Source organism: Bradyrhizobium arachidis, assembly GCF_024758505.1.
In the GTDB taxonomy this organism is placed as follows: domain Bacteria; phylum Pseudomonadota; class Alphaproteobacteria; order Rhizobiales; family Xanthobacteraceae; genus Bradyrhizobium; species Bradyrhizobium manausense_C.
Window position 1 is genome coordinate 1366029 of the sequence record NZ_CP077970.1, and the last position, 57671, is coordinate 1423699.

Below are 57671 nucleotides of genomic sequence, written 5' to 3' on the forward strand. Positions count from 1 at the left end.
TCCTTCGCCGTCGACCAGTGCGTATCCGAGTGCGGAAAAATTCGTACCGGCTCGGATGATATGATCGCGATGCTCGGGTTGAACCTTTTCGGCCAAGAGCTGCGTTTGTGCGGTGAAGTCCCGAGCCGCTTCGTCGAGAGTGGCCTTGAGCAGATCGTTCACCTTCCGATCAGGTCGCGACGGATGAGAGAGCGACTGCCGGAGGATCTTACCCAACAGGTCGCTGCGGTGAGAGAGGCAGCGGTCGAAAAGCGTATTCCAGTCGTCGGCGCTGCGGATCGGCGCGCTCTCCGGCCCGGCCATTCTGATGTAGACGGTGCCCAAGGCTATTCCGATCGGCCGGCCACGGCCATCGTGCGGACCATCGGCGATCGCAACGACAGGGCGCGCGCCATGTGATGGCACCACGACGACAGGATAGGTGACACCTTCGTGCTCGACGTGGTCGACGAGGACCTGGACCCGAGGCTCGAGATACTTCTTGACGATGCCCGAAATCGCATCCTGACCGAACAGAGCGAGATCCAGGACGGTCGCGCCGAGAGGCCTTCTCGTCTTGTCGTCCACGCCGAAGATCAGATATCCGCCGCCATGATTGGCGAGAGCGGCAATGTGTCGAGCAAGCTTCGCCCGAGCATCGTTGCTCGTCGTGTCCATCCATGCCTTGAACTCGACGCCGAGATTTTCGTTTGCCCCCGCCAGGAGGTCCAATAGGTCAAGCGAAGCCATGCGCTCCTCGATGCGAAATTGCCCGGTAACGGCCGGACAGACCCATCATACCGAATGGGCCGTCGATTCGGCCCGACTCCGGTGACGGCCGCGGGCAACCTTCCGAGCCGTCGGGGCTGAAGGTCTCGCGGCGCTGAAGGTTGCCAGTCAGTTTACGCGTCGAGGCGGATTCGATCGATATCTCCGCCGAAATGCTTACGGCCGGTCGGCTATTCCTCCCTTCGCGAGGGTGGAATACGGTGCGGAAGCCAATTCGCGAGATCAACGGCGTCTATCATTACCGTCGTCGGGTACCCGACGACGTGCGCCGTGCATTGCGCGCGTTTGACGCTTGCTCGCCTGCGGGCAGCCCTCGACAGGACAAGCGCGAAGAAAAGAAGCGGCTGGGAAAAGACAAGGCCGCAGCCGACGCGGCGTGGGCGAAGCACGATCGGGAAGTCGAAGCCAGATGGGAGCAGCTCCGAAAGGGCGCTGTCTTCGGATTGACGACGGTGCAGATCCAGGCTTTGGCCGGGGATGTGTACAGACGTTGGTTGAAGGGCTTCCCCGCCGAGCGATTTCACGCCGGCGCAAGCGCGGGTTTCGCCCTGATGGCGATGCAGGAGATGGACGGCGAGCTGCCTCGGCAGTTCACCAGCGCCGTCGACGACGAGGACATGCTGGAGAGTTTCCACGGCGAACACGTGACCGCGGTACTGGCGGCGCGCGGCTTGATCGTCGGTCGACGCATGCGCCGGGCCCTGATTCTTGCCGCGCAGCGGGCCGCGAAACATGCGTGCCGGGTCGCCATCAAGAGATCCGAGGGCGATCTACGCCCGGATCCCGACGAGACGCTCTATCCGGACTGGCCCGATCCCGCGACGGCCACGCTCTCCGGCCTTTGTGCCTCCTGGATACGAGCGAAATCAACCGCCTAGCCGGAGACTCATGCCGCCTTCAAGGCATGCATCGACAAGTTCGTCGCGTTCATCGGGCGCGACGACATGGCCCAGCTTTCCGCAAACGACATCCGCGGTTGGCTGACCCATCTCAAGGAACACGAAAAGGTGAGCGACGTGCGGATCAAGGACGGCTATCTCGCGGCGATCAAGACGGTGCTGAATTCGGCCCGGAAGCGGGGACTGATCTCCGCAAATCCTTGCGACTCCATCCATATCGACAGCAAGCCGACGGAACGCACTCGGGAGAAGGACCTTCGTGACAGCGAGGTCTATGCGATCCTGAAGGCCAGTCTCGATCCGCAGAAGAACGTGAGCGAAGACGTGGCCAACGCGCGCCGTTGGATTCCCTGGGGGTTGGCCTACACCGGAGCCCGCGTCGCCGAGATCACGCGGTTGGAATCGAAGCACGTCATCCAGGAAGCCGGCGTCTGGGCAATCGACATTCAGCGAAGCAAGAACGGCCGTCCGCGCATCGTTCCGCTTCATCGTCACCTCGTCGAACAGGGCTTCCTCGAATTCGTCCGGACACGGGAAGGATTGCCGCTGTTCTTCGAAAAGGAATTTCTGAACGATCCGAGACTCGTTATTCACAAGACGAGAGCCGAAGGGCTTGCGGAATGGGCGCGCGAAGTGGCCGGGATCGAATCTGGCGCGGTTGCTCCCAACCATGGTTGGCGTCATCGCTTCAAGACCGAATGCCGTCGGGTCGCCATGGATCGCGAAGTCAGGCTCTACATCCAGGGCCATGCCTTCAAGATGGAGGGTGAAGAGTACGGCTTCTTTCCCATCGACATCACGGCGGCATGGATGGAATTGTTTCCGACTTACGTCGTTAGCGGTTCGGCATTGCGCGTCGAACGCGCAGCAGGTGTCGACGTCATCGCGCGTGCCACCGCGTTACTTCACCGCGATAGGACGATAGCCGCCGAACAGGCCGCCTGAGGTTCGCATAGTCCGCGCCGATCGTGCCTGGCACCCGAGTTGCGTGAAGCGGCTTAAGCGGCTGCAGCTATCCAGTCGATGTGGCCCGACGTCATGTACACCACCGCGCCGCGCTGCGCGCCCAGGACGCGCAGATAGTGAGCCAGCTGCGCCCGATACGCCGAGCGGTCCCGCTCGTTCGGCGCAACGTCGCTCTTCCAATCGAACGCGACCAGATCGCCGTTGTCCGCCTGAGCCACCGCGTCCGCTCGCCCCGCGACCAGTTCGCCGGAGCCCGCCGAAGCGATGCCGTACAGCGGCACCTCCGCAACGAGCCGGTCGCGGAACGGCTTCAGTTGGGGGTGGGCGAACGTGCGCAAGGCCGTATTCGCCATCTCCGCGGGGTCCGGCCCGGCGCTCGTCGTCGTTTCCGTCGCAAGCTGCTCACAAAGCAGATGCGCTCTCTCTGCGGCCTCATCTGCGTCCGCGGCGAGCTCTCCGGTCGCCAGTTCCTCCATGAGCTTGTGCAAAATGACGCCGCGCAGGCGGCCGCCTTCGATCTTCACGGTCGTCTCGATAACCTCTTCTTCCGCGGAATTGGGAGACGGCGTCGGCAGCGTATCGGGATCGCTCTCGCTAGGTTTGGTCCAGACGATCGAGGGAAAGTCCCGCTCGATCCGCGACTGCTCTTCGGCGAAGAGCTCCGCAGACTGTAGATTGGCACCCGCCTCGGGCGAGACGACGGCCGCGCGCTCGAACTTCGATACGTCGAGCTTGGGGATGCCCTCGAGCTTGAAGTCGATCTGTTTCGCCCAGGACGTCTCGTCGCACCAGGAGAATTCGGGGATGACGAGCAATTCCATGGCGCGGGTGCAGGCCACGTAGAGCAGCCGCAGGTTCTCGTCGCGCTTTTCCCGATTCTCGCCCTGTAGCGCACCTTGCAGCGTAGGTGGCGTCACCTGCCCGAGTGCCCAGTGCAGGCTCTCGTCGCTGCGTCGGTACACGAACGCTTCGGGCGGGCGGGGCATCGAAGCACGATTGATGGGAATGACGACCGGCCATTCCAGCCCCTTCGAACTGTGGACTGTGACGATCTCGATGGATCGGCCGTCCGCTTCGACGATGCCCTCTGGGAATCCGGTCCCGCTCGACCAGTCGTCGTCCAAATCGCGGGCGAACTGCACGAATCCGCGCACTCCGTAGTTCCGCGCGCGCTCGAGCAGGGCATCGACGTTCGCAAGCGAGCGGGACGCCTGATCCGCGCTCCTTGCCGCGACGATGGCACGTACGCGAAGCCGTTCGATCGCCTCGGCGAGCAGCAGTGCGGGGGTCGTGACGCGAAGGCGAAGTCGAATGTCGCGCAATATGCCGAGAACCTCGCGTGCGAGATCGTTCTGGACGATCTTCGGGTCCGTCAGCAACGAAAGGCGCGCCGACTCGCTGCCAGGCGGAACGGGAAGATTCGCCGTGATCGTGAGCAGCTCCTGCTCGGAAAGGCCCACAAGCGGTCCGCGCAACAGGGCGCCCAAGGCCAGCGTGTCGCGCACATCGGCGATGGCCCGGACCAGTGCGACGAGATCCTGAGCCTCCTGCCGCTTGAATAGATTCTTGCCGGCTTGCGAGGCGAAGGGCAGTCCGGCTTCCTCAAGGGCTCGCTCGTAGCGCCACAGCTCGGTCGAGACGGGTGCCAGCAGGGCGATGTCTCCCGGCGTCAGGCGCCTGCTCGATCCGTCGTTCAGCTTCAGCACGACGTTGCCTATCAGGCGGCCGCAAATTTCGGCGACCACGCGCGCCTCCTCGTCGCGGCTGCTGTCGATCCGCGTATTCGGCAACAGGTCGACGGACACCTTCGTGACGCACGGAAGCCCATGGTTTGCGTCGTCTCTCGTCCCGCCCAAGGCCACGTAGCCGGCCTGTTGGGCGGCGAGCGGTCCGGCGAAGCAGTCGTTGATGTATTCGAGGATGCGCGGCCTCGAGCGAAAGTTCGCCGTGACGCGCAGTATGTTCTCGGGAAACTGCGCCTCGATGGCGCTGCGGACCTTGAGGTAGGTCGCGAGATCGGCTCCCCGGAAGCGGTAGATAGCCTGTTTGGGATCGCCGACCAGGAAAAGCTGGCCACGCCGCAGACGGCGCTCCTGCCAATTTTCGGTGGTTGCGTCGGCACCGGCCAGCAGAAACAGGATCTCCGCCTGGACCGGGTCGGTGTCCTGGAACTCGTCCACGAGTATGCGCGAGAAGCGCCCGCCGGCGGCCGCACGGACCTCGGGATATCGGCGCAGGACCTCGCGACAGGTGAACAGGAGGTCGTCGAAGTCCATCACCGCGGCTCGCCGCTTGAACCCGTCGTATTCGGCCAAAAGCCCGTCGAGCTCGGATGAGAACACGCTGACGATCGCGGTTGCGATCCGGCCCATCAGCGTGCCGTAGGACTCGCGGCATCGCGCGTAATGCTCCTCCGCCTGATCGGCGAGGTGGCCGCCGTCATCGTCTCCCTTCGCGCGCTTCCACATCGAGCGTCGCCTGTATTCGCGGAGATCGAGCGATCTGGATCGCATGAGCGGCAGCGTCTCGGGGTGCGCCGCATCCCATAACCGCGCGAAGTCGAGACCACCCTGGAGGCTGCGCTCGAAATGGCCGACCAGCGTCTCGAGATCGACGACGTCGCACGGACCCCCGACGCGGTCGTACCAGCGGCGGAACTCGCGGACGTTCTCCCCGAAATCGAGGTGAGCGTCGACCTCCATGCCCGGCGGCAGCGGACGGGCGTTTCGGTGCCGTCGCCTCGACTTGGCGAAATCGCGCAGAAGCTTTTCGGCTCCCGTCGGATCCTTTCGCGCAATCACCGTGATCGCATCCTCCGCCGGCCGAGGTTCGTCGAGCCGATCGCGCCACCACTGATCGAAGATAGCATCGAACACGAAATCCGCCTGGTCGCGATCGAGGATCTCTGCGTCGGGATCGATGCCCGCTTCGACGGAATAGGTCCGCAGCAGGTCGTGGCAGAATCCGTGAATCGTCGAACAGGTCAGTTCGTCCAGGAGCCCGCTCGCCTTCTCTAGCGCCCGCCGCTGAGCCGATTCCAGTTCCGTCGGAATGCAAAGTCGCAGCTCTTCGGGTACCTTCCCCAAGAGAAGGGCGTCGAGATAGTGAGCGATACGTTGACGGAGTTCGCCCGCGGCGAGCTCGGTGAAGGTGATCGCCGCCATGGATTTCGGCGGCGTGCCGGCCGCGAGCAGCATCACCACCCGCCCGGCCAGCAACGACGTCTTTCCCGTGCCGGCAGCGGCTTCGACCAGAAGTGTCGAATCGAACTCGGTCAATGCACGGAGCCGGTCGCTGTCGTCGTTTCGCGCAATCATGCAGCGCTCCAGAACTTGGAGAGAGTTCCGCAGGCGCGGCCGAAAGCAATCCGCTTGCGCCGCTCGTATCCGGGGGAGGCCGGAAAGGCCAGTCGGAGATCGTTGGTCCTGTCATAGGCGAGACGTCCGGGCACCGCGCTTCCCTTGCGGAGCAAGGCCACCGCCTCGCTTACGAATTCACCTATCCGAGCGAGAACCACGTCGACATCCTTCATCTTGACCTCCAGCGGCTCTCCGGCCAGGTAGAGCAACCTTGCGAGGACTTTCGGCTCCTCCTCCAGCAACTGCAGACATGCGAGCGCATACAAGGCGCGCTGCAACTCGCTGCCACCGCCGATCACGATGCGGGCGGCGTTGTTGGGGACCATTCCCGTCTTGTAGTCGGTCACTCTGACGGCGAAGGGATTGCTGCGCATGTCGAGGCGGTCGATGGTGCCGCGCAGCCGCACGGGGGTGCCGGGTATTTCGACGGGTATCGTAGGATCCCACGGAAGCTCGCGGCCGGATTCGAAGCCGGCGGGTTGACCGAAGGGGACCTCGGTCCAACTGCGCGTGCCCTCCTCGCTGATCTCCTTCCGAAGCAGCCCCGCCAGCGCCATCGCTTTCGCGTAGTCGACGGTATGACCCCACAGCAGCTTGGGCGGCACCGGACGTTCGAGGGGCCAGGCGGCATGCACGATCCCGGTCGCATCCGTCAGCGCATTCTCGATCTGAACGTCGGAGGCCCTCGCGTATCCCGGTTCGGGCTCGAGCGCATCGACGGCGCGCCGAAGGAGCTCGTGTACGAGTTTGCCGAGCTCGTCCGGCGCGATGGTCAGCGGGTGTTCGCGCTGTTGGGGTACGTCGAAGCCCAGCGCATACTTCCAGACGAATCCGAGCGGATCCCGCAGGAGCCGTTGCAACGAGGCGGCCGACTGTATCCGCTCGATCGAACGCTTGATGGCCGGGTGATCCGGCTCGAAGCAACCGTCGTGCTCCGTAAGCGCCTCCACATGCCAATCCTTCCAACATCGGTTGGCCGATCCGATCTGATCGATGAAGGCGGCATCTTCGGGACGCGCCAGCAGCCTGTCGGCATGATCGAAGGCATGCTCGGGAATGCGTTCGCGGGAAAGCACGTCTCCAACGCGGTCCTGCAGTAGAGGGCTGCGTCCGACACGGCCGCCTTGTGCACCGCGCCGGCTCCGCGAAAGCACCGCGCTTCCCGTCGCAGCGCCGAGAATGACGGCGAAATGCCTGCGGTCGGCGCGCGCTACGGGATCGGCGTCGAAGCCGTCGACCGGCAGGACATGGCTCGGCAAGATCGGATCTTCTCCGCTACCGCGGGGCCAACCTCGATTCGTAAGTCCCAGCAGCCGCACGTGCAGACGGGGGGCGGCGGCGAGATCGCTGGCCGGACACCACACGACGGCGTCCGCCGCATCCGTCTCGGCCCCGAGGCGCACGCTCCTCAACGACAACTCGATGGCATCGGTCGGCGCGGAACGTGTCGCCGCCTGCCAGATCCGGAGCGATTGGCCACGAAGAAACACCGCGGCCGCTTCGTCCGCCGCGGCCGGTCCCTTGGCGAGAACTTCCAGGAGGCGCATCGTGGCCTCGACGGAAACGTTTCCGGGCGACCGACGGGTCGCGGTTTCGAGCGCACGCACCCAATCCTCCAGGCCCGACAGTGCCGCGCCTCGCGGTATCGCATCCAGCCAACGCGCCGGGAGTTCGTCCTGCGGAAGGCCTTGTCCGCGACACACCGCGAACAGCCGCCGAACCCGCTGCTGACTCAGGCCATGCATTAGGACGTCGGCCAAGGCCGCGCAGCGTTGCCCGTCGCGGGTGGCGAGGGCGGAAACGCCATGGGGAAAGTGAAGCCGGAAGCCGGTGCCTTCCGCGCAGGCGAGGAAGTGATCGTCCCATGCCGTGGTGTTCGGAGACGCGATCGCGATCTCGTTGGGCTTGGCGGTACCGGATGCGATGAGCTGCCGGGCCCATCTCAGGCTCTCGACCACCTCGTGGCGGACGTCGGCGCACGAGACGACCTCGGGCGCACTCGGCAAGACGGAGTCGTTCCGCGCGATCTTGCCACGAAACCATTCGGTGTCCGCGCCGGCCGGAGCGATCCACTCGACCCGGACGACCCTGCAGAGCGCCTCGATCAGGGGGCGCCAGATCGGTGCGATGAAGGACAGGCCTTCGATCCGGATGTCGCCGAGGATCCGCGGCGCATGCTGTAGCCGCTCGAGCGCCGCGTCGCGAAGATCCCGAGGCAGCATTGCGGCCGGCGGCAAGCGGGATTTCATGCGCGTCTCGATCAAGCGCATTTCCGCGATGCGGCGGTGTCGGTCACGTCCCGGGGCCGCGAGATCGAAGTCCGCCGCCCAGATCTTCCTCAATGTCCTCAGTACCGCCCGCGACATGCCCGGCAGATGCCGAACGTGCTCGAGTTCGACGAAACCGCCTTCGGCGAGCGCGTCCCGTATCGCGGGCTCCAGCTGCTCCGCCGTCGCGGCGATCGTGAAGCCCCCGGCGAGTCTTGCGGCCAGTTGCGGCAAATTCAGTATCTGAAGTCCGCAGTCCTCGACCTGCGCCGCCGCGAACCGGCGCATCTGGAACGCCAGTTGTCCTTCGACGACGACGGTCCGAAGTGCGGGAAGACGATTGTCGCTCAATTCTCGATGCCCATGTTCGAGTGATGCCGGTCGAACGGTAGATCCCGTCATGACGAATCCTTCGGCGCTCGCCGGAGGCTCAGGTCCAGGAACGGGTCGCCAAGGTCATTGGAGGTGAAATGCCGGCACGGTCCCTTGATCGAATAATCGGGCTGCCTGCTGCGGGACACCAATTGGTTGTTGCCGTCGAGTTCGAGCCACTCGAATTCGGTGGAACTGTCGAACCAGGGCGTCAGCAGACGCATGAACGCGCCGACGGCCAGCGAAGCCAGAGTTCCATTCGTCCAGACTACCTGGGGATTGATGCCGGCGTCGGCGTAGTCGTTCTCTTCCCTGTCGAGGCGCTGCTGCGTGAGAAAGCCGAGGCACCGCATGCAGGGGCCGCCCGGTCGCGTCGAGATCATCTGTCCGGCGACGGCATAATGCCGATCGGCGAGGCGCGTGACGTCCATGCCGACATCGATGTACGGCAGACAGAACCGGCGCGCGGCGGTTTCGAGATGCATGCGCTGCCGATACCCGTCGACACATCCGAACACGACGTGCGCGTCCTTCAGCAGATCGGCGGCGGCCTGCCACTCGGTCTTCGAAACCTCCACGTCGGCCCACGGACGAACCGAACGTATGACGCGCTTGGCGATCTCGACCTTCGGTGTGCCGTTGATCACATCGTCCTGGGTGGCGCCGACGAGTCGGTTGAGATTGCTGTCTTCGATGTCCTGCGGATCGATCAGGCGGAAATGTCCGACACCGACGTGGGCGAGCTGCTGCGCAATGTGCGAGCCGCCGCCGCCCAGGCCCACGATCGCGACGCGGGTTTCCGCGAGCACCTGCTCGGCATCCTCGCCGAGAAAGCTCTGTCGGCTGAAATCGCCCCGCGCGGTCATGCCAGACGATCCAGACCGCCCGGGCGCACGACGTCGATCGTCAGACGGCGGCCTACGACGTCGAATTCCGAGATGTTCACGATCGTGTCACGGTCGAGCCATATCCGGCCGTTCGCCTGGTCGTGGCTGAGGACGACGGCACCGTGCGGCATCTCCCGGCGAACCTTGAAGAAGTCGGGAACGAATTTGGTCTGTTCACGCACGTCGATCCTGCTGAAATGCGGACGGCCATGATGCTCGTGCATGTGAACGTGGACCATGCCGACCGATCGCATCAGCGCGACTTCGAGCGCCTTGCGGATCGCCTCCTGGCCCATCATCGCTCCGACGGAGATGTCGTGGACGTACTCGTCGTCGGCGAGCGGATGATAGTCGGCGGCCAGCAAGATCAAGGTGTCGGCGCCGGCGGCCGTCGCGCGCACTGAAATGAAGCCGACGCGTTCGGCCGCGAATGCATGAGGACGGGCGAGATCCCGCCTGACGTCGCCGAGAAACCGATCCGTCGCTCTGAAGATGATCTTCATCGGAACGCCTCCAGATGACCGCCTAAAATGGCGAGGGGGGGTTGGTTCGGCGACACGCCGCTCCATGACCAAGTAAACCAGTTCTTCGCCAGGATGAACGCGGTCTCGTTCCAGTTCAGTCCGAGACCCAGATTCGCCGGAAGATAAAGCTTCGTCGGATACGTCCCGTTCGGATAGTCGAGACAGAGAAGCGCATCCATCTGCTGGTCCGCCCCGCGGACGAGGAAGCGCAGTCCGACCATGTGGACGTAGCGCCGTCCGGCCTCCTCCATGTACTTCACGGTGCCGGAGCAGATCGCGGCGATCGCGGCCAGCTCCGGCTCGATGACGGCTCCCGCGAGAGCACCCCCGGCGTCGTTCATCATGAGGAGCCACCGGACCGGGCGTGGGTCATGAACTGCTCACGATCGTGCAGTTCGATCTTCGCGTTGTCGTCCAGGTCCTTGAGACCGTGCGGCGTGATCTGCGCCAGCACCTTGGCCGGGTCGATCCCGAGTTCCGCCTTGAGCTCGCTCACGATCCATTTGTCGCGGCGCACCTGACGGGGGTCGCCGTCGACGATAATGGTGATCTCCCGATGGCCCCGGTCGTGATCGGGCTTGTCGGCACCCTGGCCGAGCGCCCGGGTCGGTTCGTCATGATCTGACATCTGTTTCTCCTCGGGTCGGTGGAAAAAGAAGTCCGCAAGCCGACGCCAACCTTGCGCGGGTCGCCCCTCGGGACCACAATCCCCTTGGCGACCCGTCAGCTATCTATACGTATTGTCTTATGACCCGTCAATAAATGACGGGTCGGAAAACCGACGGGTCAGTAAACTATTCGTGATAAGGGTCATGGCTGACAAGGACGACATCCGCTGGGGGCTTCAGCGCCGCTTCGAGCTGATCGAATGGCGGGCCTACTGGCTCGGACGGATCAATCGCAGTGATCTTGAGGATCGGTTCGGGGTGTCGACGCCGCAGGCGTCGGCGGACCTTCGCTCATACCAGGAGGCGGCGCCAGGCAACATCGAGTACGACGCCACCGAGAAAGCCTATGTGCCGTCCGAGAAGTTTCATCCCGAATTTCTGAGGCTATCGGCCGATCGCTATCTGATTCAACTGGACGCGATCCTGAACGGGGCGGTGCCGGCCGTGGACACCTGGTTCGGGAGTCCGCCGCCGGCGGCGGTGATGCCGACCGTGGCGCGAAGCGTGGATGCCGAAACGTTGCGGACCCTTTTGAAGGCCATCACCTGGCGGCGTGAGGTCGAAGTCGAATACCAATCGCTGACCAGCGCGCGCCGGCGCGGCATCGTGCCCCATTCATTGGCTTTCGACGGTCATCGATGGCACGTGAGGGCGTGGTGCGCCGAGCGTCTCTCGTTTCGCGATTTCGTGCTGTCCCGAATCCTCTCGGTCGGCGACAGCCGGCCGTCGGACGTCGATCCGACCAACGACGTCGTCTGGAACACGATGGTCGCCTTGAAGATCGTCCCGCATCCCGCGCTCGCTCCCGCGCAGAAGAAGGCGATCGAGCTCGACTACGGGATGGAGGACGGCGTGCTCGTCCTCAACTCCAGGCTTGCGCTGGCATACTACGTGATACGCCGATTGAACCTCGATCTGACGGAGTGGAAGATTCCGCCGGAGCGGCAGCAGATATTTCTGACCAACGCGGCCGAGGTGGAAGAGATCGGACGCAACGCAAGAGCGGAGGAGGAGTCGCTCGTTCGCGCCTGGGCAAAGTCACGAGGATGAACGCACAGATATTGGCCGGCCGACGCACAGAGCATTGTGTCCGATGCGCGCGGCCGATCACCATGTTTGACCGCTAGACCGGCCTGGCCCATGTTGGCGACATGTTCGAAATCACCGGCGACCATATTGCCGAACTAAATGATACGGATTTGCGCAGCTTGGTCGGCATGCTGTGCGAAGCCGAGATGCGTCGCCGGCGCTTTCCTGTCTCGGCGGTCACATGGGGCGGTGACCAGAACGCAACGGACGCAGGGATCGACGTTCGCGTCGCGCTTCCGGTCACCACGGTCATCGACGGTTTCATCCCAAGACCCTCGACCGGCTATCAAGTCAAGAAGTCCGACATGTCGAGGTCGGCCATCATCGATGAGATGCGGCCCGCGGGAGTGATAAGGCCGTCCATCGTCGCACTTTCCCAAGAGTCGGGTGCCTACGTCGTCGTAAGTGCCGACGGTTCAACGACGGATTCCGCGTTGAAGAGCCGCCGGGATGCGATGTCCGAAGCGATGCTGGGTGTTCCCGATGCCGACACGCTTACGCTCGACTTTCTTGACCGCGGGCGGATAGCTACATGGGTAAGGGACCATGCGGGCGTTACGCTGTGGGTGCGCGAAAAAATCGGCCAGGCCATCCCGGGATGGCGCCCTTATGGTGCTTGGTCGCACTCCACCGATACCAATGACCGGGACTATCTCGCGGACGACTCCGCGAGAATCAAAACGGGAAGTCAGGATGAGGGGGATGGTTTCTCAGCCATCGACGGAATCAACCGCATCAGGGACATTCTCCGAACGCCGGGGCACGTCGTGCGCCTCGTCGGCTTGTCCGGCGTTGGCAAGACGCGGCTGCTAGAAGCGCTGTTCGATGAGCAGATCGGCGCCAACGGCCTCGATCCGGCGCTCGCTGCCTACACGAACGTTGCCGACAGTCCAAATCCCCAGCCGCCCGGAATGGCATCCGACCTGTTGGCCGACGGCAGGCGCATGATCTTGGTCATCGATAACTGCCCGCCTGATCTTCATCAGAAGCTTTCCGAAATCGTGCGTGTGCCCGCCAGCACGCTCAGCGTCATCACCGTCGAATACGACATTCGTGAAGATCAACCTGAAGGAACGGACGTCTTTTCATTGGAGGCGTCATCCGATGAGCTGATCGAAAAGCTCGTTGCGCGGCGGTTTCCGCGGCTCTCACAAGTCGATTGCCGCACTATCGCGGAATTTTCCGGCGGCAACGCGCGCATTGCGATTGCATTGGCAGGTACGGTGCAGAAGGATGAAACGGTCGTCGGACTGAATGATGCCGAGCTGTTTCGTCGGCTTTTTCATCAGCGCCACCAACACGATGAATCGCTTCTCCTCATCGCGCAGGCCTTTGCGCTGGTCTACTCTTTTCAGGGCCATGATCTGGAAGGTGACAATGCCGAATTGCCTATCTTGGGCGGATTGATCGGCAAGACCGCGGACGAAATGTATAGCGGCGCCCGTGAATTGCGGCGTCGGGACTTGTTGCAGGAGCGCAGTGTATGGCGGGCGGTGTTGCCGCACGCGATCGCAAATCGTCTTGCCACGATGGCGCTCGACAACCTCCATCCGCAGAAGATCGACGCAGCGATCATCAAAGGAAAATCAGAGCGGCTGTTGCGCTCCTTTTCGCGGCGACTCGGCTTCCTGGATGGCAGCAAGGAGGCGCGCTCGATCGTAGCGGCCTGGCTCGCACCCGGTGGACTTCTATCCGACGTCCTGAATCTTTCCGATCTGGGAAACGAGATTTTCGTCAACGTCGCGCCCGTGATGCCGCAAGCCGTCCTTTCAGTATTGGAACGGGCCGTGGAACAGGCGGACGCTCCGACATTGGAGCGCTCCAAGCATTTCATCCGCTTGATCCGCTCGCTCGGTTATGAGGCAAAGTTCTTCGAACGGGCTGTCGCGCTCTTGCTGAAGTTTCATGCGACCGAGACGGAGCTTCCCATCGACGATGATGCAGGCGGTGTGATCGTCTCATTTTGCTTCATCTACCTTTCGGGAACACACGCCACGCCCGACCAACGGGTGACTCTCATCGGGGATCTCCTCCGTTCCGATCTGCCCAAGCGACAGGGACTCGGCGCGAGATCGCTGGAAGCCATGCTGAGGACCGATCACTTCTCATCAAGCTATGTCTTTGAATTCGGAGCGCGCTCACGTGATCATGGATATCATCCGAGGACTAACGCCGACATCGCGCAATGGTACGGTTCTGCACTGAAGCTTGCGGAGGACGTTGGCGGCTCGGACGCGCCCGGTGCCGAGGAGGCAAGAAAGGCGGTCGCCGCCGAATTTCGCGGCCTCTGGGTCAATGCGGAAGTCTGCGACGAACTGGAGCGAGCGTCGCGCGCCTTTGCCGCCAACGGCTTTTGGCGTGATGGCTGGATAGCCGCCCGGCAGACACGGGTCCATGAGGGCAAGCGCCTTCGCCCGGAATCGTTGGCTCGGCTCAAGAATCTTGAGGAATGCCTGCGACCAAGGGACCTTGTAGAGAAAGTTCGCGGTATCGTGCTGGATGCCAAGGGCCGAGGCATCGACTACGACGATCTGGACGAAGAGATAGACGACATCGATTCGTATGACTTTGCAGCCTCGGAAAGGCGAGCCGCGGCGGCCATCGAACGGCTCGGCAGGGACGTTGCCGGCGACCGCGCATCCTTCGAGGCGATCCTCCCGGAATTGCTCAATGGTGGCGGCCGCCTCGGGCCTTTCGGCAGAGCGTTGGCTCACGCGGCCGAAGACCCCGTGGACCTATGGAGCTCGCTGGTCGATCAGTTGGCCGCAAATCCGAACGGAAATCCCCACGTCATGGGCGGCTTTCTCGCCGGACTGCAGACAACGAATCCCGACGAGACCAATTCGATCTTGGACGACGCGCTGGTCAATCCGGTCTTGGCACCTTGGCTCCCCTATTTGCAGGCCAGCGTCGTCATCGACGACAAGGGTGTCGTCCGCCTTCACCGCTCGCTGGAACTTGGCCACGCGCCCATGGACCGCTATTCGCTCTTGGCTTGGGGCCGGGCGTCCGATCCGATTCCCGGCGCTGCATTTCGCGACCTGGTTCTCGCGATTTCCGAGAAAGGAGGCGTCGACGCAGCGCTGCACATGATATCGATGAGATTGGTCTCCGATCGAGCCGACAAGCGTGCGCCACTTCCCGAGACGATAGAGGCCGGGCGCCACGTACTCGCGATGTTCGAGCTTGGCAGTTCTTCCAGGCCCCAGGTTCAGCGCGAAGATCACGAACTCGGCTCGCTCGCCAGAGTCTGTCTCGCGGATAAAAAGGGCGAAAGCGTCGCTCGGGTGATTATTCGAAAGCTGAAGAGCGCATCCACCGACTATAGATTGCGCGCGCAAGACTACGACGATCTCGTGAAGGCGTTGTTTTCCGTTCAACCCTCCGCGATGCTTGACGAGATGTTTACCGGCGACGACAAGTCGGTGGGTGCCGGCATTCGCTTCACGGAATCCCTGACGCGGCGCCGCGCCAGCCCGCTCGGTGACGTGCCTCCGGAAACACTGCTCGCCTGGTGCAATTTTGATCCAGCCGTGCGCTATCCCATCGCGGCCGGTGTCGGCATGCTTTTCAGCAAGGATGGCGAGGCGGCCCCGCTGCAGTCGACGGCCTTTGCCGACGCTGCTTTTGAAAGCTGCGCCAGATCCGAAGGCAATGCTGCCGCTGATCGTCAAGCGCCTCTATTTCAGTAGCTGGAGCGGATCCTGGGCCTCGAAGATGGAAGGCCGCCAAAAGCTTCTGGAGCGACTGGATGTTGGCGGCGATCCCGAGCTTGAGAGGGAGAAAGCCGACGCGCTTGCTCGCATCAGGTCTCAAATCGAGGAATCGCGGCGAAAGGAAGCGGAGGAAGACAGGCAGCTAAGCGCGCGGTTCGAGTGAGGACGTCCCTTCGAGCGTCACGGCGTGGGTGATTCATTGCGATTTCGGTGCGATCATCGAGCGGTTGGTTCTCGACTGCGCGGGCCGTGCCCTTGAGAGAGACGGGATTGCCGTCATACCATAGGCATTGGGCGGTCATGGAATGGCGCAGCGGGTGCACTTAAGATGCTTACACGACTAGCAGGAACCATCGAGCAGCTCGATCTCGCGGCCGAGCATCTGGCGCATGGCGATCCCAACAACGCGCGATTCGCCCTGATGCTGAGCGACAACATCGTGGAACTAACTCTGCATCAGCACGCGAAGGAGAAGCGCAAGCAACTGAAAGCCAACTCATGGACCAAGAAGGCCTACGAGCACGAGAAAGCGCTCGAAAAGGCGCTGGGCCGTTGGTTCGACGAAAAGGTGCGCTTCGTAACGCTCATCGGAAAGCTGCATACCGAGGTCGGCGAGAGCATCCGCATCGCCCATCAGTTTCGAAACGACGTCTACCATGTCGGACTTCAGCATGAAGCGGTGCTGCCGGTTCTCGACGCCTTCTATTTCGAACTGACGCGTCGGCTCTGCGCGGACTATGAGATCAGGTCATGGGGCTATAGCCCCGGACAGAGCATTCCGGAGCGCGCGAAGAAATACATTACGGCCGACAAGTTCTTCACGAACTTCATAGAGGAGTACCGGGCGGCCTGTGTAGCGCTGACGGCAAAGTCGGGACACGACGACAAGCGTTTTTCCGAGACGTTGGCCGGACATTTGGACGAGGTGATCGCTACGCAGGATCGTTACATCGGCTACATCGCGACAAATGCACGACGCAGGGCGACCCGCGACGAAGTCGTCGTCAGCAGCCAGTCGTGGCGCCTGGCCTTTAGCGAGGAAGGCCGCGTGTTCGCGCGGAACAACGGATTCCCGGGAGGTCACATCGTGGAGTGGCTGGAACAGAACTATCCGTTCAAGTTCAAGTCGGATCCGATCGGGACGTGGAGGAAGCGATCGGAGCGGCTACGCCGCGAAACCGACCCGCACAAGGCCCTGAAGATGTACCGAACCTTCATGGACGACACGGCGGAATTCCGCGAGTGCATCGAAGAGTCGACGTCGGCTGTCGATCAATACGTCGAGACCCAGATCGAGCGGATGCGTGAGGAACGCGCCCTTGCGCGCGAGCGGAACAAATCGACCTGAAGTCAGGTGCCGTTCGCAGGCGGCAGAATCAGGTCCCTTTCTGGTGTTCTCCCGGGACGATCCCAAAAAGTGCATTGAACTTTCACGGATCCCATGTATTTACGGATCAGGCATTGCCTGCAGGTCTTCCGTATGGGGGCCGCAACAAAGGTCGGGGTCAAACCCGGCCTTTGTTGTTTCTGGCGACCGTAACCTGTTCGAAACAATAGGTTTTCACGCCCAGTATCGCGGCGTGTTCGGCTGGAACCTGGCTCGTCACCAGACGGCCCGCCTCCGCTAATCTCCTGTAGATGTTGAATTTTCGGTCGTAGCTGCCCCGCGCTATGGCGTAGACGTAGGTGTCGGCGATTTGCATGAGGCGGTTCGACTTGTCCTTACCTTCGACGTCCAACAACACATGCTGGAAATCGGCGGCGGTGAGCGGCAGGTACTTGGCGGAATTCTTGGCGTCGAACCCCATCCCGTTGTCTTTGATGTTGTAGAAGTAGCCCTCGATCATCCGATTGGTCGCCGGGTCGGCCATCTCATAGAATACCTTCAGACGGCGCTCCTGCTGCTTGGCGAGTTTTGCCGCGCGCTCGACCACGATGTCGAACGCGCTTCGACAAAGCAGCCACTTCGAATCACCGTCTCGCTGCCCGTAACCGCGGGCGACATAGCCGGGCCGGTCGATGACGCACGCTGCGCCGGCGACGGGGATGTTGGCGAGAAAGGTCCTATAGCCGGACCAGAACCTGTCCCGGTCGGCGCCTTTGAGCCGGCCGATCCAGGCGAACTTCTTCTTCTCCGACCTCATGTCCGTCAGATGCAGCGGCGCCGTGATCTGTGGCCACTGCTTCTTGAAATCGGCCAGGGCGTTCTTCACCGTAGCCTCGTCCTCCGCACGAATGAGAATGCCGCCCATCGCGAACCAGTCGTTGCCGTGTTTCGCCTGGACGGCCGCTCTGTCGGGATGCCGAGGGCCGGTTTCATCGAGGTAGAGATGGAGCAGGGGCTGCTTCGGTCCGGTAATCGGTGTTCTTGCTGACATGGCAGCAGCGTTATCATCGACGCTCGCGCATTTCCATCCGACGCATCCCGGACCAAGTTCTCAATTTCCTAGGAGATCTGCGTACGGCGAGAAGCCGCTTGTGTCGCCACGCTTCCTCAGTTCTTCGGGCGGTTCAGAAGCATGTTGCGGCGGGCCTCGGCGAGTTCGAGCGGTCCGAGGCTGATGTAGTCGGCGGTCGTTTCGATGTCGCGATGCCCGAGGAAGACCTTGGCCGCGTAGATGTCCTTCTCGAGATACACGCGCCTTGCAGCGGTACGCCGGAAATCGTGGATGATGAGATTCTTGATCTTGGCCTTCGTCCAGGCCTCCTTCATCCGGGAATAGAACAGCGCTGGCAGCACAGGAATGTGCTCGCCCTTCTTGCGAAACTCGCCGTCCAGCCAGTTCGCGATTCGGCAGGGCAGGGTGAAGATGAATTCCGGATGCAAGCCCTCGCGCCGCTTCAGAATCTCGAGCGCCTCGTCGGTGATATACACCTGATGCGGTAAGTCCTCCTGGCCCTTTGCCTTGAGATAGACGGTCAGCAGTCGCGCGTCTTTATCGTAGTTCTCCCAACGCGCCTCGCACAGGTTGGTCTCGCGCAGACCGAGCTGGAGATCCGCCTTCCACATGTCCATGAGGTCGGGCTCGTCCTTGCAGGCCTCCTCGAGCCGGCGCTCCTCTTCGGGCGTCAGATAGCGGCTTCGCGGCTGGACGGGCTCGAGCAGAGGAACGCCGTCGTCGTCCTTGTCCGACGGACGCGGCTTGTCCGGGAAATCGGTTTTTAGAATCCGCTCGGCATGATTGAGCACAGTCAACACGAGGCCGAGATACTTGTTGGTCGTCTTGGCCTTGTAGGCGCCCGGCTTCGACGGCTTGCGACCCTTCGTCGCGTCGACCTCCGGGAGACCTTTGCGCAGTTCGCGCCGGTACAGGCTGCTTCGGCGTCCGGGCTGCTGACAAGTCGTCCTCCAATGCAGGCTGCAACTGACCCGCAGCAAATCATCGCGGGTCCGTACGCAGGATCCCTTCAGCGCCCGCCCATTCAGCGCAAGAAGTCATGAACGAGAAGCCGCCTCCGAGAGCAAGCTCAGAATCGGCAGCAAGAAAAGTTCAGCAGGCTCGGCGACGCGCGGCAAAGACGAGGAGGTAATCATTCTCCAACGGTAAGTGTGAGCTGTCATGAGCCATGCCTCAAGCAGTCAGCACGAAAAAGCGTCTCCGGCTAGCTCTCCAGCACGCCCCAATCAGGACTCCGTTTCGGACACAAAGCATCGCTGGGGCGAATGGTGTCGGTCGAACGCCTACGTCAGTGCTATCCGAGGTTGATACTTATGCCGATGAGCTATTGCAATATCACGAGCTGTTTTAGCCTAAGCAGCGTCGCACTCTTTTTGGCTCACTTGGGGTGCAAAGTGCAGCGGGTTCGGGAAGCACTCACAACTCAAGGACCCAAGCCGGTCAGGCCTTGAAATGCAGATGGTCTAGCGCGATCTCAGAAGAGGTTGGGCGCGCTCCAGCGTAGTAGATATCTGGTGACATCGAGTGCGGCTTTGATCGCGCATTGCCCTCTCTAGGTCCTCGACCACCGGCGCGCTGACTTCCTGGCGGACGACGATAGCAAATCATAACCGTTCCGCCCAACCCGTGCACTTTCATAGGCAATCGGCAACTCCTTGATAATGGCGTGAAAGACCTCGGATTGACGCCGACCGCCTGCGCGGAAAAACTCCGCTGGGTCGCAGTTCGCAAATTGAGGTTACCGGGGCGCGCCTGCATCGACAAGCTCCCGAAGCTGTTCGTCTTCCCGTTTGGTCCAGCGTAAAGGAAGAATGCTCGGGTCAAACTAACCTCTTTGCTTCAACTCATGCAGTTCTGGAGGACAGATTTCGCTTAAATCCTGGCTAGCCTTCTACGTTGTGGTGAAGCTGGCGGCGATCGCTCAGATGGTGAACGTGCTCCAGGCTATGCTGACGGACGGGCCGCGCATGCTGCTGACACCAACCTATCACGTCTTCGATATGTACCAGCCCTTGGACGCAACACCCCTTGCTACCGCAATCAAAATACCAAACGATACGCATCGAGGCGTGTAGATCATGGCGCTGGACGTCTCTGCTGCCCGGGGGGCGGATGGGAAGCTCTATCTCGCGCTTGTCAACAGCGATCCCGCCAATTCGGCGTGACTGACGACAAGCATCGCTGGCCTGTCAGCGAAAGCGGCAACCGGTCGGATTCTGACAGGGATGCCATGGATGCGCACAATAGCTTTGAGAAGTCGAATATCATTCAGCCTGCGCCATTCAGCGGCAAAGTATCGAACGGAAAGCTGGTCTTCGACCTGCCGGGGAAGGCTGTGGCGGTGGTTCAGGTGCAGTAAGCCGAGCTCCTCTAGGATTGAAGACAAAAGTGCCGACAATGCAGAAACGCATGTTTGTCTTTGGGTCCCAGTGGAAGTGAGCGGAAGTACCCACGCGCAGGCGGCGATTCGCATTCATGATTCCTCCGCGGCGAACTTGTGCCCCGAGGTCCGAGTGCGCTTGGCGTGACGTCCTCGTTGCGCACGACTGCTACATCATGACTAGATGCTAGCTGTCCATTCGATCAAGCGAGTAGCCGGCCAAGACAACCGGACAGGGAGCCGTGTTCAGTCCAACTTGGTCGAATTGCATAAACGCGACCGAACGCGCGGCAATCTTGCTTTGGAGTAGCCAATTCCCAACTATTCAGGCTTCTACTGCTTCCAGTCCGCTTCGGCGCAACACTTGAAGTAGACCGCGCTACGCCGCTCGTACTGACTGTAAAAGGGCACGAAGGTGAGGTCAGCGGGGCGAGTGACGCGTTGCGCCCGAAAGAGAAGGCGATCCGAAACGACCGGCTCAAGACCCCTTGATCCCTCTTCGCCAACAAATACAGGTTCGACTCCGCTCCATGCCATATCAGCGGAGCCGAGATCCGCAGCCAATACGAGGGGACCGTACATGGCGGCGACTACATCCTGAGAACCTCCAGCCGTCTCGAAGCGCAGTTCCAGCGGCAGGTTGAGGCAGACTACGTCGTTCTTTTTCCAGCTCCGGTTGATCACGGCATAGCCATTAACCGGCTTGGAAGGTACGGACTCACCGTTTACTCTGATATCAGCGCGCCCATTCGCCCAGCCAGGAATGCGCAGTGCCACCGCGAACCTGTCGAGCTCCACTGCAGCAAATGTGAGCTTGATCTCAGATTTAAAGGGATACTCGGTTTCAAGAGTGAGTGCGACGCCTTTGGTTTGCCATTGTACAGTGGAAGGGATGTACAAATTCACGAACAGCGTGTCCTCCCCTTCCCAGAAGATGGAATCGCCGTGCTTCGCGTGGCTTTCCATTCCAGTGCCAACGCAGCACCAGAACACTTCCTCTCTCGGCCTTGAATATCTGCGCGCCACACCGGTCCCCATCGGCATATAGTAGGCAAAGCCGCCCGTCTCTGGGTTATGTGCCGCCATGACGTGGTTGAGATGCGCGCGCTCGTAATAGTCGAATAGCGCGCCATTCGGTGCCCAGGAATAGAGGTGTCTTGTGAGCTTGAGCATGTTGTAAGTGTTGCAATGCTCGCATGTCGAGTCCATGAGGTGACGCGCGGTCGTATCGGGCTCAAAAAAATACTCCCGTTCGGCGTTCCCCCCTATGACATAGCTGTGGTGCTGCGTTACGCGCTCCCAGAAGAAGCGGGCCGCATCGCCGGGAGTATTCTTGCCGGAAAGCTCATGGATGCGCGCCAGACCGACCACCTTGGCAATCTGTGTATTGGCGTGCATGTAGGCAAGTCTGTCCTCGCACGCGACTAAAGGATCGAAAAGCTCGCGGTCACAGATGCGTTCGGCGAGCATCAGCCAGCGCTGATCGCTCGTGCGCGCATATAGCTCGGCGTAGCTTTCGTTCAGGCCGCCAAACTCGCACGAAAGCAGCTTCTGCATTTGCTCGTCGGTTAGTGCAGCGAAGACTTGCGCGACGTAGCTGCCAAGCATAATGGCGACCTCAAGCGCTGTCGCATTGCCCCAGGCCGCATGGACGTCCAAAAGCCCCGCTAGTGTCTTATGAACGGTGTAGAGCGGGACCCACGAGCCGTTGACATTGAACGGATGCGGCTCGATTTCGCCGCGCTCGATCTGTTCAAATACTTCTTGACCATCCACAATCCGGCCGTCCTTTGTCTTTCGGCCGAGTGCACCGACATAGCCGTCCTCACGCTTCGATTGGCAGAGCGCGATCTCCTCGACGATGTAATCGGCCCGACGGCGACACTCGCCGTTACCAGTCTGCTGCCAGGCGAGCACGAGAGCGCTCATATAGTGGCCGAGGGTGTGTCCGGCGATCGTGTCTGACTCCCAGCCACCATAGATCGTCGCCTTTGGCTTGAGGCCCGCGTATTTGCGGTAATTGTGCAGTAGACGATCCGGGCTAAGCGAGAGTAGGAACTTGATGTTGCGCTCGACTGCGGTCGCATAATGTGAAGGGCGAAGGCGCACATCGGTCAGCGGCAGTGGATTGGCCCGCAGTGGAAATTTGAACGCGGCCGTCGCGGCGCCCGCCTGGACCGCACCGCAAAATGCCGTCGTCGCCACGCCCACCATCCATTCACGTCGATTGTTTGTCATTGCGGCAAATCCTCGTTACCAGCTGAACTGCGTTTGCGACGATATTGGACGTTATTCCAAAAGAGAATTTGAGATCGCATCAATCGCTCCAATGTGCTTTTTCCCAGGGGCGCCTTTTGCCAGGCTCATCCGAGACGACATCGTGGATGAAGCAAACAGCGTGCCGCTCTTTTACCTGAACACCGCGTGTCTCGGCTGTTGATGCACGTGCGTGCTCGATAAATGCGTCTTCCTCATTGCTTCAATCAATCTCTAGATGCCGGCGATCATAGCCGATCGACTGGCCGCTCTTTGTGCGTGATCGATCGTGCTGGCAGTGATGTCCCGCTGGTTCACCGTGTCCGAGTTCAGACGCGCGGAGTGCATCGGCACTCTAATGTCATCTAGACGACATCCACATCTCAAGACCAAAACCGATGCGCATTGCGCCTCGTTGGCATAATTTCTGCAAGTACCAAGTTGACGGGACGATCAAGGCTTTCTGTGCTCCAGAAGCAGATGAGTCAGCCCAGGGAGCTAAGCGCTGGCGCAACATCTGTTACGTTCGACATGCTCGCGGCATCCGGCAGAAGAGGACAGCTGACCAGGTCATGCATAAGCTCGGCGTCATGTATAAGGTCGGCGCTTTGATGATTGCTCTCTTAGCTCAGCAGGAGGCGGCTGCCGTGAACGGTTCCAAAGGCAACACGGAAGACGAGGTCCTGCGTCGTTCCGATTACAATCGAGCGCTCACGATAAACGATCAGTATGCCAGACTGATGATCGATGCTCCGGAGGTCCCGTTCTGGCTCGCAGATGGTGCATCGTTCGCCTATCGATTGACGAGTAACGGAAAGCGCCAATTCATACTCGTGAATGCTGCCAACGGCAGAAAACAGCCAGCTTTCGATCATAAGAAGCTAGCTGCTGCGCTGAACCGGGTAAGCCAAAAAGACTATAATGCCGATAATCTGCCATTCGAGCGGTTTGAGCTCGCTGACGATGGTGGCAGAATAACTTTTGAGATTGAGGACGCCAGTTGGAGCTGCGAACTTGTAAACTACGCTTGCTCAAGCGAGACAAAGCTTTCCGAAATCGACCAGCAGAACCGATACGATCATACGCCATCTGTGGAAAATGATCCTGAGAGAACAAGCGTGTCGCCTGACGGGAAATGGCTCGCCTATGCCAAGGATTTCAATCTATTCCTGCGCAGCAAGGAGGGCTCGAAGGACATCCCTTTGACTTGGGACGGATCTGAAAGCAACTACTATGCGTTTTCGACGTTAAGTTGGTCTCCAGACTCGCGTCGCCTCGCAGCTTACCGCATCCGTCCGGGCCAAAAACGGGAGGTTCATTACCTCGAATCATCCCCAAGCGACCAGCGCCAACCGAGGCACTGGACGATGACATACCCGAAGCCCGGCGATGCTCTGGCATTGCCACAGCCGGTGCTTTTCGACGTCGGTGATCGTCGCGCGATAGCAATCGACAATGCGTTGTTCCCAAACCCCTATGGCCTCTCTCGCATCCGATGGTGGAAGGACAGCCGCGGATTCACCTTCGAGTACAATCAACGAGGCCATCAGCTTTATCGTCTCGTCGAGGTCGAAGCGGCTACAGGCACCGTCCGAACTCTCATCGACGAGCGCAGCAAGACGTTCATCGATTACCAGCCCCTAAGATTGGACCAGTGGAACACTGGCAAGACCTTCCGCTACGACGTTGAGGACGGGCGGGAGATCATCTGGGCCTCCGAACGCGACGGATACGAGCATCTGTACCTGTTCGATGGACGTACTGGCGAGCTTAAAAACCAGATCACGCGTGGAGCTTGGGTAGTCCGTTCCGTCCATTACGTAGATCCTATCAAGCGCCAGATTTGGTTCAGTGCAAGCGGGATGAATAAAGGGGAAGATCCCTATTTCGTCCACGCCTACCGCATCAACTTCGATGGCACGGGACTAACGTCGCTCACGCCCGAAACGGCCAATCATCACATCGAGTTCTCGCCAGACGGTCGCTACTATCTAGACTTCTGCTCACGGAGCGATATCCCGCCGCGCCTAATGCTGTACCGAACCATTGACAACTCGGAGGTCGTGGAGGTCGAGAGCGCCGATATTTCCGCGCTCGTAGCTGCTGGCTGGCAGCCGCCACTGACGTTCCATACAAAGGGCCGGGACGGCGAGACCGAAATATGGGGGATTATTCATCTCCCGATCAACTTCGACCGAAGCCGCCGATATCCGGTCCTTGAAAAGATTTACGCCGGTCCGACCGGTTCTTTCGTTCCGAAGTCTTTCTCGGCCTTTGTGGAGCCGCTCACACAGCTTGGATTTGTCGTCGTTCAGATTGATGGAATGGGCACGAACAACCGGTCGCGTGCATTCCACGACATTGCCTGGAAAAACCTGAAGGATGCCGGCTTCCCCGACCGGATCTTGTGGCACAAGGCGGCGAGCGCGAAGTTTTCGTGGTACGATATCTCGAACGTCGGCATTTTTGGTGGCTCGGCCGGCGGTCAAAACGCGGTGAGCGCACTGCTCTTTCATTCCGATTTTTATAAGGTGGCCGTCGCCAACAGCGGCTGCTACGATAATCGTATGGACAAGATCTGGTGGAACGAACAGTGGATGGGATGGCCGGTCGGTATTGAATATTCGCAGTCTTCCTCCGTCGACAACGCTCACAGATTGCAAGGCAAGTTGCTGCTCATCGTGGGCGAATTGGACCGCAACGTCGATCCATCCTCTACATTTCAACTGGCCGACCGACTTATTCGGGCAGGAAAATACTTCGACATGCTTGTGGTCCCAGGCGCGGATCACGGAACGCCCGGGTCTTACAGCCTTCTCAAGCTCCTGGACTTCTTCGTTCTGAATATCCTCAGACAGACACCGCCTAATTGGAATGACCCATCTATTGACCTGCTAAAGGGCCAAGAGGCTCCATCATCGTGCGAAGAGCCAACACGTGAAGGCTGCTGAGACCTGCAAAACTGACGCGAGAAGAGGCTTCTGCGCCATCAGCATCGAATGTCGGCGACGATTTCCAATGGGAAATAGAAACTGTTGTCAAAGTAGCTGCTCCCGAGCGACCTGACAGCCCTTCGGAAGGGCCGTCGTGACAACCTGATCTGCCGGTCTTTCCCCGCCAACTCGTTGGCCGGCTATGCCGATGCTGAAATTGCGCCTCGAATTGCGACGTCACGCTGCACTCGGCTGGACTCGCGAGTGCCGCATGGGGGCCGAACAGAACGGCTGATCTTTCCCAGAGAAAGTGGACGGGTTTGGGCGGCCTTTAGCTTCATCTCGATCGGGGCGATATATCCGAGGGCGGAATGGAGCCTTGTTTGGTTAAATAACAAGGCTCAAGAACGCCCACAGTACCGTTCTTCGCGAGGTTCTTTATCGACATCATCCCTGGTTGGTCGCCGAGTTTGAGCGAACTTGCGCGGCGACGGCGGGGCTGAGTTCGACGCGCTTGAGCGCGTGTCGGATCGCGGTGTCGGTCAGGTTTGGGACGGCATTTCTTCTGTCCGCAACTGGGCTCGGTCGAGGCAGAACAGGGATCCTTTGCTGGGATCGGAAGCGCGTCCTCTATCCCTAGACCCGCTCCCATTGCCCTAGCCGCCCCCACTGCGCAATGACGGAAAACACTAATCTCGTAGGAGGGATCAAGCGTGATCGCGCGCGATCGTAGGGGGTAGTAGGATGGTTGTGCACAAGCGCTATCTCGACAAGCAATCGCGCCAGCACGAGGGATTCCTCGTGACAAAATTAGGTTGTCGCTAGCCCTCGACGCGAACGCTGGACACGGGAACGCCTTCGCGCAAGGACTGAGGCACTCCCTCGCAACTAAATCGCCACTTCACAGCTCAATCGCGTGGTCCTCAAGCACCTGGCGCGTCAGAGCGCCCTTGATTTCGCGGGCGATCTCTTCGCGGATCTGGGCTCCGAACTGCACCTCGGCATCGCTGTCTCCGGTGAGGTGATGATCGGCGAGCCGTTGCTCAAGGCGGCCCGGAAACTCCTCGACCATCGCCTCGATGAGCCGTTCCTGTATCTGTGCATGCGCTTCGGGAGCGATCCGGCTCACGACCTTCTCCCACGGTTGCCAGCGAGTTGCCAGATAGTCGGCGAACCCCGCCGCTTCCTCATTCCGCACCTGCGTCTCGGCTGCGGTGAGGTCGTGCTCAGTGACGTGGGCGACATCAAAGTACCGCATGTCCGGAGCGATGAGCGGCATGTCCAACCGCTCACGTAGCTTGACCTGATAGGCGAGATAAACCTCGATCTCATCGACGAACCGGAGCGAGTCGACCTTCTGACGGGCGATCGGCTCAAGCGCGTTCAGGCGGAACATGACCCGCGCCTGCTTTATGAGTTCACCGAGCCGATCGTCATAGGCCCCATCCTCGACATCAGCGTTCAGACGCGCGGTCTGCATGCCGTTCCAGGTCAGGGTGATCCGATCCTGGCAGGTCTCGCTCGCCCCGAAAGCCAGCTGAAAAAACTGCTGGCGCAATTGCGGCCTGATCGCTGCCTGTCGCAGATCCTCGGCCACGACCTGCTGGAAATGGGGATTATCATAATTCACAGTCTTCTGCAGCTTGTCGAGGAAGAGCGCGTATTCCGGGGCGCCCGCCTCGTCGGCGAAGTTCTGCCAGGCGGCGATCGCCTCCGGCTCGCCCTTCAACCAGTCCGCGACCGCCTCGGCCAGCGGCCGTTCCTGATCCACCGCCGTTTCCCCGCCCATCGAGAAGAAGACCCGCGGGCCGGCATAGCCCGGTGCATTCAAGGCTGCCGCCAAATTCGTCCGCACCCGCTCGGGCAGCCGGTTACCCGCCAGCTCAATCCTGCACCCAGAACCTAGCTGGGATAGCAGGCTCTCCGGCAGGCTGGTTAGCCGGTTGTCGCGTGCTTCGAGCTGCCGGAGTCCCGCTGGAAGGGTATCGGGCAGACTAATCATCCCGTTGCTGTTGGCGTAGAGCCGCAGGAGCCCTGGCGGGAGGGTATCGGGCAGACTGGTCAGCCGATTGCGGCTGGCGTAGAGCCGCAGGAGCCTAGGCGGGAGGCTATCGGGCAGACCGGTCAGCCGGTTGCTACTGACGTTGAGCTGCCGGAGCCCCGCCGGAAGGGTCTCCGGAAGGCTCCTTAGCCAGTTCTCATTGGCGTTGAGATCCCATAGCCCAGCCGGAAGCGTCTCGGGAAAACTGGTCAGCCGATTGCGGCTGACGTCGAGCTGCTGGAGGTCCGGCGGAAGGACGGGGGGCAAGGTTGTCAGGGACAGCGATGACAGATTCAGCGGCAGCGGCGCAGAGTCGTAGGCGTTCTCTCGCCAGGCTCTGATTCGCCTGACCGCCTCGTGCCGGTCCTCGTCCGGCCTGCGACCGAATTCGTCAACCCAAGCGTCCAGGATCTGATCCTGCGACTCCTGCGGAGGAGCGGACGAGCGCGTTCCAGTCAAGGCTTCGACCCACTGCGCTGCGGCCCGGGTGAGACCGCATAGGCACCCCTGCCGGTGGCCTTGTTCGGAAGGAATGCCAGCGCCCGACTCGGCCCGCCCTGTGTTCATCAATGCTCGTTCTCCTGTCGCCATCTAAGGGAATGCGCTGGAAGGAGCGCTGGCCGGTAGTTGTCACCGCGGATGGTAACAAGCCGACCTGTCAGTCTCGGTAGACACTTCTCCTGCTATGAGGTGCTTAGCTGTCGACGAGCTGACGAGTCTCGCAACGATGCGGCGATAGGAACCACGTTGGTCTTTCTCGGGAGCTGCGCCGTCAGCGCTCCGCCCCAGCAAAGTTGGCGACCGTCTAACAGAACTTACCGGGCTTCGGCTGCGGCGAAGTAGGTCCGCGGCAGGGACCGTGAGACTGTGAAAAGGTCAACCGGAAAAGTATGGCGCAACGGTCAGGAGGCAGGATCGGCAAAACCAGGTCAGGGATACGCGCCTCGAGCACGTTAAGTTGAATTCGGACGTTCCGCGAACGTCCATATGGGGTCAGCAGCATGTGACAGTCGCAGCAAAAGGCCGGACGCATGTCAGCCGCCGATCACGCCTCCGAGCCTTCGAAGGATTCTTCTTGCACCGTACGCTGATAGTGCTTGGCATGGCATGGTCTTTGATCCGGCGCTCCAGCACACCGATTGTCGAACTTGATTGCCCGGAGGATGGAATTTGGGAGGGCGCAGCAAATGTCGCTATCAGACTAGCCGCCTTCAAATCAAGAAATCGCGGGGGCAGTCTGCGAGCGCCGAGCCATCCTTAGCCTCGGGCTCTTGAGCGACCGAAGCCTGGTCAGTCCAGCGCGGCTTCGAGCCATTTGGACCTGCCGGCGCAGTTGCGCCCCACAGGTCAACGTGGCGGCGGAGGACTTACTTCACACATGTCGTCGAATTGGGATGGAAGCATGGCCGCCAGCCGGCTCCCGATGCCCTGATCGGCGCCCTGAATAGAAAGGGTTGGCTTGCTGTCGACGACATCGGTCCCGCGACGCAAGGAAAGCGGCCTGATGGCGAGCCGCTAACGAGCGGCCCTTTAAGACTCCATGATCATGAGCTGCTTTGCAACAGTGACGTCAGATCCCCGTAGGAGTCGTCGATCCTACACCACCGAACTGGGGCAAGGAACAACAGACCCGACCCCAAACAACCGACGCCGCGCGAGAAATCAATTCGCGCGCGGCGAGTTCAGCGATCACAGCCGTGTCGAGCACCTTGCCGGCAAGGTGCTCGATCAAGACCTCATCTTGAAGCGCGCACGGCTCACGACCGAAATGCCTGCCCAAAATGAGGCGCGCCTGTCCCTCGGTCCTTCATTCGTCTAGTCAGCTTCTCGAAAGCTAACTCTTCTAGGATCGAAGGTGGGCCCCGCAAGTCGATCGCCCGCCGATGGCAATGAGCCTGGGGGAGACAGGGCGCGCGCAATCATCGGAGATCCGGGGCGCGGCGGTAACACAGGCTTGTTGTTCGCAGTTCGCAGTTCGGACTTCGGCGGTCAGATCTTCACCGAAATGCCCACCGCCTTCAATCTGTCGCCTGCCTTTGCACCAAATCTGGCTCCGAGGGCTCTTTGCGGAACACTTTTTTCAGATGGAGCATAGGATGGATGGTTCGCAGTTCAACCCTTCGTACTTGAACCCGTCGGCCTCTGAAATTGCACAGCAGAATGCCGACATTGGGGAGGGGCAACAAGCGAGCGACGCGAGCCTCCAAGCGAACTTTGAAGAGCACGTGAGTGAATTGCGAGGCGGTTCGGGGCCGGGCCGGCGCGCCAGGCGCAATCACGACCAAGCATTCGGGGAGGACGTGGCGCTTATTAGCGAAGCTAAGCGAACAGCCCGGGGCAGAGGTGTACCCGACCGTTCCGTCGCAAACGCGGGAACTGATATACAAAATCTAAGCATCTGGCTCCGGGAGAACAGTAAGGCCCCGCTAGCCGCCCGGGGTGACGATGAGTCCCTTCAAGCCGATGTGCGGGACTATATCAATGGTGGCGGCTCTCGGAGTGTCGTGTCGTCGGTGAACAAGCTTCTGCCCGGAACGCTCCCGTCGTTGGATGAGGTACTCGGTCGCCCCCCACGCGCCATACGAACTTATCCCGAGGACGCTCGCCTCATCAACGACGCGGTGCAGCACGCCGCGCGTGAGCATGGAGCCTCGACCGGTGAGCAGAGGAGGTCCATTCATATGCGGGCCACCCGTCTTCGCTATCTGAGCGAGTGGCTCCTGAACGGACATAGGGGGAGCATAGCCGGCCGATTTAACGGAGACCAGCAGCAGCAGGATGCGTTTCAGGCAGATGTTGCCGCGTACAGGGAAGTGATTAGCACGCGCAGGGATCGAACACTAACGGACGCGGATTTGGCATTGCTTCAAAACCGCCTGCACATCGTTGGGACGGGCCAGGCACCGAGGTTTCGGGACCCTGCGCAACCCGGTTTGCCCGTCATGGAAAGCGATCGCGAGGCCGGTCGGCGGCACGAGTGTTCCGCGATCACCATCGCGGGAGCCTCTGCACCAGCGCTGGACATTGCCGGACCGTCGTCGTCTGTCAGGCCTCCGTCGGATATCTACGGCGGTCTTGAATCATTCGTTGAGCTGAATGCGCCCACACCGTACGAGTTGCGTGACGATGCTTACTCTGCGCCGGCGCCGGACGTCGCCGGACCGTCGTCGTCCGTCAGGCCTCCGTCGGACATCTACGGCGGTCTTGAGTCGTTTATTGATCTGAATGCGCCCACACCGAACGAGTTGCGTGACGATGCTCACTCTATGCCGGCGCCGGACGTCGCCGGACCGTCGTCATCTGTCAGACCTCCGTCGGACATCTACAGCGGTCTTGAGTCATTCGTTGATCTGAATGCGCCCACACCGTACGAGTTGCGTGACGATGCTCACTCTGCGCCGGCGCCGGACGTCGCCGGACCATCGTCGTCTGTCAGACCTCCGTCAGACATCTACAGCGGTCTTGAGTCATTCGTTGATCTGAATGCGCCCACACCGTACGAGTTGCGTGACGATGCTCACTCTGCGCCGGCGCCGGACGTCGCCGGACGGTCGTCGTCTATCAGGCCTCCGTCAGACATCTACGGCGGTCTTGAGTCGTTTACTGATCTGAATGCGCCCGCACCGCACGAGTTGCGCGACGATGCCGATTCTGCACCGCGCCGGACGTCGCCAGATGGACTCTGAGGCACCGAAAAGGCGTTCCACTCGCGATCGAAAATTCTGAGACAATTTACCTGGTGAAGGACTATATGATGGGCAACCGACCCATTTACGACAGGTGATGTCATGGCGGGAAAATCCGATTTTTTTACTGGCCCGCTCGAAGGTTGGGAGCCCTTGGATTCCCCCCAAAGGGGCAGGATTCGAGTGCGCTGCCCACCAAACCTGATCGAGTAGCTCAGGAATGGACCAAGGTTGCTCGCAAATATGCCGCGGATTCGGCCGGTTCCGGCGCATCATCTGAACACGCGACGCTGGTGCGGGCAAAAAAGAAGGGCTCGCGGGATAGCGATGTGAACGCCAAGACCTTCGTTCTGTCAGGCAATAAGATCGTCGGGACACAGGGCTAATTGCTGCAGCGCAAAGCGCCGAGCAGCCGCCCGGACTCCGCCTCGGCGGCGGCTTCTTTTTACGCCCTTTGGCAGGCCCGAGAGTCCCCAATCTCAACAAATGAAGCAGAAGGGTTTTTGGGGTGGCCACCGGCCAAATCGCTCAGAACGGGCGATGTGGCGAGTCGCCTTAAAGAGCTTCAGTGTGGACGCGATTGCAGTTGTCCGCTCTGCTGCCAATCGAAATCCCCCACGGAGCCCAATCTTTTCGAAGTCGCATCTTCCGTTCCGGATCGGCGCAGCGATGAGCCTCTCTTCACGTAATCGATGTTTTCAGCTTGTCCAAGGCAATAGGTGCATCATGCACAAATCCGCCATCTGTCACACCTCCGCAAAGGCCCACACGCACCTCGGATTTCGGCCCCGGCTGCTCTGTTATCATGGGAACGCTCGACCAAGCGCCCAGAATCTTTGCAGTCTCATTTAGGTTGTCAGCCAACTTGTGCCCGTGTGTTCCTATGTCGGCCGGCGCATCAGGCGGTTCTAGTCATCGCTCCAGCGACGCGCTGGCATGGTTTGCGCGAGCGTCACAGGTATCCAGACCTGCCATGGTGTTGGATATTGGGCGTGCGGCTGTGTGACTCGTCGGCCCTGTCTGGGCGCTCGACGTCGCCAATTCTCTGAAGACGAAGCGCGGAGTGCGCAGCTCGCTACTGCTGCGCCATCCAATCCGCCGTGACGCGGGTTGGCATTGGCTTCATCACAAGGTTGAGGCGACCCGTCTCGATCGGATCGCCGTTGCAGATTGAGCGCGGTGAAATCCTGACCACGTCGACCGACCAAGAGCGTGTCAGCGTCAAGATCGATTCTCTCGTCATTGCCGGTGGGCGGGCAGGGATGCCGCGGCGATCGAGCACCATATCGAAAAACTCACCGCGCTCGGCATTCCGCGCCCATCTACGACGCCGCACTACTACCGCGTCGCCGCAAAAACGCGAACCCAGGACACCTGCCTCACCGTACTCGGCCCTGACAGTTCCGGCGAAATCGAACCCGTCATTGTCGCTATGGTTGACGGGCTCTGGGTCGGTATCGGATCTGACCATAACGATCGGAAGGCGCAAGCATTGGGCATCGCACGGGACCTCCGGGCAGAGAGCACGAAAGATCCAGTGACAGCCGTGAGGTGTTAAGTCCTATTGAGAAGGGCCGTAAGTTTCTCGTCAGACAGGCTGACTATCAATCTCCGCTCGGCCCGACCGGCCCATGCTCGGTTAAATCATCTTCCCTGAAAGGAATACCAAGTCCATGTACAATCGAATCAACGACTCATCCAGTTTTCCATGGGCGGCCTATCACGACAGTGATGAGACGACACAGTCCACCTTCGACGCATATGGGCGAAGCTTCGAAGACGCCTTTTCTGGAATGCACATAACAGATCCGGGCTCTTATGCGACTTCTTCCGCTAGCGGTTCACGCTCCTACTTCCTCGCCTCCGAGCCACCTGTGGTGGAGCTCTCTCGAAACGAATTCCTCGAAAAGGTGGAAGATTTTTATGGCGACGAAATTCATGAGATCGCCAGTAACCCGCAGAGATATTCGGGTCCGATCGCAAATAAGGCCGCACGGACTGCACAGGTTGCCTATGATTCCGGGAGAAAAGGTTCAGAAGATGCGAGGTATTTCAGCTACCAGCTTGGGGAGAAAAGTGTCGGACTTCTGCGCACGGAAAGTGGGGCTCCCTTCAAAGAGGTGTTCAAAGATAAGCGTGCGCGCGCCAAATTTGAAAGGCTATTCCCTGGACGGAAGGAAATTACCTCGACGGTCGATTTTCGGGTCGTTCATCCCTTGGTGGATAATGCAGGGGACATTTTGCTAGAGCATCAACTTCGGTTGGATGGCGACAGCCCGCTGCTGCTATCCCATCCGATAAACGAGGCGGCAAGGAACCGGGCCGCGACGCTCGGTTTTGTTGATGTAAGCGACTCGATGATGGTGCTTGACCCCACACGGTCCGACAAGTGGACGAACAATAGCGCGGGTGAATGGCAGCGAGCAGACAAGCCTCCGCTTTACCTTGCGAAGACTGAGGAGAGCGATGGCAGGCATGCCGAAAGCTCGGCACGTGCAGCAAATAGGACGCCCGATTGGGAGGACGACTACGACTTCATGTAGGCCAGGCAAATCGGCAGCGAGAGAGGGGCGTTGAGGCCGCTCTCTCCTGCAGACACAAATTGTTCGTAGGTCCGTATGGTGCGCCCCGACGGCGCGCATTATCAGCGCGCGTCGCGGACCAACTGGCGTCCGAGTTCGGCGGCGCGGATGCGGAATGGCACGAGAGGCTTCCAGCATCAGAAAGCATAATCAATGCAAGTCCGCCCTGATTGGCAAGAAGGCTCCGGACGTCGCTGTCGAACACGGAGATTCTGCCGAGCGCAGGTGGGGCGCACTTCGATCATTCCACACGATGGCACACTTTTCGTAGCCATCGACGCAGGAGGGTCAGGGTAGATATTTGAGTTCTTCGGTCGACGGCGACAAGTCGCGGACCGTCATCTCGTCGATCATGCGCTGCCGACGACGGCCCATTGTAGCCATCGGGACCTGCCGGCTTGAGAAGGGGCGACGACCAATAACCTCTCGGACTGACATCTCAGTTCAATAGGCTTCTCTCCTGCGCTACGGGTTCGATCAATTCCGGACGCATCATCTCTGCACAACTGGAGGGTCGTCGAGCGCGGGCGCACCGCCCATTTTTCGCACATTGCGGTCCGAGCGCGTGTCAGCCACGTTGAGGAAAGAGACGAACCCGTGGGCCCCGGTTCGTTTCCTGCAACTCGGCCCTGTAAGGTACGGTGCGGATATAGAAACTCGTCGGCCGCCCCGCGCTTGGCATCAGGCGCTCGCCCTCCAGGTCAGGGATGAGATAATCCGGAAGCCAGCGTTCGCGGTGCTGCCACCCCCCGCGGATGAGAGGCCCGATGTCCACTTGCGGCTGATAGGATGGCCCTGCTTCATTCGTAGGCCGAGCGCGAGGATGATGGATGAGACGAACGTCCCTGCGCCCTCCTGCCCCCAACGTGGCCGAGTAGAGCTCACCGTTGATCAAGAATTGGCTGGGGCCGTACTGGTTCGGCAGCAGATTGATATTATCCAGTATGTCGACCAGGACGGGGGAGGCCGGTTGGGAGCGGTGCTCCCACCCCTCGCCGACGACATGTCCGATTTCGCGTAGCTCCTGAGGGGCCCTCGATGGCCCGGCGAACGACGGCGGTCCGGCGAAGGCGGGCGCGGGCGCCCAATGAGCATCGTCGCGCAATTCATGGGGTGTGGGCGGATCTAGGTTAACCAGCGGATCAAGGCCGCCATAGATGTCTGACGGCGGACGCGTCCCAGATGATGATGGAGCTGATCCTTGCATCGCCTCTCTAAACAAATCCCAAGCTCCCGCGCTCGGGGTTGCTGGCGTTGCCGGAAGCTCCAAAAACCAGTTGGGTTGCGGTGTGGATGATGATGGAGTGGGCTCTCGCATCGCTTCCCTGAACACGGCCCAAGCTCCCGAGCTTGGGGTGGCTGGCGTTGCGGGAAGCTCCTGCGGGGGGCCGGGCTGCTGAGCGTCTTCGCCGAAAAGTGGAGGGGCATCCACAGGAGGCTGCAACCCCAGCGCTCTGTTTGCATCGAGGACCTGCTGGTATCGCTTAAGCCTTAGCAAATCAGCGTTGATTTTGGAGTCCTTGGTTTCTTGCCGGTAGGCCTCAACATCTTGGGTCAACCCAGTGGTAAAGAGCCGGCCAGCCATGGCTTCTCTCTCGCGTGCTTGCAGCCAATCGCTCAGCCTGTAAAGGCGACGGGCCTGCCTATCCACGCTCTCCGGCTCGATCCGCTGGGTGGCCTTTTCCGCCGCGGCCCACATGTCGATGAGGGTTGCGTCTGCGGGATAGGGATTTAAGCGGCGGATATCGGCTGACAGTTCCTTTCCGGCGCCGACGTCCCGCAGCTTTTTTAAGGCCGCCTTGATTCGCCTGCTGCGATCCTTCGCATAGGTTTCAGCATCGTTATCCAATTCATCGGCCAACGCCGGGTTGCCAATTCGATCCGCGATTGATGCCTGCCCGTTCTCGCTCAGGCGGGCGCTGAAATGGCGCAGATCGGCTATTGCATTTCTTATGGTGCCATCCCCCAGCGTCCCCGTGGCTCTGCTTTTGAATTCCTCAAATAGAGCCTTGTCGTCGTCCGGGACCCCGCGTGTTCGGCCGGGCTGTTTGGCATGATCAGCGCGAAACGTCGTTGAAATGAACTCCTGCTCCGCCGCGGAGCCGGACGACTCCCGACTGCTGGTTCCCCCTAACGCCTTCGCAACGCCTGACTTGATGCGCGACCACAGTCCGCGGCTTTTGCTGCTCTTCGCCCCCATCGCGGGCTGCGCCATTGGCAAGCCGTAGCGCGCGCTGCTGAACAGATCATCCCGCAAATTGGAATGCGGCAGGACTTCGGTCGAACTTCCAAGGTGAGTGCGGGGGATGTCTACGCTATGCCTCGTTCTTCTGAACGAATTGCCTCCCAGCCGAGACTGTGACGGCATGCGCATCGAACCGCCAATATCAGCGCGCCGGATCTCTCTACCGTCCTCTGCGGGACTCTGATGAGGTGAACTGGAGTCTGTGGAGCTCTCATCAGGCGAATTGAGTTGCAACCGCTCCATCTGCCGCTCAAAGCTGCCCTGCCCACTCGCATTGTCCGATTGTTGCCCCGCCCGCAGGGCGGAGTATTGCTGCATCCAAGCTCCCGTATTTTTGAATGGGTCGATCGGATCCATCCGGCTCTCCTTGACTTTCGCGTCTTACGCAACTCTGCCAACCTCCGGCCCAGTATGCGCAGGCGACGGAGGTTCAAGCGAGAGCCAAGTTGATTTTGCGGGGATAAGCTTTCGAAAAGCTGACGAGCGCAATAGCCGAGCACACGTATCGATCTTGCGGCTGTGCAAGCCAATCCGCTCCCGCGTTCGGCCCCAATGGTGCGCCGGCCGCGCCGCCTCGCGACCATGGCACGGCCGCAGGCCGCCGTGACATCCGCCTTCATCATCGTGCCGAGTACCTCGATCCCTACCGTAAGCTCGAGCCGATCCAAGCTCGCCTGCATTTTCCGAAAACGCTTCGTCCATAGCCCCGCTCGCCGGCGAACCGGCGGTGAGATAACTCGCGTCATGGAATTGCTCTCCCTAGTGGAATTCAGCGTCCCGAGCCTACCGCCTCAAGGCGGGCAACGCCGACCTCTTGAAGAAATTCAACAGAACCAGGGATCTTCAACAGGTTACATCTCCGACTATCAGCCGATGCTGGATTCCAACAGCTGACAGTCTTTAAGACTGAGCAAGATCGGCTGAGTTTGTGCCTCATTCAATTCCGATCTTGAGCTGGTCACAGCGGACTTCGTGATCTCGTGGCCTCATGCGATGCCGCCTGGTTTCAGATCGACATCGATGCGAACAAATTCGGAAGAATAGGCTGAGCTCGATCTCGCAGCCCACTTGTCGCTTCGGTGCCGCGCGGCCTCAACTGCGAGAAGCTTGCGGTCGGCGTCGACCAGCTCGACTGTCCTCGCGGAATTCCAGGTAAGGGCCAGCCAACGTCGAACATCGGCCCACTGCAGTTTAATGCACTTGGTCTTCAAGAGCGACGCTTCGCCTGACTGCCCATTCCGGAAACTCCGCCTCGCTATCGCGTTTGCCGACTTCCAAATCGGCACCCCGATGGAGCTCGCCAGGATGCACAAGCAAATCCCTAAAGCATGATCCGGAATAGTGTGAAGCGGTTTTCCCTCGGAACGCGTTTGCACGGAGATCATGCGCAAACAACAACCTAAAGCGCAGTGACGACTCATCCTAATCGCATCGCGATTTAGACGATGTGCCTGTCAATCAGTCCAGCGTCTCACCACGGCTGGGTATCCTGATTGCCAAGCAGCAATTGTGCAGCAACAGTATCGGCCGCTTGCGAAGCTGATGAATTGCATCTGAGCCGCTGCCGCGCGCGCCCGGTAATCGTTCGAAGACGTCAGCTCCGTCATGCGCGTGGATCTGCCGGCTGAGCGTTTTCAACAAACGGCCCATTCGGCGCGCCGGCAGCCGAAAACAACATGACGTAGCGAAGGCCGGGTGGAAACAAAATTGACGCCCCTGCAATTGGAAGGTCGCTTCACAGCTCAATCGCGTGGTCCTCAAGCACCTGGCGCGTCAGAGCGCCCTTGATCTCGCGGGCGATCTCTTCGCGGATCTGGGCTCCGAACTGCACCTCGGCCTCGCTGTCTCCGGTGAGATGATGATCGGCGAGCCGTTGCTCAAGGCGGCTCGGAAACTCCTCGTTTATCGCCTCGGCGAGCCGGTTCTCCATCTGTGCATGGGCTTCGGGAGCGATCCGGCTCACCACCATGTCCCACGGTTGCCAGCGAGTTGCCAGATAGTCGGCGAACCCCGCCGCCTCCTCATTGCGCACCTGGATCTCGGCTGCGTTGAGGTCGTCGTCAGTGACGTAAGCGACATCAAAGAACCGCATGTCCGGAGCGATGAGCTGCAGGTCCAGCCGCTCACGTAGCTTGACCTGATAGGCGAGATAGACTTCGATCTCGTCGACGAAGCGGAGCGAGTCGACCTTCTGACGGGCGATCGGCTCGAGCGCGTTCAGTCGGAACAGGACTCGCGCCTGCTGGATGAGTTCGCCCAGCCGATCGTCATAGACCTCGTCCTCGACGTCAGCGATCAGACGTGCGGTCTGCATGCCGTTCCAGGTCAGAGTGATGCGATCCTGGCAGGTCTCGCTCGCCCCGAAGGCCAGCTGAAAAAACTGCTGGCGCAATTGCGGCCTGATCGCTGCCTGACGCAGATCCTCGGCCACCGCCTGTCGGAACTCGGGATTGTCATAATTCACAGTCTTCTGCAGCTTGTCGAGGAAGAGCGCGTATTCCGGGGCGCCCGCCTCGTGGGCGAAGTTCTGCCAGGCGGCGATCGCCTCCGGCTCGCCCTTCAACCAGTCCGCGACCGCCTCGGCCAGCGGCCGTTCCTGATCCGCCGCCGTTTCCCCGCCCATCGAGAAGAAGACCCGCGGGCCGGCATAGTTCGGGGCATTCAGGGCTCCCGCCAAATTCGTCCGCACCTGGTCGGGCAGCGGATTATTATCCACATAAACCATGCACCCAGAACCTAGCCGGGTTAGCAGGGTCTCCGGCAGGCTGCTCAGGTGATTGTCGCGTGCCTCGAGCACCTGGAGTTCGACCGGCAGGGTCTCGGGCAGGCTCGTCAGCCTGTTGGCGCTGACGTGGAGTCTCTGGAGCTCAGTCGGGAGTGTCTCGGGCAGGCTGTTCAGCTGGTTATCGCGGGCAAAGAGCAACTGGAGCTCGGCGGGAAGAGTGTCGGGCAGGCTAGTCAGCCGGTTGCCGTCGGCTTCGAGTTCTTGGAGTTCGGGCGGGAGAGTGCCGGGTAGGCTTGTCAGCCGGTTGCCGCCGACGGCAAGCAACTGAAGTCCGCTCGGGAGGGCGTCGGGCAGGCTGGTCAACAGGTTGCCGCGGACATCGAGGTCCTGGAGCCCGGCCGGCAGGGTATCTGGCAGGCTGGTCAGCCGGTTGCCGCTGACGGCGAGTGTCGAAAGGCCCTCCGGAAGGGTTTCGGGCAATCGGGTCAGCTGGTTGCTGCCGATGACAAGTGACTGGAGTCCCGTCGGGAGGGTGTCAGGCAGGCGGGTCAACCGATTGCTGCTGATGGCGAGCGTGCGGAGTTCAGACGGGAGAGTGTCAGGCAGGCGCACCAGCTCGTTGTCGCTCACGTTGAGCGACTGGAGCCCGGGTGGAAGGGCGGCGGGCAATGTCCTCAGGCCCAGGTCTTGCAGCTCCAGCCCTGCATAGACGTCGCCGGTCTCTGCCCAGGCTTTTATTCGTCTTACCGCCTCTTGGCGGTCCTCGTCTTCCGTCTGACCCTCCTCGCTGGCCCATGTGTCCAAGATCTGGTCGAGAGGCGATTCCCCGAGGAGGGTGTTTTCAAGATCCGTCGGACCGCTGCAAGAGGCCCACGTGCCATGCAATGCTTCGGTCCACTGCGACGCGGCCGGGGTGAGCCGGCGGCCTCCTCTTGAAGTACTGCCATCGCCTGGCCGGGGCTGCCGGGGAAGGATTGATGCCCCGAGATTTTGCTGCCAAGGAATTGCGGGGGGCGTTGGCCACTCCGGCACCACATCACCGGGCTCCGCCCACCAATGCTCCTCCTGATCGACATTATGCGTCGGCCAATCGGCAGCTGCATCCATGCCGTGCCAATCATCCGTCAGACTGAAATTGCCGGCTGGCAACTGGTCACCGCGATCCGCGGCCGCAAAAAGCATATGTTGATTGACCCCTTGCCCAGAGAATGTGGGGTGATCCGAGGGCAACCGCGAGGTGCCTTGTCCGACGCGACCCTCGTGCGCCATTCTCAAAAAATCCGCATCTCTGTTCGACACACCACGCGTGTCGCGGACGCTATTTGAATTGGGGGGCGGGCGCTCGTGCGGGTGCAACTCGTTCAGGTGCTGCTGAAACCCCGCTTGGTCCGCCTGCTCCTGTTGCAGCCAGTCATAGTACGCCCGCTCGACATCTGGGGGCTCGAACGGGTTGAGGTTGTTGAACGGATCCATCTTATCTCCTTTGACAGATCTGACCAGCTAACGCCGAACCTGGATAAACACGCTATCGCTACGAGGCTTAGCTTTCGAGAAGCTGACGAGGAATCAGAATGATCGTAACCGTCCTGTTAGGTCACCGCGGGACGCTTAGCGCTGAACGCCCGCGCTGCGGTTCGACATGCCGAGGCCGGACCGTCCCGGCGTTTCCAGAAGCCGATTTACGAGCCTCTCTCAAGAACGTCAGCGCTTGCGGGCGCCGGCGATGCGGTCAACAACTGGTGGCGATCTCGTGGTCAATTCCGTCCAAGCTGAAGCTAATGCGCCGCGATCATGACGCACGTCAGTTGACTGCAAACAGGTCTGCCAGACTTGTGAGGGGGCCCCGCTGGGCCGGTTACGCAGCGGTGCCGCGCAAGGCAGGCATGATCGCGTCTACACCACAACCGCTAATGGCCCGGGTCATCAAATACGCGAGAGGCTCGATGATGATATGCGACGGGGACGCGGGCCTGAGGCCGAGGGTTATCCTCTCACCGCGACGAATCTCAAAATGTGCTCTGCCGGCAAAAGCGGTCTCGGCAACATCAGCCAACAGGACGCCACCCATTAAATCGGGCGCCACGCCCGCCGGGATGAGGGTATGACGTGGCGCAGAGTGCCATAGCGGTTAGCTCTCACGACGGCGCCTGGGAAATCAGAGACTGGGCAAAAGTTGCAATTTGTCAGCGCGTTCGAGCCAACACCGCGAACGCTGTCCTGCAAAGCAACGACACGCGAGCCCGCGTGCGTCGTCGTGATCGAAAGGTCGCATGCCGGCCGTGTAGAAGCCGTCTCGCATATCCTGACCTGCACGTCAGATTGGCGTCAGCTGGGACAAATATGCATGTGCGCTCGCTTGAGCAGCCTGAATTCGCTGCCAAGCAACTTCACCGATAGGAGGAAAATCTACATGTATAGCCGAATCAATGGCTCATCCGGTCAATTTTGCAACGCTAGCCAGGCCGACGATGCCAGATATTCGGCGGACAGCGACAGCTTCGCGGAGACGCTCGCAAACATGCACTTGGGGCCGAACTCGCACGCTGGTCCGTCTTCGTCAGCAACACAGTCGTACTCGCTCGTTGGCAGGCCCCCTGTCGTGGAGATCTCGAAGCGCTCATTCGCTGAAAAAGCAAAAGCCTACCATGACGATGAGATCATGTATATTGCCGCGAACCCGCAAGAGTATTCGCCTCACATATCCTCGAAGGCCAAGCGCACGAAAGAGATTGCTGAACAATACGGCACCACAAAATACGATACGGAAAGCGCGCGCTATTTCAGCTATCAACTAGGCAACACCAGCGTCGGACTCTTAAGGACAGAAGGCGGATTTGAGATGCGCGAGGTGTTCCAAGGAGAACAGTGGCAGAAAAAGTTTCCCGGGCGAACTGAAGTCACATCCACCGTCGATCTTCGGATCGTCCATCCGCTCGTCGATAACGCGGGCGATATTTTGCTGGAGCATCAGCTTCGGCTAGACGGCGATGGGGCGCTCCTCCATTCCCGTCCCGGTAATGCAGAAGCCAGGGCCCGCTCGCAGCAGTTTGGCTTTGTTGACGTGGATGACGATAACATGGTGCTTGATCCCACCCAGCATCCGGAGAAGTGGACGAAGAACAGTGACGGTCAATGGCAGCGGGCAGACAAACCCACACTATATTTATCCAAAGCAGAGGCCAATGATACCGAGGGTGAAACGGGGCGCGTTTCGGATCGGGCCGAGGACGACTACGACTTTATGTAGGATCGCTTAGGATCTCTGGCAGACGAGTCGGACAAGACTGAACCTGGAACATGTCGTTTCTCGCTGAACGCGCCTCGCTAACCGGTCGTTCGACGACATCGGCTCCATCATCGGCGCTCGGCCTGGTGTCCCCGGTTTCGGCCTCCATGGTAGGGAGGCTGAGACTGTCTTTCGGTAGCCTATCTGCCGGTGGATGAGATCTGATAGCGCTGCCGCTTGAGCAGAACGTGCAGGCGCCGATCAACGGACCGGCGCCTGCGCGATCGTTCTTCTGCGTTCGCGCGGACCCAAACATCATCCGCCCGTTTCGTGCCGCATTTGTTAGCGCGTCAATGGGCAGCAAAGTGAGCGGGATTCGCGCACCGCCACGTGGGCGGCGTCGCTTTTAGCGAGCACCGCCCCAGATCGAGGCTGTCGCGCCTTTATTGGTGAAGCCGTCGGACCACTACGCGCGCGCCCCGGGAGCAGCGCCTTCCGGCCTCAAATGATAGCGGCCGGTGCGGCGAATGTGACGATGTTATGCATGGGATGCATCCATGTGCTCGCAGTCGAGCACCTTACGCCTGCGAATGAACTGCTCAACAAAGAATCGCAACAGATTCTGTTGCTTGAAGATTTTGTGCGCAGCGCCTCGTGCGACCGCCTCCTTGAAGCTCGTGGAGTACGCGCGGATACCCCTGAAATCCTGGCTCGCCCGCGACCGACAGTCGCAGCCGTGATGCCATGGGACGATTGCGACAGTCGATGCGAACCCGCGGACGGATGCATCCGTCAACTTGATGCCGACGCTGCCCACCCCATCGCCAATAACTGTGACTATTCTCCAACCATCATGGCCGATACGACCGCCACCCCCCCCCCGGATGGGCCACTCATCATGCAGGCGCCTGGCGCGAGCATGCCTGTTGCGTATGGCGCGCGCGGCAGGCGAGGCAATCCGCGCCTGCTTTGCGATGTCATGCAGTGGTCAAGGGCTGTAGCTCGTGTTGCAATAGCCGCCCATCAGCGGGCAAGCCGACAGTCCGGGCCGAACTTTAGGATTGGATGAATTCTTCAGGCTCATCGATCATCCGTTTACCTAACTTGATTCTTCCGAAAGAATGTCAATGGCCTCGAGCCTTGCGTCATATTCCTCGTATGTGCCGAGCACGGCTTGGCCAACTGTCAAGTTGTGCACGGGATCGATAATCGAGGGGGAATCGTAAGTTAGGGAGACGGGTCCAGTAAACAGAACTTCTTCGCCACGCTCGTCGCGTCGCAACGTTCGGTCGGTGCACCATTTGACGAGTTGCGTTACTGCTCCCTTCCCGGACTCATTGATGGGCGGCAGGTGCCGAACCGAATAGAAATTCGTCCGCGCAGAATACATCTGTCGCGAACCCGAGCTCATGCGCTGGTCTGGTTGAGCGGTAAGGGTCAGCAGGCGCTTGCCAGCCGGACGCTCGAGCGTGCCCTGAATTAGACCACCTTCCCTGATCAAAGTGATGTGCGCCAGCTTTTTTGGAGCACCAAGGACCTCTCGTCCCGAGGCGAGAGCTGCATCATTCTTTGTCACGTAAATGTAAGGGATATAGTAGCCAATCTCACCGTCGGGATCACGAACTTGAATTCCTGAATAGCACTCCAAGTATGGCCCGACAGTGCTTGAGCGATAGCTCGCGACCCCCACAATGGTGATTGCAGGGTTTGCTGCAGGTACGAGCTCTTTCGGCAATAAACAATTTGCCTCGTGCCCCACGCTGAACATAAGGTTTATGGCTTGGCAGCCGAGAAACGAACTGCCACGATTTTTGCCCCCATGGTAAAGGGGCGCGTCAAGCGGAATGCCTTTGACGTCAGGCATCGCACTCCTCCTCGATCTCAAAATAATGTCGCGCGATTGGAGCTTGAGCTATTTATCTCGCCGCGCCTCTCCGGTTGTTGAAGCTCTCCTGAAGCGACTGTATTGCGCTGGCCGCGATGTGGGCTCGGTAGTCCGTCGGGCGCAGCGATCGCGATCGTCGCTACGCGAGGCCGCAGTGCCGTTTCTGCGCCTTGCACCTCAATCCGGATTAAACGATCCGAAGGCATCCAACACGCTTGACCTTTTCCATTCTAGAAGCGGGCAGCTGTGCTGTGCTGCCGAATGCGCCTGATTGTGCATCCATTCCGGCGAAGCGTGCTCACCGACGATGACGTCAAGGCAAGTGGGTGACTTCCTTTTTGTGTATCAGTCGTTATGCAACGTCGATGCCAGGCACATCGTACGGCGTTATACGGCTCACTAGGTTGCTGACGTCAAATTGGGCGCGAGAGATCCGACAACTTTCGCCTCTTGTTCTGTTACCTTCTTCGCTTGTCCGATTGACGGCGCGATGTCGAAAACCCGACATGACCAAGCCTCCGGACAGAAAGCCGATGAGGCTTTATTTACGGGTTTTCGCAACAGCATGGCTATCGCCATTGTGTCTCGATTGAACCAGATCAGCCGTGACGTTATCGCCGCGCATAGTCGAAAACGCAGGCCCATGGACATCGACGTCTCGGTAGAGCGTCGGAAGACCCTCCAGCGCCTGCGCAAGAGTCGCGTGAGTCTGACTTCCTATCAGATTCTCGGCGCGCCGATTGCACGGAATGGATACTCCAATCGCAAGACTTAGGAGAACCTCATGCGTTCCGCGCCCCACGTCTCGATCCACAAGGAGCTCAGCACCGTTGACGACCGGTATCGTTTCGCTCGTGGGCAGCGACCTTATCTCCAAAACCGGAGGAAATTCGGTCGCAAATTGTCGGCGTCAAGACGGTGGCGCAGTTCGGCGAGGCCCATGCAACAATCCGAAGGAAGGTTAACGCCTGAGCGGCGGACGCATGTTCGCGACGTGAAATCGTTATCGAACTGCTTTCGCGCCAATTTACCCGGGCACTGCGCACAGGCTTTAGGCATCAAAGACGATGCGTGGCACAGGGCAGATCGGCAAGAGTCAGTGGGCGTGGTGACGGACCGCGACTATCGGCTTGCCCGACTTCCAGCGCTTGTTCTCATCCATTTTCATCAGCATGACCCTCATCCCTTTTGATGCTGGGAAACCCTGCACCGCCAATGATCGAGGGAGCCAAGAGTTATGGGACGTGTGAACGAAAAAGTCATTTTGGTAACCGGCGGGGCTCGAGGGATGGGGGCCGCTCATGCGCGCCTGCTGTTAGCCGAGGGAGCGAAAGTCGTGATCACCGATATTCTTCACAAAGAAGGAGAGGCTTTCGCGGCCGAACTGGGCCCATCCGCGATCTATGTGCGTCAAGACGTCGCTCAGCCAGAGGAATGGTGCCAGGCGATCGCGGCTGCGGAGAGCAAGTTCGGCGCGCTGCACGGCCTCGTCAACAATGCAGGCATAGCCAGCATGGCTCCCATCGAGCGGTTCCCGCTCGAGCAGTGGGAGAAGACCCTAGCTGTCAATCTCACCGGTGTATTCTTGGGAATGCAGACTGCCCTACCTGCCATGCGCCGCGCGGGCGGAGGCTCGATCGTCAACATCTCGTCGGTCGAGGGGCTGAGGGGTAGTCCTGGGCTTCACGCCTATGTTGCTTCCAAGTTCGGCGTGCGGGGCATAACGAAGTCCGCTGCCTTGGAGGCCGCCGCGTCCGGCGTTCGCATAAACTCCATCCATCCGGGCCTCATCAACACCCGGATGACAGAGAACTTCGATCTTTCCAGTTTCCCAATTCCGCTCGGGCGGCCAGCCGCGCCGCAGGAAGTGTCACAGGCAGTCTTGTTCCTGCTCAGCGACGAGTCCTCTTATCTTACCGGCTCCGAAATCGTCGTCGATGGCGGTCTGACGATCGGCGTCCCGCAGAAGTGTCAGGCGGTCGAAAATATCTTCTGACTATCAGCGGACAGATTGTCACATCAAACGAGATGGAATGTCGCGATGTATTACAGCAGTGGAAATTACGAAGCTTTTGCTCGGCCCCGCAAACCCGCCGGCGTGGATAGCAAGACGGCTTGGTTCGTTGGTTCGGGGTTGGCTGCGCTCTCCGGCGCGGCCTTCTTGATCCGCGACGGGCAAATGCGTGGCGACCGTATCACCATCCTCGAACGACAGAAGGTTCCGGGGGGCGCGTTGGACGGTAGTCAGGACCCGGAAAGGGGATACGTGATTCGAGGTGGTAGAGAGATGGAGGATCATTTCGAGTGCCTCTGGGATCTGTTTCGTTCGATCCCATCGCTCGAACTTGAAGGCGCCAGCGTGCTCGACGAGTTTTACTGGTTGAACAAGGATGATCCGAACTACACGCTACAGCGGGCGACGGTGAACCAGGGGCAGGATGCCCATACCGATGGTCTCTTCACTCTGAGCGAAGAGGCCCAGAAAGAGCTGATTGTCCTTTTTCTTGCCACTCGTAAGCAGATGGAGACCAAGCGCATCGACGAAGTGTTTGGGAGGGATTTCTTCAACAGCAATTTCTGGCTCTATTGGCGGACCATGTTCGCCTTTGAAGAATGGCATTCGGCCCTCGAGATGAAACTTTATCTGCATCGATTTATCCACCACATCGGCGGCCTGCCGGATTTCAGTACGCTGAAGTTTACCAAATACAATCAATATGAATCGCTTGTTCTGCCGTTATCCAAATGGCTGTTGGAACAAGGCGTCAACTTTCGATACGGAGTAGAAGTCACCGATATCGATTTCGACATAAAGCGCGGACGCAAGCAAGCCACAGCCATCCGCTGGCTGGAGAATGGCATTGAGGGCTGTCTCATTATTGGCGCCGACGATCTTGTTTTCATGACGATCGGGTCGCTGACCGAAAACTCGGACATGGGGGACCATCACACGGCCGCCAGGCTCAACGAAGGACCGGCGCCCGCCTGGGATCTGTGGCGGCGTATCGCGGCCAAGGATGCCGCCTTTGGCCGTCCAAATGTCTTTTGCGGCAATATCTCTGCAAGCAAATGGGAATCGGCGACGATCACGACCCTGGACGAACGCATTCCGGCATACATCCGCAAGATCGCCAAACGCGATCCGTTCAGCGGCAAGGTCGTCACAGGAGGCATCGTTACGGTGAAAGATTCGAGCTGGTTGCTCAGTTGGACCACAAACCGCCAGCCGCATTTCAAGCACCAGCCCAGCGATCAAGTCGTCGTCTGGGTCTATTCACTATTCGTCGATAAAGCCGGCGACTACGTGAGGAAATCGATGCAAGATTGTACGGGCGAGGAGATCACGCAAGAATGGCTTTATCACCTCGGTGTGCCGGTCGCGAGCATACCGGAACTCGCCGCTGGGGCTGCCAAGACGGTGCCGGTAATGATGCCCTACGTCACTTCCTTCTTCATGCCGCGGCAGGCAGGCGACCGGCCAGATGTCGCGCCGAAAGATGCGGTCAATTTCGCCTTCATCGGGCAGTTCGCGGAGTCGGGTGAACGGGATTGTATCTTCACGACGGAATACTCCGTTCGGACGGCGATGGAAGCTGTTTATATCCTCCTCAAGATTGAACGTGGCGTGCCCGAGGTATTCAACTCGACCTATGATATTCGCAAGTTGCTTGCAGCAATGGGTAGACTGCGTGACGGCAATGAAATTGAGATCCCGGGACCTGCGTTCCTGCGCAAACTTATTCTGAAAAGGATCAAGGTTAGTGAGCTTGGCGAACTCTTCAATAAATATCACCTGAGCTGACTGAGGCGCGTATGCTGCGGGAGACCGTTCTCTCGGATAGAGAAGCGCTGTCCTGCGCCGTGACGGTTCGGACTTGCCAAGGCGCAGATCAAACGTCCGCGCCGAATCTCCCGGGCAACCTTTAGGCGTCCTCTGAAATTTCCGTGCCCTTTCGGCTTGGTGTTATCCTCGCCACGCGCATCCGATTAACCTCTTGCCGTAAGGTGAGGGCGAAACTAGCGAGTTGGTTTGCAACAGGAATTTTGGCATGCGAGCCGCGCAGACACGCGATGTCGAAGCAACGTGGCGCAAGGTCGGCGAACTCCTCGATATCTTCTCCAAAGAGGAATGCGCCAACCATCTCAAAAAATTCAGGCTATGTCTCCTATAACAACATCACGCGCCTAGGATTTCATCTGCGTCTCGCTGAGAAATTATACGATGCGAGTGCGAACGCGAACCCGCTTGTGACCTAGTTCGCCGTCCGCGTTACTTCATCATCGCTTCGACCTCTGCACGAAACGCTTGGCGCGAGGCGTCTCGTGAATAGAACATGTGGCCGCCCGGAAAGACTACAAGTTTGACACGCGGTGCCGAGGCAAATGGTGGCAATTGGTCGAGCACCATCTGTGATCCGAGATAGGGCGTGACGAGGTCAAAGAGGCCGTGCCCGACCAGCAATTTCATCTTCGGGTCCGTTGCGAGGATCTGGCGTAGCTCAGATTGCGACTCTGGAGGACTGCGGCCGAAATCCCAAGCTTGCCCGATTGTGCCGTTGATCAGCTCATAGGAGCCGTCCGGTCGCCAGTTTAGCTTGCGCGTAAGGAGATCGACAGTGGCGCTGGTTAGAGGTGCCAACAGCGTATCGCTCGAGGGATCGCCGGAAAGTTGGAAATCGGAGTCCGGATAGGGATCAAGGCCGCGCACCGAGGCGTCATAGTTTCCGATTAACTTGCCATTCTTACGATCGAATTCACGGCGAAACTCGGCGAGGTCGAATCTGCCCGCGAGCCTGCGACTCACCGCCTGGTCGATGCCGGTCAGAGCCGCGGTCTTATCGGCCAGACGCGTGGTCGCTTCCTTGTCCGTTTGGCCTTTGATGAGGTCGGCCAGAAACTCGCCGCGTGCATAAGCTTCCACGTCAGTGAGATCGGATCGCTTTACCGAACCCTTGACCGAACTCTTGGCTTCACGCTGCGTCGCGACATAGCTTGGCAGCCTTGCAACGTATTGCAGAAGGCTCGTGCGAGCGTACTGGCTGTAGTCGAACAACGGCGAGACCATAATTAGGCCCTTGACGCCTATGCCCTGTCGAATCTGCAACTGGTGGACAAGCTTTGGCCCACGAATGCCGCCATAGCTTTCACCCGCGATATATTTCGGCGACAACAGCCGGTCATGCTTTTCAAGCCAGCGGCGGACTACCAGCGCGAGCGCGTTGACGTCGCCGTCAACGGAATAGAGCCGCTTGCGCGCATCATCGCCGGTCGCCACGAAACGGCTATAGCCGGTGCCTACGGGGTCGATAAACACAAGATCCGTGAAATCGAGCCAAGTCTCTGCGTTTGGCATCGCCTCCGGAAAAGTCGATGGCGTCACCTCGTCAGCATTGATCGGCAGCCGCCAGGGTCCAGCATTGCCAAGCTGTAGCCAGGCCGATGATGACCCAGGTCCGCCGTTGAAGAAGAATGTTACCGGGCGCGTGCCGCGATTGGTGCCGTCAAGCTGATACGAGGTATAGACGATGTCGGCCTGCGGCTCGCCCTTGTCGTCAAACAGGCGGATGGAGCCGGCGGTCGCGACGAAAGAGAGCGTCCGCCCAGTGAGCTCAAGCGTTTGCCCAGTGCTAGAGTCCGGCGGCAGGCGATGCTGCTCGGCCGCCGACGGCGTACTCGGCGCTTGGCCGGCGCGTTCGCCGGAGCCGCCCTTCTGGCCGGCCGGCGTCGTGGCCTCTGCGCGCGCCGGCGGATCGTGGGCCTGAACGCTCCCCATCACCCCGCAGGCAAAAAGGATCAGCGCCAAAGAGGTGCGGCGCAGCGCGGTCAACTGCATCGAGATTCTCCTATCCGAGCCCGCACCTTTTGGTGCGCGAGGTGAGTCTGTCAAAAAGGCTCTACTCACTAGCTCATGCCGAAGACCAACAGACCTACTAGATTCAGTAGTCGTCACCGTCGCCGGCCCACCATCCCGACTATCGCCGATATGCGGCATTGCAGTGCGTCTGCAGTCACCACGTCTTTCAAGCTGCAGCAGCTTCATCAACTGCATCGCAGATTCGAACAGCAGCGGCGCAGCCGAAATCCTTGATGCTCACTGCGTGTAGCAGGGACGGCAGCCGTGCCGAGTGCTCTCTGGGCGCGATGTCCGAAGCAATGTGGCGAAAGTCGGCGACCTCCTCGATATCTTTTTCGAAGAGGAATGCGCCAACTATCAGAAAAATTCAGGCTATGTTTCCGTATAAAAACATTACGCTCTAGAACACTTTTGTCCCACCTAATTTGGGAGCTGTCCAAAGTCTGAAGCCGAGTGCATCATTGGGCTCCATGCTAGCTTTTGATGCTTGTCTGGAAATCTTCGCCGATGGTTGCCAAAGGAAATCGGAAAGCATTGGCAGGCAAGGCCATTGATGCGTGCCTGACAAAGACCCGTTCGGGCGCTTGAAAAAGAACCGGCTTCGGCTAATCCGCCAAGACAGGCTGGCGGTCCAGGAGGCAGTGATTGGCCGCCAGCCCCGTTCGCATAATCGTCAATGCCTTTTATCTCAAGCAAACGCTGACGAAGAGATAACCTCATCTACAAGTCACGGAAGCCCCGAGTAGCCCACCACCAGCCGACGAGAACTGCGAGGAGAAGGACTGAGGCAATTCCCAGGCTCACCAATGCGGTTATGGAGCCAATGTCCATTCTAGTTGCTCCCGTCGCTTCTTACCAACCCTACCAGAGCGCGTAGTTAAGCGCATTTCTCTTGAACAGTTTTCGAACCGTCGCCCAAGCATTAAAAAACAACGATTGGTTCGAGGCTGACAATCTTCGTGAGCTACCAGGCGCCGCCTGAGAGTTCACTCTCGTTGAGGGCGCCACCGGAAGGCGTTGACGATGCTTGCTCTGCGGCTCAAGGTGTCACTCGCAAAGACATGCGAAACATGAGCTTCATCCACGGAGAAAGTCATCGGCGGCAAATACTAACAGCCTAGCCCCATTGAGTAGAGGTAATCCACGTCGACCAGTTTCAACCTTAGATTTCGACGCGGGTATCCTCATGGTGCCCAGCGATTATGAGGCCCTCATTGGGCACGGTATTGGTTACCAGATGAGCGCCAGGACAAAGGCGAGGGCCAGAACGCGGATGACCTTGGCCATCAGCGAACACGTTGCGAACTGGCGTCGTTGTTCGCGGGGAGGCGAGCCGAGCGCAACCACAGGAGCGCGGTACTTGAAACGACCTTCAGGCACTGCGCTTCTCGGCGGCGGTCCAGCTTTTAAGAGCCTCGTGTGTTAGGTAAGTCGCAGCCAAATCGTTCCAGGATTTCAAGACATGGTTCCAGCTCTCCTTTCGAGCTGGCAGAAGATCTAACATCCTTTGCGCTTTGCGTGCAGCCGCGAACTTCCGGTCGCGCTTGGCATCGTTCAAAATTTTACGGATCAGGACTTCGGTTCGCATCCATCCGTCGTCCGACATTCTATCCTCAACAAACCAATCGAAGTACATTTGGAAGGTCAAAGCACGCCCTCCGGGTGATGCCAAGTCCGGTTCGTTCAACCATCGATGAAGGAATTCGAGCCGGCCCGATTCGCCAAGCGAGAGAACGTCATCATCACCGAACATCAAGAAGGTCGCGAAGCCCGCGATCTCGAGCTGCATGTCCAGATCCTGTGACTCCAACCAACGGGTGATTGCTACTAGTGGAGACAAAGCGTTAGCTCTCCTTCCTTGCAGTCGTGATTGCGCGCGAGTGGCGTAGGACGGGCTTGAAAGCGATTCGGCCCAGGAAACACCGGGCTCGTCAACCACCAGAATTTGCAAGTGACGGAAAGAATCTGATGCGGTGAATCGTCGTACGAGATGGGCGTGGAGCACCCAACATATCCTCATTCACCCGCCGGACGGCAAAATGCGCAGCTATTCCGCTTCAGAGCGATGGCCAACGCTGCTCAGCTCATCGGTATGTGCCGCTTAATCGCTGCGGAACCCTTGTGAGGCAAACCACAAAGGGCGCGGCGCAACCTTCTCCGCATAGCTGTGCTTTTTCTCTGCAGAATGAGCGGTTAGCAAATGTTTAATCAAGAATGTGGCTGAACGGCTGGCGCGGTAGCTTTTCCGTTCAAGTCCGCTACCCCGTTCAATCATTGCCAGCGCCGCGTTGCGAGGTGATCCATTTCCTGAGAGCGCTAGGTGTTAGGCTTCCGTCGGCCAGTTCTCTCCAAGACTGCCTGCCTTCAATCCACCTGCGTTTTCGAGCGGGCATATCGTCAAGGAGCCTCTGCGCAGTTGGCGAAAAACGCGCAACGTCAGAATGAGGGTTACCTTTAGTCTCTTCGAGAGCTTCACGAAATAGTTTTTCGGATTGCTTCCACCAAAGCTCCGTAAACCTGCACTCCGCGAAAAACTCAAAACAAGCTCGGAACGTCAGAGCACGGCCAACGACCGCATAGGTAGGCAATTCGACTTCGCTCAGCCACTGCCGGAGAAACTCACCTTGCTCTTCGTTGTCGAGTGCGAGAAAGTCCGTATCGTCGAAGTCCAAAAGCAAGGCCATGCCTGCAGTGATTTCGCCTTGTAATTCTGCGTGCTGCTTTTCGAACCAGTCGCTGATTGTCTGTAGCGGCGTCATCGGTTCAGTCACATCGACCTCTGTGCCAAATACGGATCCGTCCGGACGGAACAGCCTTGTCCAGGGAGTATGGGCGTGCCCATCATACCCACTCGGCGGATGGTGTTTCGCCAAATAGGAGGCAGCGCGGACGTGACTCGGCCCCCGCCCGGTGAGTGAAGCGAAGGCTGTCCCTGCCACGCCCGCGCTGCCGGTGAAGTTAGTAGCGACGTGACTCGGCGCTTTTTGCGTACGAAAAGCGCTGTCCCTACCACGCGCCGCTAACTTGAGCGGCCAGCCTTACCGCCTGAGCTAGTAAAGCTGACTAGTGCACCCTGATGCCGGCCAAGGGCGCCGACAAGTTGTACCTCCTAGAGAGACCGGCAGGCACCTACCAGGACTGGTTGGCGATCGGACGCGTCAGACCCGTAGCCCGATCTGGCGTAAAGTTGGTTGCTTCGGTGACGTGCCGCTGCGTATTTCAGGATCGTAATGAGCAGTGCATAATCAACTTTCAGCCCCTGCTTTCAACATCGTCGCGTCCGCGGACACCATCAACCAAGTTGCCGGGCGAAACGCTCCGCCCATATAAAGCGAGCCAATGCACTCGTCGCAACAAACGTGCCCTTTGTTACCACTTCATTCAGAAGCGTCATAACCAATTCCCGCGAAACCAAGCCCAAGTCCGCTAATGCACAAGTATTTAGTTGGAATGCAAGTGTGTCCGCCCGCGAGGCAATCGCCCTTGGCAATACGAGCTCGAAGCTCTCCTTAGTATAGTCTCGCGGAAACACCTCGGCGTCGGTACGGTTACGTAAGTAAAGACGAAGCATGTGCTTGTCTGCTCGAAATTCGAGTGGAAGGGTCGCTGAAAAGTTGATCAATCGCGGATCACTCAGCGGGGTAACGGGCCACAGTCCTCGCTTTGCGAGAGGGCGAGCATGACAAAGCTTACCCAGAAGAGTCGTTGCTGCCGTCACGCCAAGCGGCGCGCTAAATAGGAAAGTCGAACGAGCAGCATCAAGGCCGCGTCTCGTTAGCAGGCCTTCCGCAAGTCTAACCGCAACATCGAAGCAACGTGACGACGGGGAACCTGCTTCATCTTCCTCGCCAGAGTAGCGGAAGAAAAGCTCATCTCCTCCTATACCGGACCAGAGTATCTTGCAGCCCTCGTTCCTAAAGCTGTCCCAAAGCGCCTCGAACGCCTCGAGGTAATATTCCGAAATAAGTGGCAAATGTTGTTTTGAGTCGAGATTCAGATCAATCGCGGGCATGTGGTCGTTCATTTCGATTGCGTGATCTCGGCAGTTCAGTGCGGCCAAAATACTATTGCGTCTATCAGATTGCTTGGGACTACTCTCCGCATCGAGTAGAATTCCCCCACACGTTAACGATCCGGCGCCCTCGCGGACAGCCATTGCGACGGAAGCTGAGTCCATTCCTCCACTCAATTCCACGGCACTTTCACCAAGCTTGATTGGCCGCGAAACAACAACCTTACTGAGTAATTGATTAAACTGACGAAGCGCTTCGATTGTCGTCAATCCAGCGCATGCATAAGATGGTGACGGTCTCGAGCCGTACTCAAACAATGTGTCCGACGTATCGACGTATAGGCTCGCGCCCGCTGTTAGGAGGTTAACGCCGAGGCAGGCTTGTCTTGCAGAGTAGTACGTTTTCATCGTCAGATGATGCGCGATCAATTCTGCGTCAATTGCACGCGACTCACGCATTAGATCAACAGAATCCCAGGAGAGCGCAACCGAGCGAGTGCGCTCCTCAACGCAGAAGTAGATCGGCAGGCTGCCCAATAGGCCAGCTCTTACACGCAGCCGGCCGCCGTTGCGGGCCGCCTCAATGATAATAAAGTCGAGAGGCCAGTTCAGATTCTCCTGATAGCACCGACGAAAGTAATCATCAGACATATTGGCTGCGTCAGCAAACGGGACGCTCAAATGGCCTTCCGATCGCAGGCGCTCACGGATGACGAAGAACCATTGTTCAGGCGTCTTGATGAGAGAGCTTTCAAGACTCTGATGATTAAAGGGGCGGATATAGCTGTCGCCAATTGATACTGAAGAGCCATTAGCCACAGGATTGAACAGTGCGAGATCGCGTATCCTCAGGTGGGCCTTAAGCATTGCCTTTTAACTTGACCGCTCCTTCTGACGTCTGGCCCAAATAACGTAAGCCGGCCGGCCCGGCCAGCCAGCCGCAAGTAGCGCTGTCGTTCGGGAAAGGGGCTTTTGGCCACTTGATGGTCGGAGGCGCCACTGCCGGAAGTGGAAGGGCTGTTGGATTGGGCCCGGATCCCTCTTGAAGGTGCGCTGGGGCGTTAGTCATGCGATGGTCCTTTTGCTAAGGGGGCGAGGCTACGAGCATATGGTCTGGCACGTTGTTGGTCAGCAATAGCTCAGGGTTGTGGCCTCTCGCCACGGCGATGGCTCTCTCATGTGAAGCGCCGGGAGACAACCTATCAGAACCGGCAGGTCGAATGCACGGGGCGGGCGGCGATAACTTGCAAGGCGATTTTGCGAGAACGTGTAGAAGTGTAGACTTGATCGTGCAGCATGGTTGATCTCGGTACTGGAACTGCAGGCGAGCAAGATCGCTCACCCGAATGCCTGCAGCGCTTGCACAGAACACGTTACGATGGCGCAAGAGCGAAAAGTCGTTCGCCACGGGACGATGCGCTCAGCTCCTATTTCCTGTGACAGCGCTCGCCAGATGCTATGGGATCAACAGAAGACCGTAAGGAGCGCAAGACCACTGCCGATCTCCCGACGGACCAGTAAGCGAAATCTACTGTGCTTTCCGTCGAGGAGGAGGCGATCATTGAGAACTAATTATGCGCCGCAAGGAGGCTCATTCGAGAGAGTCGCGCCAATGATCTCAGGAGCGAGCCGCCTACCGTCCATGTCGCGGATCGAGATGCTATCTGCTCCATTCTCTGCGATCGTTCGGTCAAACATTGCGACGGCTTCGATGGCCGATGCGGCAGAGATGGTCAGTGATCCTAATCCGATTTGGTATGACGTCCTGCCTCGTTCGATGGCCGTGCAATTATGGTTCCGCGGACTCGAAACTGCGACCCTATTGCAGGCCGTACGTCTGCTGCATTCCCGCGCCACCCTAGTTTGCACGATGGTAAGTAGAGGAGCCATAGCTCAGCCAAGCAGAGGTAAGTCGGTCTGTGGTTCAGAGGTTCATTGGCGTTCGCCGCATCTCTTCTTGTGACCCCGTGACGCTTCCCTATTCGAGATTATCGAGACAAGGTGCGGGACCGGATTCGAGCCCGAAAAAATGATCGAGCGTCATCATAGGGCTGATTCGCCGCGCGGCACTCAGTCGTGGCGGCACGCCCGCGCAAGCGTCCGTAATGGCAAACACAACAACGAAGGCTTCGGCGCGGTGAGCCGCCTTGCACGTGCACGCCCTCTCAATCTTAGTGCCGTCGGTCCCATCTGTTCTTCTTCAGCCTTGGCGCTTCCCACCTGAACGGCGGTTACAGTCCGCGAGAAACGCCAACCAGCGAATTTCGCCCCAAGCAATTCGACATTTTGTTTGTCCCACTGCCGTTTCCGGTGGGAAGCGATTTTCACGCCAGTTGGCGTTGACACGTCCGCTAGCTGCCTCGTTCCGAATCAATACCACTCGAGACGGATATCGGCGCAGTTCGGACTAGCCCAGCCCCTGTGAGTGCCAGTGGCCGACAGCCCCCTCTCACATAGGAGCTAAGCGCGCCATAGCCGGAAAATGGCGACATCCGCCAATTCCGGAATTTGACCAGGGAAATCACGGAAGCGGGCGCTTGCGCGCGCGAGGCCAACGCGAGGTCCGCCACGTGCTTAAGGTGCCCTAGCCAGACACGTTTTTGGTCGCAAGCGGTACGAATTTGCATTGAGAAATCAGGACAACAACGATGGCAATCAATCGCTTGCCAAGCTTCCGGGTCTGGGTTGAGGGTGCGCAAAAGCAAGCCGCAGCCGGAATAATAATCGAGATATGGAATCAGAGCATCTTTTCGCCTCCTCCTTTCTATTGACGTTTGACATCGCCGATTTCCCGCTCGACTGGCACGATGATTCACCAGGCACTAATCGATGATCTCGTGGGCGGCGACGTCATCGTCAAACAACGCGCTGTGGTGCTGATCGAGGAACTGGTCTTGCGTCGCAATGGTCTCTGCATCCAAACACGTTCTGAATGAAGCGCTCGGCCTAGCCGTTAGTTAGCTGCGTGTAAGGTTCGATGCCGAGGTCCGGACAAGCGTCCCCTGCCTGCTCCCTTGCTGTGCGCGCGAGACCTCCTCTACTTCTGCGGCGCCATGCCGCGGAGGGGAGGCCTCCAAAGGTAATGCGGCGCCGCAGATCAGTTGTGCGCGCTGCAGATCCATTGGGGTGCGCGAGGAGAGCGGGAGTTGCGAAATCGTCGTCATTCGGCCTCGGCTCTGTCGGACTCAAGCAGTGTAATTGTCAGCTTTGAAACCATCGTCCACAACTTGACGCCGGCATGCGATGCCAAGCGGCGGGAGAACGTTCAGTTTGAAGCGGCACGCTGCTTGCACCGTTGAAGGCACCGGCAGAGGCGATTCCCGTATGTGCGTTCTTTGAGATCGAATGCACATCTCCCGTCTGCTTCCGCCCAACTCCCAACACGCGCAAGCCCGACTGGGCCATGTTCAGGACAAGTCCCATGAAAACTTCTCTCCTCCTCGCAGGGTGGCTATCTATGACCGGTTTGTTCTCCGCGGCACTGACCCACACGGTGGCGGCTGCTACGCGAGCGGACGATCCTTTCCTTTGGCTTGAGGAGATCGAAGGGCCGGGCGCATTGGCATGGGCTCGCGCCGAGAACGACAAGACACTTGGTGCGCTTCAATCGGATCCCCGCTATCAGCGCTTCTACGAGGAGGCGCTCAACATTTTCCAGGCCAAGGACCGGATTCCGTATGTTTCATTGGGGCGGGGCGGTCTCAACAATTTCTGGCAAGACGAGAAACAGGTGCGCGGAGTTTGGCGGCGTACCACGCTTGAAAGCTATCGCACCCAGAGCCCGCAATGGGAGACCGTGCTCGACATTGACGCTCTGGCGGTCGCGGAGAAGAAAAACTGGGTCTATCGAGGCGCGAGCTGCCTACCGCCCGAAGAGCGTCTGTGTCTACTCGAACTTTCCGAGGGCGGCAAAGATGCCGTATTCGTGCGCG

At 59.5% G+C, this 57671-nt stretch carries 37 protein-coding genes and 1 pseudogene (2 of these 38 cut by a window edge); 19 read left to right on the forward strand and 19 right to left on the reverse strand.

Features of this window, described 5'->3' with window-relative positions; all coding sequences use genetic code 11:
• Nucleotides 1-729 carry the 5' portion of an AlbA family DNA-binding domain-containing protein gene (locus KUF59_RS06225; RefSeq protein WP_258768808.1) on the reverse strand. The gene continues 690 nt to the left of window position 1, outside the view, so only the first 729 of its 1419 coding nucleotides appear in the window; the start codon lies at nucleotides 727-729; its stop codon lies off the left edge, out of view.
• A gap of 239 nt (nucleotides 730-968) precedes the next feature.
• Here KUF59_RS06225 and KUF59_RS06230 point away from each other — a divergent pair, with 239 nt between their 5' ends.
• Both KUF59_RS06230 and KUF59_RS06235 read left to right on the forward strand, forming a co-directional pair.
• On the forward strand, nucleotides 969-1646 hold the full coding sequence (locus tag KUF59_RS06230; protein WP_258768809.1) for a hypothetical protein: 678 nt from the start codon (nucleotides 969-971) through the stop codon (nucleotides 1644-1646).
• A 66-nt stretch (nucleotides 1647-1712) separates the two neighbouring features.
• Entirely contained in the window at nucleotides 1713-2612 is a 900-nt protein-coding gene (locus KUF59_RS06235; RefSeq protein ID WP_258768811.1) for a site-specific integrase, read from the forward strand.
• A 53-nt stretch (nucleotides 2613-2665) separates the two neighbouring features.
• Here the strand turns inward: KUF59_RS06235 and KUF59_RS06240 are convergent, their stop codons facing one another.
• Nucleotides 2666-5950, reverse strand: a complete 3285-nt coding sequence (locus KUF59_RS06240) for a UvrD-helicase domain-containing protein (protein ID WP_258768816.1) — start codon at nucleotides 5948-5950, stop codon at nucleotides 2666-2668.
• Entirely contained in the window at nucleotides 5947-8241 is a 2295-nt protein-coding gene (locus KUF59_RS06245) for a PD-(D/E)XK nuclease family protein (protein WP_258768817.1), read from the reverse strand. The genes KUF59_RS06240 and KUF59_RS06245 overlap by 4 nt, the downstream gene beginning before the upstream one ends.
• A 126-nt stretch (nucleotides 8242-8367) precedes the next feature.
• Here KUF59_RS06245 and KUF59_RS06250 point away from each other — a divergent pair, with 126 nt between their 5' ends.
• The gene (locus tag KUF59_RS06250) at nucleotides 8368-8634 is read left to right on the forward strand and encodes a hypothetical protein (RefSeq protein ID WP_258768818.1); all 267 of its coding nucleotides are present in this window, start codon (nucleotides 8368-8370) and stop codon (nucleotides 8632-8634) included.
• A 23-nt stretch (nucleotides 8635-8657) separates the two neighbouring features.
• On the opposite strand, the gene KUF59_RS06255 is transcribed toward KUF59_RS06250, so the two are convergent.
• From KUF59_RS06255 to KUF59_RS06270, 4 genes are read right to left on the reverse strand one after another with little or no spacing between them, the layout of a single operon-like run.
• Nucleotides 8658-9497 (reverse strand): HesA/MoeB/ThiF family protein, encoded by an 840-nt coding sequence (locus KUF59_RS06255; RefSeq protein ID WP_258768820.1) that lies wholly within the window; start codon nucleotides 9495-9497, stop codon nucleotides 8658-8660.
• Nucleotides 9494-10021, reverse strand: coding sequence for a hypothetical protein (locus KUF59_RS06260; RefSeq protein WP_258768822.1), 528 nt, complete (start codon nucleotides 10019-10021; stop codon nucleotides 9494-9496). Before KUF59_RS06260 ends, KUF59_RS06255 begins: the two co-directional genes overlap by 4 nt.
• A complete protein-coding gene (locus tag KUF59_RS06265) occupies nucleotides 10018-10386 on the reverse strand; it encodes a hypothetical protein (protein WP_258768824.1) in 369 nt (122 codons plus the stop codon). Before KUF59_RS06265 ends, KUF59_RS06260 begins: the two co-directional genes overlap by 4 nt.
• On the reverse strand, nucleotides 10383-10670 hold the full coding sequence (locus tag KUF59_RS06270; RefSeq protein ID WP_258768826.1) for a hypothetical protein: 288 nt from the start codon (nucleotides 10668-10670) through the stop codon (nucleotides 10383-10385). Before KUF59_RS06270 ends, KUF59_RS06265 begins: the two co-directional genes overlap by 4 nt.
• A 184-nt stretch (nucleotides 10671-10854) precedes the next feature.
• Between KUF59_RS06270 and KUF59_RS06275 the strand changes: the two genes are divergently transcribed.
• The 4 genes from KUF59_RS06275 (at nucleotide 10855) to KUF59_RS06290 (ending at nucleotide 16863) form a co-directional block, all read left to right on the forward strand.
• Nucleotides 10855-11760 carry a BrxR family helix-turn-helix transcriptional regulator gene (locus KUF59_RS06275; RefSeq protein ID WP_258768828.1) on the forward strand — a complete coding sequence of 302 codons (906 nt, stop codon included), beginning with the start codon at nucleotides 10855-10857 and terminating at the stop codon, nucleotides 11758-11760.
• A 101-nt stretch (nucleotides 11761-11861) separates the two neighbouring features.
• Nucleotides 11862-15491: a hypothetical protein gene (locus KUF59_RS06280; RefSeq protein ID WP_258768830.1), complete on the forward strand. Its 3630-nt coding sequence runs from the start codon at nucleotides 11862-11864 to the stop codon at nucleotides 15489-15491.
• A complete protein-coding gene (locus KUF59_RS06285; RefSeq protein ID WP_258768832.1) occupies nucleotides 15454-15678 on the forward strand; it encodes a hypothetical protein in 225 nt (74 codons plus the stop codon). The genes KUF59_RS06280 and KUF59_RS06285 overlap by 38 nt, the downstream gene beginning before the upstream one ends.
• Before the next feature lie 165 nt (nucleotides 15679-15843).
• Nucleotides 15844-16863, forward strand: coding sequence for a hypothetical protein (locus KUF59_RS06290; RefSeq protein ID WP_258768834.1), 1020 nt, complete (start codon nucleotides 15844-15846; stop codon nucleotides 16861-16863).
• A 157-nt stretch (nucleotides 16864-17020) separates the two neighbouring features.
• On the opposite strand, the gene KUF59_RS06295 is transcribed toward KUF59_RS06290, so the two are convergent.
• Together KUF59_RS06295 and KUF59_RS06300 are read right to left on the reverse strand one after the other, a co-directional pair.
• Nucleotides 17021-17893, reverse strand: coding sequence for a DUF3800 domain-containing protein (locus KUF59_RS06295; protein WP_258768836.1), 873 nt, complete (start codon nucleotides 17891-17893; stop codon nucleotides 17021-17023).
• Nucleotides 17894-18009: 116 nt separating this feature from the next.
• Nucleotides 18010-18894, reverse strand: a complete 885-nt coding sequence (locus KUF59_RS06300; protein WP_258768838.1) for a tyrosine-type recombinase/integrase — start codon at nucleotides 18892-18894, stop codon at nucleotides 18010-18012.
• 966 nt (nucleotides 18895-19860) lie between these two features.
• On the opposite strand from KUF59_RS06300, the gene KUF59_RS44225 reads away from it, so the two are divergent.
• Entirely contained in the window at nucleotides 19861-19989 is a 129-nt protein-coding gene (locus KUF59_RS44225; protein WP_408918108.1) for a hypothetical protein, read from the forward strand.
• 86 nt (nucleotides 19990-20075) lie between these two features.
• Nucleotides 20076-20273 (forward strand): hypothetical protein, encoded by a 198-nt coding sequence (locus KUF59_RS06305; protein WP_258768839.1) that lies wholly within the window; start codon nucleotides 20076-20078, stop codon nucleotides 20271-20273.
• A 354-nt stretch (nucleotides 20274-20627) separates the two neighbouring features.
• On the opposite strand, the gene KUF59_RS06310 is transcribed toward KUF59_RS06305, so the two are convergent.
• Nucleotides 20628-22532, reverse strand: coding sequence for a glycoside hydrolase family 127 protein (locus tag KUF59_RS06310; protein ID WP_258768840.1), 1905 nt, complete (start codon nucleotides 22530-22532; stop codon nucleotides 20628-20630).
• Between the two features lie 608 nt (nucleotides 22533-23140).
• Here KUF59_RS06310 and KUF59_RS06315 point away from each other — a divergent pair.
• The gene (locus KUF59_RS06315) at nucleotides 23141-25501 is read left to right on the forward strand and encodes a S9 family peptidase (RefSeq protein WP_258769954.1); all 2361 of its coding nucleotides are present in this window, start codon (nucleotides 23141-23143) and stop codon (nucleotides 25499-25501) included.
• A gap of 883 nt (nucleotides 25502-26384) precedes the next feature.
• On the opposite strand, the gene KUF59_RS06320 is transcribed toward KUF59_RS06315, so the two are convergent.
• Complete coding sequence (locus KUF59_RS06320; RefSeq protein ID WP_258769955.1) at nucleotides 26385-28091, reverse strand: NEL-type E3 ubiquitin ligase domain-containing protein; 1707 nt, start codon at nucleotides 28089-28091, stop codon at nucleotides 26385-26387.
• Between the two features lie 1529 nt (nucleotides 28092-29620).
• Here KUF59_RS06320 and KUF59_RS06325 point away from each other — a divergent pair.
• From KUF59_RS06325 to KUF59_RS06335, 3 genes are all read left to right on the forward strand, one after another.
• Nucleotides 29621-31210 (forward strand): hypothetical protein, encoded by a 1590-nt coding sequence (locus KUF59_RS06325; protein WP_258768841.1) that lies wholly within the window; start codon nucleotides 29621-29623, stop codon nucleotides 31208-31210.
• A gap of 1309 nt (nucleotides 31211-32519) precedes the next feature.
• Nucleotides 32520-32768 carry a DUF2848 family protein gene (locus tag KUF59_RS06330; protein WP_258769956.1) on the forward strand — a complete coding sequence of 83 codons (249 nt, stop codon included), beginning with the start codon at nucleotides 32520-32522 and terminating at the stop codon, nucleotides 32766-32768.
• Between the two features lie 115 nt (nucleotides 32769-32883).
• Nucleotides 32884-33753: an Effector protein NopP gene (locus KUF59_RS06335; protein ID WP_258768842.1), complete on the forward strand. Its 870-nt coding sequence runs from the start codon at nucleotides 32884-32886 to the stop codon at nucleotides 33751-33753.
• 607 nt (nucleotides 33754-34360) lie between these two features.
• On the opposite strand, the gene KUF59_RS06340 is transcribed toward KUF59_RS06335, so the two are convergent.
• From KUF59_RS06340 to KUF59_RS06350, 3 genes and pseudogenes are all read right to left on the reverse strand, one after another.
• Complete coding sequence (locus KUF59_RS06340; protein ID WP_258768844.1) at nucleotides 34361-36394, reverse strand: hypothetical protein; 2034 nt, start codon at nucleotides 36392-36394, stop codon at nucleotides 34361-34363.
• 147 nt (nucleotides 36395-36541) lie between these two features.
• Nucleotides 36542-36783, reverse strand: a pseudogene (locus KUF59_RS06345) (IS256 family transposase); the annotation flags it as partial.
• A gap of 989 nt (nucleotides 36784-37772) precedes the next feature.
• On the reverse strand, nucleotides 37773-40235 hold the full coding sequence (locus tag KUF59_RS06350) for an NEL-type E3 ubiquitin ligase domain-containing protein (RefSeq protein WP_258768845.1): 2463 nt from the start codon (nucleotides 40233-40235) through the stop codon (nucleotides 37773-37775).
• A gap of 937 nt (nucleotides 40236-41172) precedes the next feature.
• Here KUF59_RS06350 and KUF59_RS06355 point away from each other — a divergent pair.
• Nucleotides 41173-42009 carry an Effector protein NopP gene (locus KUF59_RS06355; RefSeq protein ID WP_258768847.1) on the forward strand — a complete coding sequence of 279 codons (837 nt, stop codon included), beginning with the start codon at nucleotides 41173-41175 and terminating at the stop codon, nucleotides 42007-42009.
• Between the two features lie 1078 nt (nucleotides 42010-43087).
• On the opposite strand, the gene KUF59_RS06360 is transcribed toward KUF59_RS06355, so the two are convergent.
• Entirely contained in the window at nucleotides 43088-43852 is a 765-nt protein-coding gene (locus tag KUF59_RS06360; protein ID WP_258768849.1) for an acetoacetate decarboxylase family protein, read from the reverse strand.
• Nucleotides 43853-44363: 511 nt separating this feature from the next.
• On the opposite strand from KUF59_RS06360, the gene KUF59_RS06365 reads away from it, so the two are divergent.
• The 3 genes from KUF59_RS06365 (at nucleotide 44364) to KUF59_RS06375 (ending at nucleotide 47675) form a co-directional block, all read left to right on the forward strand.
• Entirely contained in the window at nucleotides 44364-44648 is a 285-nt protein-coding gene (locus KUF59_RS06365) for a hypothetical protein (protein WP_258768850.1), read from the forward strand.
• Between the two features lie 462 nt (nucleotides 44649-45110).
• Nucleotides 45111-45869, forward strand: coding sequence for a glucose 1-dehydrogenase (locus KUF59_RS06370; RefSeq protein WP_258768852.1), 759 nt, complete (start codon nucleotides 45111-45113; stop codon nucleotides 45867-45869).
• A gap of 45 nt (nucleotides 45870-45914) precedes the next feature.
• Nucleotides 45915-47675 (forward strand): oleate hydratase, encoded by a 1761-nt coding sequence (locus tag KUF59_RS06375; protein ID WP_258768859.1) that lies wholly within the window; start codon nucleotides 45915-45917, stop codon nucleotides 47673-47675.
• Between the two features lie 468 nt (nucleotides 47676-48143).
• On the opposite strand, the gene KUF59_RS06380 is transcribed toward KUF59_RS06375, so the two are convergent.
• From KUF59_RS06380 to KUF59_RS06395, 4 genes are all read right to left on the reverse strand, one after another.
• The gene (locus tag KUF59_RS06380) at nucleotides 48144-49706 is read right to left on the reverse strand and encodes a S10 family peptidase (RefSeq protein ID WP_258768860.1); all 1563 of its coding nucleotides are present in this window, start codon (nucleotides 49704-49706) and stop codon (nucleotides 48144-48146) included.
• A 1393-nt stretch (nucleotides 49707-51099) separates the two neighbouring features.
• On the reverse strand, nucleotides 51100-51516 hold the full coding sequence (locus KUF59_RS06385) for a hypothetical protein (RefSeq protein WP_258768862.1): 417 nt from the start codon (nucleotides 51514-51516) through the stop codon (nucleotides 51100-51102).
• Between the two features lie 478 nt (nucleotides 51517-51994).
• Nucleotides 51995-52498, reverse strand: a complete 504-nt coding sequence (locus KUF59_RS06390) for a hypothetical protein (protein WP_258768863.1) — start codon at nucleotides 52496-52498, stop codon at nucleotides 51995-51997.
• 521 nt (nucleotides 52499-53019) lie between these two features.
• On the reverse strand, nucleotides 53020-54606 hold the full coding sequence (locus tag KUF59_RS06395; RefSeq protein WP_258768864.1) for an asparagine synthase-related protein: 1587 nt from the start codon (nucleotides 54604-54606) through the stop codon (nucleotides 53020-53022).
• A gap of 1940 nt (nucleotides 54607-56546) precedes the next feature.
• Here KUF59_RS06395 and KUF59_RS06400 point away from each other — a divergent pair.
• Nucleotides 56547-56675, forward strand: a complete 129-nt coding sequence (locus tag KUF59_RS06400) for a hypothetical protein (RefSeq protein WP_258768866.1) — start codon at nucleotides 56547-56549, stop codon at nucleotides 56673-56675.
• A 521-nt stretch (nucleotides 56676-57196) separates the two neighbouring features.
• Nucleotides 57197-57671: the 5' portion of a prolyl oligopeptidase family serine peptidase gene (locus KUF59_RS06405; RefSeq protein ID WP_258768867.1), read on the forward strand. Its footprint extends 1616 nt past the window's final position; the window shows 475 of its 2091 coding nt (coding positions 1-475); it begins with the start codon at nucleotides 57197-57199; its stop codon lies off the right edge, out of view.

Coding starts and splice junctions, on each gene's coding strand:
- KUF59_RS06235 (WP_258768811.1), top strand. CDS start 1,713: ATGGCCCAGCTTTCCGCAAACGACATCCGCGGTTGGCTGACCCATCTC.
- KUF59_RS06240 (WP_258768816.1), bottom strand. CDS start 5,950: ATGATTGCGCGAAACGACGACAGCGACCGGCTCCGTGCATTGACCGAG.
- KUF59_RS06245 (WP_258768817.1), bottom strand. CDS start 8,241: ATGAAATCCCGCTTGCCGCCGGCCGCAATGCTGCCTCGGGATCTTCGC.
- KUF59_RS06250 (WP_258768818.1), top strand. CDS start 8,368: ATGCCGAACGTGCTCGAGTTCGACGAAACCGCCTTCGGCGAGCGCGTC.
- KUF59_RS06255 (WP_258768820.1), bottom strand. CDS start 9,497: ATGACCGCGCGGGGCGATTTCAGCCGACAGAGCTTTCTCGGCGAGGAT.
- KUF59_RS06260 (WP_258768822.1), bottom strand. CDS start 10,021: ATGAAGATCATCTTCAGAGCGACGGATCGGTTTCTCGGCGACGTCAGG.
- KUF59_RS06265 (WP_258768824.1), bottom strand. CDS start 10,386: ATGATGAACGACGCCGGGGGTGCTCTCGCGGGAGCCGTCATCGAGCCG.
- KUF59_RS06270 (WP_258768826.1), bottom strand. CDS start 10,670: ATGTCAGATCATGACGAACCGACCCGGGCGCTCGGCCAGGGTGCCGAC.
- KUF59_RS06275 (WP_258768828.1), top strand. CDS start 10,855: ATGGCTGACAAGGACGACATCCGCTGGGGGCTTCAGCGCCGCTTCGAG.
- KUF59_RS06280 (WP_258768830.1), top strand. CDS start 11,862: ATGTTCGAAATCACCGGCGACCATATTGCCGAACTAAATGATACGGAT.
- KUF59_RS06285 (WP_258768832.1), top strand. CDS start 15,454: ATGCTGCCGCTGATCGTCAAGCGCCTCTATTTCAGTAGCTGGAGCGGA.
- KUF59_RS06290 (WP_258768834.1), top strand. CDS start 15,844: ATGCTTACACGACTAGCAGGAACCATCGAGCAGCTCGATCTCGCGGCC.
- KUF59_RS06295 (WP_258768836.1), bottom strand. CDS start 17,893: ATGTCAGCAAGAACACCGATTACCGGACCGAAGCAGCCCCTGCTCCAT.
- KUF59_RS44225 (WP_408918108.1), top strand. CDS start 19,861: ATGCTGACGGACGGGCCGCGCATGCTGCTGACACCAACCTATCACGTC.
- KUF59_RS06310 (WP_258768840.1), bottom strand. CDS start 22,532: ATGACAAACAATCGACGTGAATGGATGGTGGGCGTGGCGACGACGGCA.
- KUF59_RS06315 (WP_258769954.1), top strand. CDS start 23,141: ATGTATAAGGTCGGCGCTTTGATGATTGCTCTCTTAGCTCAGCAGGAG.
- KUF59_RS06320 (WP_258769955.1), bottom strand. CDS start 28,091: ATGAACACAGGGCGGGCCGAGTCGGGCGCTGGCATTCCTTCCGAACAA.
- KUF59_RS06325 (WP_258768841.1), top strand. CDS start 29,621: ATGGATGGTTCGCAGTTCAACCCTTCGTACTTGAACCCGTCGGCCTCT.
- KUF59_RS06335 (WP_258768842.1), top strand. CDS start 32,884: ATGTACAATCGAATCAACGACTCATCCAGTTTTCCATGGGCGGCCTAT.
- KUF59_RS06340 (WP_258768844.1), bottom strand. CDS start 36,394: ATGGATCCGATCGACCCATTCAAAAATACGGGAGCTTGGATGCAGCAA.
- KUF59_RS06350 (WP_258768845.1), bottom strand. CDS start 40,235: ATGGATCCGTTCAACAACCTCAACCCGTTCGAGCCCCCAGATGTCGAG.
- KUF59_RS06355 (WP_258768847.1), top strand. CDS start 41,173: ATGTATAGCCGAATCAATGGCTCATCCGGTCAATTTTGCAACGCTAGC.
- KUF59_RS06360 (WP_258768849.1), bottom strand. CDS start 43,852: ATGCCTGACGTCAAAGGCATTCCGCTTGACGCGCCCCTTTACCATGGG.
- KUF59_RS06365 (WP_258768850.1), top strand. CDS start 44,364: ATGTCGAAAACCCGACATGACCAAGCCTCCGGACAGAAAGCCGATGAG.
- KUF59_RS06370 (WP_258768852.1), top strand. CDS start 45,111: ATGGGACGTGTGAACGAAAAAGTCATTTTGGTAACCGGCGGGGCTCGA.
- KUF59_RS06375 (WP_258768859.1), top strand. CDS start 45,915: ATGTATTACAGCAGTGGAAATTACGAAGCTTTTGCTCGGCCCCGCAAA.
- KUF59_RS06380 (WP_258768860.1), bottom strand. CDS start 49,706: ATGCAGTTGACCGCGCTGCGCCGCACCTCTTTGGCGCTGATCCTTTTT.
- KUF59_RS06385 (WP_258768862.1), bottom strand. CDS start 51,516: ATGCAGCTCGAGATCGCGGGCTTCGCGACCTTCTTGATGTTCGGTGAT.
- KUF59_RS06395 (WP_258768864.1), bottom strand. CDS start 54,606: ATGCTTAAGGCCCACCTGAGGATACGCGATCTCGCACTGTTCAATCCT.
- KUF59_RS06400 (WP_258768866.1), top strand. CDS start 56,547: ATGATTCACCAGGCACTAATCGATGATCTCGTGGGCGGCGACGTCATC.